This is a genomic window from Mycobacterium kyorinense (assembly GCF_001672775.1).
Classification (GTDB): domain Bacteria; phylum Actinomycetota; class Actinomycetes; order Mycobacteriales; family Mycobacteriaceae; genus Mycobacterium; species Mycobacterium kyorinense_A.
On sequence record NZ_LZKJ01000173.1, the window covers coordinates 1 to 57,292 of the forward strand.

Here is a 57,292-nt window from a genome sequence, read left to right on the forward strand (position 1 = left end):
GTGATGTCCTGGGGGCGCGACGTGCGCACAAGCACCTCGCGTCACGGCAGCATCGGGGGCGGGCCCGATCGGGCGGCTAGGGTGAGCCATCCGCGCTCACCGAGCGGTGAACAATATGTAACGTGAATTTAACGCCGTTAAACCCGATCCGATTTCACAAAATGCCGCCCGATTTGCTATTGGACCTCATTACAAATAGCGGGCCCGCGGGTGCGCCATCCGTATGCGGAATAGCGGCTAGCTGGCCGCCTTGGCGGCCTCACCTTGGTGGGCCTCGGCGGCCAGCACGGCTAACTGCTCGAGTCGAGTGCGGGCGAAGGCCTGCTGCTCGGTGATGGTCAGCTGCCCACGACGGCCGCTCAGGAACGTCACCGTCCAGGAGAGCACGGTGGTGAGCTTGGTCTTGAATCCGATCAGATAAACCAGGTGCAGCATCAACCAGGCCAACCAGGCGATCAGGCCGCCAAACTCCAGCGGGCCGATCTTGGCCACGGCCGAAAACCGCGACACGGCGGCCATCGAACCTTTGTCGAAGTACTGGAACGGCTCGCGTTCTGCCGGATCGGCCCCCGCCAGTTCAGCTTTGATCGTGCTCGCAGCGTACTTGGCGCCCTGGATGGCGCCCTGCGCCACGCCCGGCACGCCGTCGACCGCGGCCATGTCGCCGACCACGAACACGTTCGGATGTCCCGGAATCGACAGATCGGGCAACACTTTCACCCGGCCCGCACGGTCGAGTTCGACCGTCGACTGCCGGGCCAGGTCTCTGCCGAGTGGACTGGCCGACACACCGGCCGACCACACCTTGCAGGCCGATTCGATGCGCCGGACCGTGCCGTCGGAGTCCTTCACGGTGATGCCGTTGCGGTCGACATCGGTGACCATGGCTCCGAGCTGGATCTCGACGCCCATTTTCTCCAGTCGCGCCGCCGCCTTCTTGCCCAGCTTGTCGCCCATCGGCGGCAATACCGCGGGGGCGGCGTCGAGCAGAATCACTCGTGCCGTGGTCGGGTCGATGTGGCGGTAGGCGCCCTTGAGCGTGTACTCGGCCAACTCGGCGATCTGCCCGGCCATTTCGACGCCCGTGGGACCAGCTCCGACGACGGTGAACGTCAGCAGCTTCTTCCGGCGCTCCGGGTCGTTCGACCGCTCGGCCTGCTCGAACGCGCTCAGGATCCGGCCCCGCAACTCCAAGGCATCGTCGATCGACTTCATGCCGGGCGCGAATTCGGCGAAATGGTCGTTGCCGAAGTAGGACTGACCGGCGCCGGCAGCGATGATCAGGCTGTCGTACGGCGTCTGGTAGGTGTGGCCGAGCAGTTCGGAGATGACGAACTTGCCAGCCAGGTCAATGTGCGTGACGTCGCCGAGCAGCACCTGCGCGTTGCGCTGCTTACGCAACACCACCCGGGTGGGCGGCGCGATCGCTCCTTCGGCAATGATGCCCGTCGCCACCTGATACAGCATCGGCTGGAACAGGTGATGGGTGGTCCGGGCAATCAGCTTGATGTCGACGTCGGCCCGTTTCAGTTTCTTGACCGCGTTGAGTCCGCCGAATCCGGATCCGATGACGACGACCTGGTGGCGACGACCTGATGCAGCAGTGTCTTCGGGTTGGGCACTCATGGGTTTGGGTTGCTCCTCGACGGCGGCTGCGTTCATTAACACGGTAGTCGCCCGCCCGGGCCCTAATCGACGCCGACGCTGTGTGATCAGCCACACCGCAACCGTCTGGTGTGACGCGCCGTCCCGGCGGCCGCAGTTACTGGTGTGCCCGGCGCGGCGATCGGGTAACCGCAGCAAAGGAAGTCAGAGGAGGCACAGTGGCAAAGGATCACGGTTCCAGCGTCAAGAACGACAAGCAATACGAGGGTTTACGCAAGAAGGGGATGAGCAAGTCGAGGGCCGCGGCGATTTCGAATTCGCCGGGTTCGTCCAGTCGCGGCGGCAAGAGCTCCGGCAGCAGTCAAAGCAGCCGCAGCAGCGGTAGCGGCAGCGGCGGAAATCAGTCTCAGAAGAAGGCTGCCGGCCGAAAAGGCGGCAAGAAGTCGAGCTGATCGACGATCACGCGGCCGACGGGCCTTACCCGAAGTGAGCCAGCGCGCCGTGGCTGACGTGCAGCAGTTGACCAGTGATGTGCCGGGCCGCCGGAGTGGTCAGGAACAACGCCATCCGGGCGACCTCAGCGGCAACCGTCGGCGGCATGCTGGTCAGACCCTCGTATCCCGATTGGGCGCTGCGGCCGGCCGCGACGGCGTTGACGGTGATCCCACGTGTACCGAACACCGTTGCCTGACCGGCGGCCCAATTCGCCAGCGCCGCCTTGATTGCGGCGTCGGCGCTGCCGGCTGGCGGGTTCTCTGGCACCACGCTGACAATCGAGCCACCGGAGCGCAGGTGATCGCCCACCGCCTGCACGGTCAGCACCGCTGAAAGCATCGTGGCGTCCAGCGCGTTGCGCCAGGCGGAGGCCAGGTCGGCAATTGAGTAGGTCCGGGGGTCACCGGCGGCGCAGCTCGGCGCCGGCACGTTGACAATCGTGTCGAGGTGATGGGGGAACAACCCCCGAACCTCGGTCAGACTGGCCGGATCGGTGGTGTCGCAGACGATCGCGTCGACGTCGAGTTCCTTGGCCGCCACCTCGAGGTCGTCGCGTCGTGCGCCGGCGATCGTGACCTGGTGACCAGCATCCCGAAAGCCCTCGGCAACGACGCGACCCAGTTCGGTGTCGCCTCCGGTGACCAGCACCTCCACTGCCATGACCTCCTCGTGTTCAAGGCTGAGCCCGGTTCACGGACTTCCGTCGATGTTACTGGACGGTAGCTAGCGGTGAAACTCCAGACGCGGAACAACTCGCACACCATTTGGGTAACGGTTGCGTGTCGCCACGCCGCACCCCGGCTCTTGTCGGCAGGCCGGGTTAGGGTTTGACGCATGCGTCGGATATGGGTGCTGGCCTGTTGTGTTGTGCTGTCCCCGATGGCGGGTCTGACCGGCTGTGGCTCGAAAGCCCCGTCGCCGCCGTCGCGGTCGCCGGCTCCGGCGACCCAGTCGATCGTGGTGTTCGCCGCCGCCTCACTGAAGCCGACGTTCACTCAGATCGGCGAGCGCTTCAAAACCGACAATCCCGGCGCGAACGTCGATTTCAATTTCGCCGGCTCCTCGGATCTGGCCACCCAATTGACTCAGGGAGCCACCGCAGACGTTTTCGCGTCGGCCGACACCGCACAGATGGACACCGTCGCCGGCGCCGGATTGACCACCGGGAAACCGGTCAATTTCGCCTCCAACACGCTGGCGATCGTCACGGCTCCGGGCAATCCGAAGGGTGTGACGTCGTTCGCCGACCTCACCAAGCCGGGGTTGAGCGTGGTGGTGTGCCAGCAGCCGGTGCCCTGTGGAGCCGCGGCGCAGCGCATCGAAGACAAAACGGGCGTGCAGCTCAACCCGGTCAGCGAGGAACCGAATGTGACCGACGTGCTGAACAAGGTCACCACCGGCCAGGCCGACGCCGGCCTGGTGTACCTCACCGACGCGGCCAATGCCGCCGACAAGGTCACCACGGTCGACTTTCCGGAGGCTGCCGACGCCGTGAACGTGTATCCGATCGCCGTGCTCAAGAATGCGGCGCAGCCTGCGTTGGCCCAGAAGTTCGTGGATCTGGTGACCGGCGAGCCCGGCCAGAAGATCTTGGATCAGGCAGGCTTCAAGAAGCCCTGACGAGCAGCATTGAAGACGCCATCCGGGCTGCCGCGCTGGGTTTACCTTCCCGCAGCCGTCGGCACGATTTTCGTGCTGACGCCCCTGGTGGCGGTCGCGGTCAAAGTTGATTGGCCGCATTTCTGGTCGCTGATCACCAGCACGTCGTCGCGGACTGCGCTGCTGCTGAGCATCAAGACCGCGGCCGCCAGCACCGTCTTGTGTGTGGTGCTCGGCGTGCCGATGGCGCTGGTGCTCGCGCGCAGTCGCACGCGATTGGTGCGTTGGCTGCGGCCGGTCATCCTGCTGCCGCTGGTGCTGCCGCCGGTGGTCGGCGGCATCGCGTTGCTGTACGCGTTCGGCCGACTCGGGCTGATCGGGCGGTATCTGGAGGCTGCCGGTCTCAACATCGCATTCACCACCACCGCAGTGGTTTTGGCGCAGACCTTCGTGTCTTTGCCGTTTCTGGTCATCGCGCTTGAAGGCGCGGCCCGCACCGCGGGCGCCGACTACGAAATTGTGGCAGCGACGTTGGGGGCCCGACCGAGCATGGTGTGGTGGCGGGTGACGCTGCCACTGTTGGTGCCGGGCCTGGTTTCCGGCGCTGTGTTGGCGTTTGCGCGTTCGCTGGGGGAGTTCGGGGCGACCCTGACGTTCGCCGGGTCTCGCCAGGGCATCACCCGCACGCTGCCGTTGGAGATTTATTTGCAACGGGTCGCCGACGCTGACGCGGCGGTGGCGCTGTCGATCCTGTTAGTGGCGGTCGCCGCGGTCGTCGTGCTCGGGGTGGGCGCCCGCAGGTTGTCCGGGGTGGGCGTCGGGTAGTCGAGCATGAGCGAATTGCAGCTTCGCGCCGTCGTCGCCGACCGCCAGTTGGACGTGCAGTTCTCGGTGGCCGCGGGCGAAGTGCTGGCGGTGTTGGGGCCGAACGGAGCAGGCAAGTCGACCGCATTGCACGTGATTGCGGGCCTGATGCGGCCCGATCGCGGTGCGGTCCGCCTGGGTGACCGCGTGCTCACCGACACCGCAGCCGACGTCCACGTGGCGACCTACCGACGCCGCGTCGGATTGCTGCTTCAGGACCCGCTGTTGTTCCCGCACATGAGCGTTGCCGCCAACGTGGGCTTCGGACCACGCAGCCGTCATCGCGCGTGGTGGGCCGGCGACCGCAGCGGCCGGACGGCGGCGCTGCGCTGGCTGCGAGAGGTTGATGCCGAGCACCTGGCTGATCGTCGACCGAGCCAGCTTTCCGGTGGTCAGGCTCAGCGGGTGGCGATCGCGCGGGCGTTGGCCGCCGACCCCGACGTCCTGCTGCTCGACGAGCCGCTGTCCGGGCTCGATGTCGCAGCGGCTGCGGGGATCCGCGTGCTGCTGCGCAAGGTGGTCGGCCAAAACCGCCGGGCCACCATCTTGGTGACCCACGACCTGCTCGACGTGATCACGCTGGCCGATCGGGTGCTGGTGCTCGAGTCGGGGCAGGTCGCCGAAATCGGACCGGTGGCCGAGGTACTGGCCTCGCCACGCAGCCACTTCGGCGCCCGCATCGCCGGCGTGAACCTGGTCAACGGAACGATGTGCGCTCAGGGAACGCTGCTGGACCGCTCGGGCTCGCGGTGGCACGGCGACGCGGTCGACGATCTCGCCACCGGACAGCACGCGGTGGCGGTGTTCAACCCGGCCGCGGTGGCGGTGTTCAGCGAGCCGCCGCGCGGTAGCCCGCGCAACAGCGTCGCAGTGACGGTCGCCGAGCTGGATAGCCGCGGCCCGGTGGTCCGGGTGCGCGGCGAGGAGCAATCAGACGGCGCGCCGGGTCTTGCTGCCGATATCACGGTCGACGCGGCCGCCGAGCTTCAGTTGACCCCCGGGCAGCGCGTGTGGTTCACCGTCAAGGCGCAGGAATTGGCGCTGCACACCGCCCCGCATGGCCAGCCGCGTTCATAACGGCTGGCAAACAAATCACAATGTCAGCAATCCACACTTGCGTCACGGCTGTAACACGGTAGGTTCGTCGCCATGAGGCAGGTGGATTCAACTCCGACTCGGCCTAGGGGGTTCTGGGCAAAGCTGGCAATCGCCGCGGTGACCGGCGCCAGCGCCGTGACCCTCGCGATGCCGACGATCACAGCAAGCGCCGATCCGGTGGTCCCGCCGGGACCCGGACAGCCAGTGCCGCCCCCCGCCGGGGCTAACCCGCCGGCGGATGCAGCACCTGGCCCGGCCGGGCCGGTAGCGGCGCCGCCGGCCGCCGACCCGGTAGCGGTGCCGCCCGGAACCGATCCGAACGCGCCGCCGCCGGTGGCCGACCCGAACGCGCCCCAACCGGGGCGGGTGGACAACCCGGCCGGCGGATTCAGCTACGTCATTCCAGCCGGCTGGGTGCAGTCGGATGCCACCCACCTCGACTACGGGTCGGCGCTGCTGAGCAAGGAGACCGCCCCGCCGCCCGCACCCGACCAACCGCCGGCAGTGGCCAACGACACCCGCATCGTTCTTGGCCGGTTGGACCAAAAGCTTTACGCCAGTGCCGAAGCCGACAACACGAAGGCCGCGACACGGCTGGCATCCGATATGGGTGAGTTCTTCATGCCATATCCCGGCACCCGGATCAACCAGGCGAACACCCCGCTGAACGCCAATGGTGTGGCGGGCAGCGCGTCCTACTACGAGGTCAAGTTCAGCGACGCGGCCAAGCCCAACGGCCAGATTTGGACCGGCGTGGTCGGTGCGCCCGCGGCGAACGGCGCCCCGGCCCAGCGGTGGTTCGTGGTGTGGCTGGGGACCGCCAACAACCCGGTGGACCAGAACGCGGCGAAGATTTTGGCCGAGTCGATCCGCCCGCTGGCGCCGGCTCCGGCGGCTCCGGCTCCGGCACCAGCCCCGGGCGCCCCGGCCCCCGCGCCCGCTCCGGGAGCACCAGCGCCCGCACCGGCACCGGCTCCGGGAGCACCCGCACCGGCGCCTGCCCCTGCGCCCGCTCCTGCCCCTGCGCCCGCAGGCGGACCGGTCACTGCGGCGTCGACGGGCGGCACGGTCTCGACCTAAGGACAGTTCACCAGGTGGTTTCCTGAGTTAAACGACCGTGTCCGTTAGGGCGCCCGAATCGTTACGCTGACGCGGTATACCGAATTGACAGTCCAGTAGAGGGCTTGACCAGCTGAGGCAAGGAGATCCGGATGGACGTCACGGCAGCTACCGAAATTCTGGCTCGCTCATCCACGCTGACCAGCGTCGGCTGGATCGGCTACATCATCATCGGCGCCATCGCCGGCTGGATCGCCGGCAAGATCATGCGGGGCGGCGGTGCCGGCATCCTGATGAACATCGTGATAGGCGTCGTCGGCGCATTGATCGGCGGCTTTGTTCTGAGCTTCTTCGTCGACACCGCCTCGGGCGGCTGGTGGTTCACGTTGTTCACCGCGATCTTGGGCTCCGTGATCCTGCTGTGGCTCGTCGGGTTGGTCCGCCGCGGGAGTTAGCAAGGCTAAACCCGTTGCAGCCGTGGGGAATCGGCGCACCGCCACCGCGATGATCGCGTGGCAGGTGCGCCAGCCCGGCCCGATGAACACCGGTCCGCTGGAACGGGTTACTGCCAAGGTGCCGCGTCCGGGAGCCTCCGAGCTGCTGGTCGCGGTGCAGGCGTGTGGGGTGTGCCGCACCGATCTGCATGTCGCTGAGGGCGACCTCCCCGTGCACCGCGAGCGGGTGACGCCCGGACACGAGGTGGTGGGAGAGGTCGTCGAGGTCGGCCCCGACGCCGGCGACGAGTTCGCCGTCGGCGACCGAGTCGGGATCGCCTGGCTGCGCCACACCTGCGGCGTGTGTCAGTACTGTCGCCGCGGCGAGGAGAACCTGTGCCCGCAGTCGCGCTACACCGGCTGGGACGCCGACGGCGGCTACGCGGAATTCGCCACGGTCCCTGCGGCGTTCGCGCATCACCTGCCAAGCGGTTACCGCGACAGCGAACTGGCTCCGTTGTTGTGCGCCGGCATTATCGGCTACCGCTCCCTGCGGCGTGCCGAGTTGCCGCCCGGCGGCCGATTGGGGCTATACGGCTTCGGCGGCAGCGGCCACATCACCGCCCAGGTCGCGCTGGCCCAAGGGGCCGAGCTGCACGTGATGACCCGCGGCGAGCGCGCCCGAAAGCTGGCTCTGGATCTCGGCGCCGCATCGGCCCAAGGCGCCGCCGAGCCGCCGCCGGTGCCGTTGGACGCGGCGATTCTGTTCGCCCCGGTCGGCGACCTGGTGTTGCCCGCGCTGGAAGCGCTGGATCGGGGCGGCACGCTGGCGATCGCGGGCATCCATCTCAGCGATATCCCCAGCCTGAACTACCAGCGGCACCTGTTCCAGGAACGTCAGGTCCGGTCGGTGACGTCGAACACCCGCGCCGACGCGCGGGCCTTTCTGGACTTCGCCGGGCAGCACCACATCCAAGTGACCACACCCGAATACCCGCTGGCACAAGCCGATCGGGCTCTCACTGACCTCGCTGAGGGCCGCATCGCCGGCGCCGCCGTGCTGCTGGTGTAGCCCTGCCCATGCCGAAGCGGCTTGTCGCTCAGGTGGACAGCTGCCACACCAACGCCGCGGCCAGGGCGCCCAGCCCATTCAATGACCAGTGCAAAGCGATCGGGGCGATCAGGCTGCCGCTGCGCCGACGCAGCCAGCTGAACACGAACCCGGCCGCCCCGGTCGCGAACACGGCCAGGGTGACGCCGGCCAGCATGCCGACCACGCCGCCGCCGAACAACCGGGTGAAACCGACATTGCTGCTGGTCAGACCCAACGATGTGGCGATGTGCCACAGGCCGAACAGCAGCGAACCCGCCACCGCGACACCGCGGAACCCCCACGCCCGGTTCAGCGCGCCGTGCAGCACACCGCGAAACGCCAACTCTTCGGGGATGACGGTTTGCAGCGGAATGATGATCATCGAGGCGATCACCGCACCCGAGATGGTCGCGTAGTGGTTGTTCAAAAACATCGGGCGCGTCACCGGCAGCAGCGCCCCGACGGCAACCACCGACACCACGAGCAGCACCGCGGCCAGCGCATAGCCCACGCCGGATTTCCAATGCTCACGGCCGAGTCCGAGCTCAGCCCAGCCAAGACCGTTGCACCGCAACAGGATCAACAGACCGACCGCTGCCGCTGGAACGGTGGCGATGCCCGCCCACGGCGTGGTGAAATGCGCGATCAGGTTGGTCAATGCCAACACCACGACGACAACCGCGACGTCAACGTAGACCCGGAAGCGGTGCAACGCCGAGAGCTGCGACGCCAACGGGTGCGGTTGAATCACCGCCTCTGAACCGGCCATTTCCCTAGGTTACCCACTCGGCTCCCAGGTCCAGCCCGCGATAGCCGGGTCGTCCTCGCCATGCTCGCGCGTATAGCGGCGCGCGGCCAGCCGGACGTCGGCCATCCGTTGCCGCAGCTCAGCGGCCCTGGAGCCCAGCCCGCCGACCCGGTCGATGACATCCATCACCAGATGGAAGCGGTCGAGGTCGTTGAGCATCACCATGTCGAACGGCGTCGTGGTGGTACCGCGCTCGTTGTAGCCGCGCACGTGCATGTGGTCGTGGTTGGCACGCCGATACGTGAGCCGGTGAATGAGCCAGGGATAGCCGTGGTAGGCGAAGATCACCGGGGTGTCGGTGCCGAACAACGCGTCGAACTCGCGGTCGTGCATGCCATGCGGATGCTCGGATTCGGGTTGCAGCCGCATGATGTCGACGACGTTGATCACCCGCACAGCCAGGTCGGGCAACTCTCGGCGCAAGATGTCGGCGGCGGCCAGCGTCTCCAGGGTGGGGATATCGCCGGCGCAGGCCAGCACCACATCGGGATCGGCCGTGGCGGTGCTCGCCCATTGCCAGATGCCCAGGCCGCGGGTGCAGTGCGCGATCGCCTGCTCCATGTCGAGGTAGGCCAGCGCAGGCTGCTTGCCGGCGACGATCACGTTGACGTAGTCGCGGCTGCGCAGGCAGTGGTCGGCCACCGACAGCAGCGTATTGCCGTCTGGCGGCAGGTAGACCCGCACGATTTCGGCGCGCTTGTTGGCCACGAGGTCGATGAACCCGGGATCCTGGTGCGACGCGCCGTTGTGGTCCTGGCGCCACACATGCGAGGTCAGCAGGTAGTTCAGCGACGCGATCGGCCGCCGCCACGGCAGCTCGCGGCAGGTGGCCAGCCACTTGGCGTGCTGGTTGAACATCGAATCCACGATGTGCACGAACGCCTCGTAGCAGTTGAACAACCCGTGGCGGCCGGTCAGCAGGTAGCCCTCCAGCCAGCCCTGGCACAGGTGCTCGGAGAGCACCTCCATCACCCGGCCCTCAGGGGCCAGGTTCTCGTCGTCGGACGTGATTTCCGACAGCCACACCTTGTCGGTGGACTCGTAGACCGCCGACAACCGGTTGGAGGCGGTCTCGTCGGGGCCCATCAACCGGAACCGGTCGGGATTACGGGCGATCACGTCACGCAGGAAGGTGCCCAGCACCCGGGTGGCCTCGTGGACGACGGCGCCGGGCTGGGTGACCTCCACCGCGTAGTCGCGAAAGTCCGGCACATCCAAGTCGTGCAGCAGCAGGCCGCCGTTGGCGTGCGGGTTGGCGCTCATCCGGCGGTCCCCGTCGGGCGCCTGCGCCCGTAGCTCGGGCCTTAGCCTGCCGCTGTCGTCGAACAGTTCCTCGGGCCGGTAGCTGCGCAGCCACTCCTCCAGTTGCGTGCGATGAGACGGGTTGTCGTGGGTCTCGGCCAGCGGAACCTGGTGCGAGCGCCAGGTGCCCTCCACGGGTTTGCCTTCCACCGTCTTGGGCCCAGTCCAACCCTTCGGCGTGCGCAGCACGATCATCGGCCACACCGGGCGTTCAACCGTCTCGCTGCTGCGGGCGGCCCGCTGAATGGCCGCGATGTCGTCGAAGGCGTCGTCAAGCGCCGCGGCCAACTGCTGGTGCACATTGTCCGGGTCGTCCCCGGCCACGGTGATCGGCCGGTACCCGTAACCGCGCAGCAACGACTCGAGTTCGGTGTGCGGAATGCGGGCCAGCACAGTCGGATTGGCGATCTTGTAGCCGTTGAGATGCAGGATCGGCAGCACCGCGCCGTCGCTGGCCGGGTTGAGGAACTTGTTGGAGTGCCAGCTGGCGGCCAGCGGCCCGGTTTCGGCTTCGCCGTCGCCGACCACACAGGCCACCACCAGGTCGGGGTTGTCGAACGCCGCGCCGTAGGCGTGCACCAGGGCGTAACCCAGCTCGCCGCCCTCGTGGATGGAGCCCGGAGTCTGTGCGGCGACATGGCTGGGGATACCGCCGGGAAACGAGAACTGGCGGAACAGTTTTCGCAATCCATCGGCGTCTTCTTCGATCCCGGTGTACACCTCGCTGTAGGTGCCTTCCAGATAGGCATTGGCGACCAGTCCCGGTCCGCCGTGCCCCGGCCCGGTGATGAAGATGACGTTGGCGTCGCGGTTGCGGATGATCCGGTTCAGGTGTGCATAGACGAGGTTGAGTCCCGGGGTGGTGCCCCAGTGGCCCAGCAGCCGCGGCTTGATGTGCTCGGGTGACAGCGGCTCGCGCAACAGCGGGTTGTCCAGCAGATAGATCTGGCCGACCGACAAGTAGTTGGCGGCGCGCCAGTAGGCGTGGATGCGGTCACGTTCGTCGTCGGAGAGGGCGGCGGGGGTTGCGGTTTGCACGCTCATCACTCCGATTGTTCCTTGCCCGAGCGGCTAGCGGGCGAACTGCTCGACAAGGACCACCTGCAGCTCGCCTACCAGGAAGCCGAGTACGGCGCCGACCATCACCATGAGCATCTCGTCGTCTTTGAAGACGGGCCGGAGGATGGCTTCGTATTGATCCGGGGATAGCTTGTTCATCTTGTCGACGATGAGATTTTCGATGTCGAGCGTCTTGGCGGTGTATTCCTTGGCCTCCTCCATTGTCTCCGGTAGACGCTCGAGGAGCATCGCGATGATGGCGTCTTTAGCCTGGCGATACCGCTTGGTCCCGATCGCAAGCGTGAGGAGTGGTTGCGCCATCCCGACCTGGGCGTCGACTGCTGCCGAGACCTCTTTTTCGATGGCCGCGAACAGCCGTTCGGCAGTGGGTCCGTGCAGGATGGCTTCGAGCAGCACATCGGGGGAGAAAAGATCGTTCGCCAAAATGCGGGCGTAGTCACGGGTCACGTTGTCCCGTTCCGCGTGCAACACACCGTGCGCCGGGATGACGCCAAACAGCTTCATCGGCTTGCGGGGGATGAAAATGAGGTTCAGGGCCAGCCAGTCGCTGGCGAACCCGGTCACGAACCCGAAGCCGGGCATGATCCAGGGATTGTGGAATAGGCCCCAGGCGACCATCTGCACCAGGCCGATCGCGAAGCCGAAGTAGATGCCGCTGCGGCGGATGAACTTCATTGCCGCCCCACCCATGCCCTGCATCAGCTCGTTGAGTTGAGTCTTGTTTTTCACCAGGATGGTGACGGCGAGGTACTGCAGATCGATGAACCGCGGCAAGTCGGTCTTCATCTCGGTCAGCAGGTTGTCAACAACTTCGGGGGCGGCGGCCTGCATCCGCGACAGCACGGCATTGCGGCCGGCGGCCGGGATCGAGTCCCACAGGCCGGGACGCACCTGCTCGGCGAGTTCGCGAGCCATCGCGTCGATGGTCCGGGTAAGTGGCTCGCGGAGATCGTCCACCGCTTGCTTGGCGTCGATCTTGTCGAGGATCTCCTCTGGCCGTAGCAGCTTGTCGGTGAGCATCTGGATGGTCAACGCCGCCGTTTTGCCTGCGCGGCGCGGAACCACGCCCTGCCATCCGATTGGCCCGATACCCACGAATTCGATTGGGCGGTACAGCATCTGCAGCGCCACCAGCTTTGTGGTGTAGCCGACGAAGGCCGCGACCAATGGCATCGATAGGTAGATGAACCAGTTGAGCTTGATGTCGGCGGTGATCTCGCCCCAGGTTTGAGCCCAGGCTATGGCCGACGTCGTCACTCCTGCTCCTGCGGCGTGCTCGCCGCAGCCCACAGTTCCAGCCCGAGCCCGGATAGTCGCAGGACGTACTTTTCGACGCGCGCCGGGATCGGTCCGCGGGTCGCGCGCTTGACGGCTTCGAGCACGGCGGTGTCGGCGGCGAGGATCTCGTACTCGTCTTTCAAAGCGGAGTCCTCGGGGCCGGACTCGACGAGACCGAGCGACAAAAGATGACTGACATACATCGGGGTCAACTGTGGCAGTGCGAGGTTTGCGCTCTTACCGATCAGCGACATGTTTTCCAGCACCACGTCACTCGCCAGTCCGGCACGGGTGCGGGCGTGGACGTTGAGCAACGGCGACGAGGAGCCGTCGGAGAGTGCGCTGATAATGCGTGCCTCGTCCGGCACGATCTGGTCGAGGATCTTATGAAACAGCTCGTGGCGGCTCGACGCCGTGTTCTGCTCGATTGCGCGGTCGAGCAGTCCGTGCATCTTGGCGTCAAGAGTTTCGGAGTCGGCACCCGAGCGCTTCTCGATCTCGCCGTTGGAAAGGGGCGGTTCCGTTGGTGTCGCCGCCGGCGAGCGCATCCCCGACCGAATGAGCTCGAAGAGGCGCCTTTCGCCCCAGCTTGCGACCTTGATAGAGGTCCGCACCGTTTGCTCCGCCAAGTCGACGAGGCCGGTAGGGCCGAAAAGAGAAGGCATGCGCTAAACCGTAATTAACCGCTGCCGTCGTTATCGCGAATTGACCTGGGTATCCGACCGCTGCGCATCCGCCAACTACGCTCAACGCCATGGTCGAGCCCTTGCTGCAGTCGCTGCGGGTGCTTGACCTGTCCGACGACGACGGCGACGCGGTCGGCCGGCTGTTCGCCGATCTTGGCGCCGACGTGCTCAAGGTGGAACCGCCCGGTGGCAGTCCCGCGCGGAGCCGGCTGCCCACGCTGGGCGGAGCCAGCCTGCCGTTTGCCCTGCACAACGCCAACAAGCGCGCCACGGTCCTCGACCCGGCCGACGAGCAGGGCCGGGCCCGGTTCGCCGAGCTCGCCGCCCGCGCCGACATCGTCGTGGACAGCGGGATACCGGGGCAAGCCGCCGCATACGGCACCTCGTGCGCCGAACTCGCCGATCGGTATCCGCACTTGGTCGCCGTGTCGATCACCGATTTCGGTACGACGGGACCGCGCTCGTCGTGGCGGGCCACCGATCCGGTGCTGTACGCGTTGTCCGGTTCGCTGTCGCGCTCCGGCCCCACCACCGGAACGCCAGTGTTACCACCCGACGGCATTGCCTCAGCCACCGCCGCGGTCCAAGCCGCCTGGTCTGCGCTTGTCGCGTATTACCACCGGTTACGTTGTGGCACCGGCGATTACATCGACTTCTCCCGGTTCGATGCTGTCGTCATGGCACTGGATCCCGCGTTCGGCGCGCACGGGCAGGCGGCAGCCGGCATTCGCAAGCCCAACCGGTGGCGCGGACGGCCGAAGAACCAGGACGCGTACCCGATCTACCGTTGCCGCGACGGCCACGTCCGGATCTGCGTGATGTCGCCCCGGCAGTGGCGGGGCCTGCGCGCCTGGCTGGGCGAGCCCGAGGAATTCCAGGATCCGCGCTACGACGTGATCGCAGCCCGGTTCGCGGCCTGGCCGCAGATCAGCGTGCTGATCGCGGAGTTGTTTGCCGGGCAGACCATGACCGAACTGGTGTCGGCCGGGCAAGCCAACGGGGTGCCGATCGCCGCGGTGCTGTCCCCGTCACAGATCCTGGCCTCGGAGCACTTCACCGCGGCGGGCGCCGTGGCCGACGCCCAACTGGTGGCCGGTGTGCATGCCACCGTTCCGGTCGGCTATTACTCCGTCGACGGTCAGCACACCGGTTTCCGCACACCGGCGCCGGCGGCGGGGCACCACGAGGCTTCCTGGCTTGCCGATCCGGCGCCGGCCCCGGCCGCTCACGCCGCCGGGCGACGACCGTTCGACGGACTGCGGATCGTCGACTTGGGCATCATCGTTGCCGGCGGCGAATGCAGCCGGCTGTTCGCCGACTTGGGCGCCGAGGTCATCAAGGTCGAAAGCGCCGCCTACCCCGATGGATTGCGTCAAGCCCGCGCCGGCGATGCGATGAGTGAGTCCTTCGCTTGGACACATCGCAACAATCTCGCGTTCGGCGTAGATCTGCGCAACGCGGAAGGCAAGCGCATCTTCAGCCGACTGGTCGCCGAAGCCGACGCGGTGTTCGCCAACTTCAAACCGGGAACCCTTGCCGCGCTGGGCTTTCCATACGACGCCTTGCGCGCCCTCAACCCACGGATCGTGCTCGCCGAGAGCAGCGCATTCGGTGATACCGGCCCCTGGAGCGCCCGGATGGGGTATGGCCCGTTGGTCCGCGCCACCACCGGGGTCACCAAACTGTGGACCTCCGAGGAGGCCGCCGCTGACGACTCACGGCACCCGTTCTACGACGCGACGACAGTTTTCCCCGACCATGTGGTCGGGCGGATCACCGCAATCGGGGCGCTGGCCGCACTGATCCACCGCGACCGGACCGGTGCGGGAGTCCGAGTCCACGTCTCCCAGGCCGAGGCGGTCGTCAACCAACTCGACACCCTTTACGTCGTCGAGGCAGCGCGGGACGCGGGACGCGTCGAGTTGCGCGACGATCTCAGCGTGCACGCCGTCTACCCGTGCGCCGGCGACGATGAGTGGTGCGCGATCTCCATCCGCTCAGATGACGACTGGCGTGCTGCCGCAAGGGTTTTCGGACACCCTGAGGAGCCAGTGCCCGGCCGCCGGGAGTTGGTCGCAACGGTGGCGACGTGGACGTGCACCCGCTCACCGGTCCAGGTCGCTGAGGCGTTGCAATCGGCCGGAGTCCCCGCCGGCCAGATGAACCGTCCGCCCGACATCCTCGAAGACCCGCAACTAGTGCACCGAAAGTTGTTCAGCGACATGAACCATCCGCTGTTCGACCACCCGCTGCCGGCCGAAACCGGACCGGCGCCGTTTCGGCATATCCCGGCGGCGCCGCAGCGGCCCGCGCCGCTGCCCGGTCAGCACACCCGCGAAATCTGCCGCAAGGTCCTCGGGATGGGCAGTGAGGAAGTCGACCAACTGATCAGCGACGGCGTGCTGTTCACTGACACCATCTAACCCACCGTCGATCGCGAAAGGTTTCCTGCATGCCCGTCGACCCACGGATACCGGTGCTCATTGGCTACGGCCAGGTCAACCACCGCGAAGACACACCGGACATCGAGCCCGTCGACCTGATGGTGGCGGCCGCTCGGGAAGCGGCCGATCCGCGGGTGCTCGCGGCGGTCGACTCGATCCGGGTGGTGAACCTGCTTTCGGCGCGCTACCGCGACCCCGGTCTGCTGCTCGGGCAGCGACTGGGTATCGACAATCAGGCCACCCGCTACAGCGGCGTGGGCGGCAACGTGCCGCAGACGCTGGTGAACCAGGCGTGTCTGGACATCCAGCGAGGCAGCGCGGACGTCGTGCTGGTAGCCGGCGCGGAAACCTGGCGGACGCGCATGCAGTTAAAGGCCCAGGGCGACAAGCTGACCTGGACCGAACAGGACGAGTCGGTTCCGATGCCGCCGGGCAGCGACGAGAACGTCCCGATGGCCGGGCCGGCCGAGGAACGCATCGAACTCGCCCGACCGGCCCATGTCTATCCGATGTTCGAGCAGGCGCTGCGGATCAGTACCGGCGAGTCGGTCGACGACCACCGCAAGCGTATCGGCGAACTGTGGGCGCGTTTCAACGCCGTCGCGGTGACCAATCCCCATGCCTGGATTCGCAAACCTGTTGAGGCCGACGAGATCTGGCGTCCAGGACCGACCAACCGGATGGTCAGCTGGCCCTACACCAAGTTGATGAACTCGAACAACATGGTCGACCAGGGCGCCGCGCTGGTACTGGCATCGGTGCAGAGCGCGACGCGACTGCAGATTCCCACCGACCGCTGGGTTTACCCGTATGCCGGCACCGATGCCCACGACACCTACGCGATCAGCGAGCGCGCCGAACTGCATCGCTCACCGGCCATCCGCATCGCCGGTGCCCGGGTGCTGGCGTTGGCGGGCGTGGGTATCGACGACGTCGACCACGTCGACCTGTACTCGTGCTTTCCGTCGGCGGTTCAGATCGCCGCCACCGAACTCGGGCTGCCGGTCGACGACCCGAGCCGGCCGCTCACCGTCACCGGCGGGCTGACGTTCGCGGGCGGACCGTGGAGCAACTACGTGACGCACTCGATCGCGACGATGGCCGAACTGCTGACCGCCAATCCCGGGCGGCGTGGCCTGATCAGCGCGAACGGCGGGTACCTGACCAAACACAGTTTCGGTGTGTACGGCACCGAGCCGCCGACGTCGGAATTTCGTTGGGAGGACGTGCAATCGGCCGTCGACAAGGAGCCGACCCGACCGGCAGTCGTCGAATGGGAGGGCACCGGAACCGTCGAGTCCTGGACGACACCGTTCAACCGGGACGGCGAGCCCGAGAAGGCGTTCCTGGCGGTGCGCACACCCGACGACTCGCGCACCTTGGCGGTGATACCCGACGCCTCGTCGGCTGCGATCACCGCGCGAGAGGACATCGCCGGGGCCAAGGTCGAGATCCGTCCGGACGGCACCGCCACCCTGCGCTAGCGAGCCGATTCTTACGTTCGGGTCAAAAGCCTGCGGCGGACTGCCTTGGCGCGCCTATTGTCGAGGAAGGCACCGGGGGAGGTGAGCACGGCATGCGGATCCTGGTAACGGACGTCACCGGAGTCCTGGGACGTGCAGTGGCCCGCCAGCTGGTGGCCGCCGGCCACACGGTCAGCGGCATCGCCCGGTATCCGCATGCCTGCCTGGACCCCGAAGTCGACTTCGTGTGCGGGCCGCTCGGCGGACACGTTCTGCAGGAAATGGCCGACGAATCGCACGTCGTGGTGCATCTGGCGCCCATCGAGCCGGCCGCCCCCGGCAACGCCGGCATCAACGGCGTCGTGCACGTCACCCACGCGGCGGCCCGCGCCGGCGCACGGCTAATTTTCGTGTCCCAGGCGGCTGGACCACCCGGGCTGTATGGCCAGGCCGAGACGCTGGTCGCCACGGGGTGGGCGCCCAGCCTGATCATCCGGACCGCACCAGCGGTGGGGCGCCAGCTCGACTGGGCGGTGTGTCGCACGGTGGCAACCCTGCTGCGCGCCAAGTCGACTAAGCCGCCGGTGCGGCTGGTGCATCTGGAGGACTTGGTCCGCTTCCTGACCGTGGCCGTCGCAACCGACACCACCGGTGCGGTGGATTTGGCGCCGCCGGACACCATCGACGCGGCCACCGCACGGCAGCTGCTGCATGCCACGGGCCAGCGGCCGCACGCGTACCGACTCGGCACGTGGGCAGAGCTGGCACCGCAGATGGAAACCTCTGCGCTGCAAGATGTTTGGCGTTTCGAGGTCGGCTGGACCGCGGCGGACGCGGTGGCCGACACCGCGCGCGGGCTCGCGGGCCGCAGGCTCGGCGCCGGTGGCGCCCTCGAGCTATCCGGTCGTCTGCCGTTGCCGCTCGAGGCCACGCCGCGCTTCGGACCGCTCGGGAGCCCGGGGCTGCGCTGCGCGGCACCGGACGGGTTGGAGGGCGAGTTCGACGACCGGATCGATCCGCGATTCCCGGTCTTCGGCATGGGCACTCTGGCCGCGGCGCTGCCGGGCCCGCTGACTCCGATGACGCTCGACGTTCAGTTGAGCGGCTTACGCGGCGCCACCCGACTGATGGGCCACGCGATGGCGTTGGGGGGCGTGGCGGCCGACGAATGGGAAAAACGGGCCATCGCGGTATTTGGTCACCGCCCGTATGTCGGGGTGTCGTCGGGCGTGATCGCCGCCAGCCGGCTGCCTGGCTGGGACGAGCAAGCCGTCGTCGAGCATGCAGTGGGAAACACGCCGGTCGGCGACCTGTTGCCGTTGGGTCGTCCGCCGCTGGGGGCCAAGGCTGCCAAAGCTGCCGTCGCGACCCGGTCGCTGGCCATGCTGCGCCACCTGAAGACCGACACTCAGTTCTATTGCGCTGCCGCGAGGGCTGAGCACTGCGACGCGGCGCAGTTGGGCTCGCTGTCGGAGTTCGGTCTGCAAGCGCGGATCCGACTGCTACGCGACCGGGTGCACCAGGGATGGAGCCTGACCGCGCTGTGGGTGATCGACACCGGCATCACTGCGGCGACGTTGGAGCGCACCGGCGCGTGTACGCCGATCTCGGGGATCGGCACGCTGCTGGACAGCGGCCATGTCGCGGCTGAGACCGCGGCGCTGGCGGCGTTGCTGCGACGCGATCCGCGGGCTGGTGCGCTGGCCGCCGGCGGCGATGTGCGTGGCATCCGCGCCGTATCTCCGGGTGTCGCCGCAGAGCTCGACGCGACCGTGGCCCGGATCGGCCACCGCGGGATGGGGGAGGCCGAACTGGCCCACTGCGTGTTCGGCGACGATCCGGGCGCGTTGCTGGTCGCCGCCACGAAGACGGCGGCATCGGGTGACCCGGCAGCGCCACCGGAGACCGTTTTCGAGCGGATCGCAGCCAACGCCCGAATGTCTCGCGAACTGGCCCACGACACCACGATGCGGTTCACCCATGAACTGCGAATGGCCCTGCGCGAGTTGGGCACTCGGCGAGTCGCCGCAGAGCTCGTCGACGCGGTCGACGACGTGTATTACCTGACTTGCGACGAACTGCTCAGCTGGCCCAGCGATGCCCGGCTGCGTATCAAACGGCGCCGCGCCGAGCGCGAACGGTTGCAGGGCGTGTGTCTACCGGACGTCATCGACCACAGTTGGCGTCCGCTCGAGTCACTCGGCGGATAGCGCGGGTCAGTTCCGCAGTTCGGCCAACGGCACCTGCGGGTCGGCCAGCCGGTCGGGATCCACCGGACTCTGGGAGCGGATCAACTCCTTGACGTCGTCGAGCACGTCCCAGATGTTGACGTTCATTCCTGCCAGTACACGGTTTTCGGCATCGAGCCAGAACGCGACGAACTCGCGGCCGTCGACGTCGCCGCGGAACACCACGCGGTCGTATCGGGGTGCGTGACCGGCGTACTCCATGCCGAGGTCGTATTGGTCGGTGAAGAAGTACGGTAACTCGGCGTATTGGGTAGGTGCGCCGAGCATGCCGGCCACCGCCACCGCGGGTTGTTTGAGCGCATTGGCCCAGTGTTCGGTGCGGATACGGGTGCTGTAGAGCGGATGGTCAGCGGCGGCGATATCGCCGACCGCGTAGATGTCGGCATCGCTGGTGCGCAGTGACGCGTCGACCAGCACCCCGCCGTCGCCCATCGACAGTCCGGCTTGCTCGGCGAGTTCGGTGTTGGGTTGCGCACCGACTGCTACCAGCACAGCGTCCGCCGTGACCGTGGACCCGTCGTGCAGCTTGAGGCCGGTGGCCTTCCCGCCATCGGTGGTGATCTCTTCGACCTGGGACTGCAGTCGCAGGTCGACGCCGTGCTCGCGGTGCAGGTTGGCGAATACCGTGCCGACCTCTTCGCCCAGCGCGGCCAGCAGCGGCAGTTTGGCGGTCTCGACGACGGCGACGTCCACGCCGCGCTGGCGGGCGCTGGCCGCCACTTCCAGACCGATCCAGCCCGCGCCCACTACCGCCAACGAAGAGCCTTCGGCCAGCACCGAATTGAGCGCCGACGCGTCCTCGAAGGTCCGCAGGTAATGAACACCGGCGGCATCGGATCCCGGTATTGGCAGATGACGGGACCGGGATCCGGTGGCCAGCAGGAGCTTGTCGTAGGCGACGGTGGTGCCGTCAGGCAAAGCGACATGGTGACCGGCCGGATCCACAGCCGCCGCTCGTATTCCCAGTCGCAGGTCGACGGCATGGTCGCTGTACCAGGCCGAGTTGTGGACGGTGAAATCGGTCAGGGTCTTCTTACCGGCCAAAAACTCCTTGGACAGCGGCGGGCGCTCGTAGGGGAGGTGCTCCTCCTCGGCAATGAGTACGATTCGTCCGTCGAAGTCCTTGTCGCGCAATGCCTCTGCCGCCTTGGCCGCAGCGAGTCCACCGCCGACGATGACAAATGTTTTCGAGCTGCCCATAGCGTCCACCCTACTGCGCTAGGCTCAACTCAAAAGTCCCTTCAGAAAACGCGCATTGCGCACCGCGTGACCGTGCGGGTCGTTGTTGAAGTACATCCACACGTCGCGGCCCTCGCGGTCCCATTCCGCGATCCGCTCTGCCCAGCGCTGCAACTCGTCGGGTGGGTAGGAGCCCGCGTACATCGCTTCCGGATCCGGGCCGTGCATTCGGATGTACACCAAATCGGTGGTGGCGCGCGGGATACACGCCAGCCCGGCCCCGCTCATCACCACGTAGGCGGCGTGCCGGTGTTCCAGCAGCGCATACACCGCCGGATCGTTCCAGGAGGGATGCCGCAACTCGACGGCTACCCGAATCCATTCCGGCATGGCGGCGAGGAAGCTGTCCAGCCGATCGTCGTCGCGGCGCTGTTCGGGATGCAGTTGAACCAGCAGCACGCCGTGGCGGTCGCCGAGCGTGTGCCAGCACTGTTCGAAGCGCTCAATCCAGGGCTGCGGGGTGCCCAGCCGGCGGTAGTGCGTCAAGCCGCGATGCGCCTTCACCGACATCGTGAAGCCGTCGGGCAACTGCGCGCGCCACCCCGCGAATGTTGCATCTTTGGGCCATCGATAGAAACTGGCGTTGAGTTCGACGGTGTCGAATTCCTCGACGTAGCGGGCCAATCGACGTGCCGACGGCAGGCCCGGCCGGTACAGCACATCGGTCCAGTGATCGTAGGACCATCCGGAGGTGCCGATTCGCGTGGTCACGCCGGCTCAACCAGCCGCCTGCGCATGCACGTCGCGGTCCAGCGACGCGCGCATGAGCGCGGCGGCCAAGCGTGCGTTGGTACGCGGTGCCAGGGAGCCGAGTTGTTTCGGGTCGGTGGGCAGTCCTAACTGTTTGGCCTCGGCGGTGACCCGTTCGTCGAAGTAGGGCCGTATCCACGTCCAGACGTCTTGCACCTCCCGCAAGAAGATGTCGGCGCCGGTGTCGCCGATACCCTTGAACTGCTTGAGCATTCGTGCGGCCGCGCCCACATCGTGTCCGCTTCGCGAAGCGATTCCGCGCAGGTCGCCCGAGTAGTCGTCGTTCACCCGCCGCGCCATGTCGGTGAGCCGCGTGGCCGAACTTTCGTCATAGCGCACGTAGTGGGCGCGACCGAATGCCTTGATCATGGTCGGCCGATCGGAGGTCAGCACCGCTTTCGGGGTACGCAAGCCCGCTCTGAACAGTTCGCGGCCGGCCTGCATGGCGATCGACGCGTCGATCGGCTTGCTGGCCAGCATGCACAGCACTAACAGTTGAAACAGCGGCATGGGCTTGTCGTCGATGCGAACTCCCGCTTCGGCGGCGTAGGTGGTGCCGGCAACCTTCAGCAGGCGCTTCACCCGTTCCTTGGACTCGTCCATGCGCACCGATTACCCGCGCCTCTTGGTCGGCAACCGTCGCACATTTCTTCGGCGCTGTAAGCGAATTCGGTCGGCATTCAGACAGGGCTCTGAACTGCCATTGTGCAATTACTCCCACCAATGCCCGACAATTGTGCTAATTTGCGCCAACAGTTCTTGGGCACGACCACGGGTAATGGGGGACGGGGGATGATTACCCATCGCAGCCGCTTGACCCGATTGGCAATCGCGGCGCTGCTGAGCGGTAGTGGCCTGCAGCCGCTGGTGTTCGCAGCGCCCGCGCACGCGGATCCGGCCGCCGTTGTCATGGCGAAAACCCAGCGCATGTCGGCGCCCAACCGCAATTCGCAACAGGATGGTTGGTACCACAAGAACGATAAGTTGACCCTCGAGTGCTACACGCGCGGGGAAGCCGTGAAAGGGTACTTCAGTTCCGACATCCCAAATGGTGGCTGGGACGATCTTTGGTACCGGGTGTCCGATAATCATTTCGTCGCCGATGTCGATATCCAGATGGGCGCCCAGAACACGGTCACCGGTGCATGCGGCGATCAGCCCTCGGTACCTTCATCGACTGATGGTCGGGCGATGGGCAGAACGCAGCCGTCCAACACCGCTGCGCCGGGTCAGTGCACCGACGGTGCCATGCAGAAATGGCACGAGGCCACTGGCGAGTATCCCGACGTCCATGGCGATGCCAAAGACTGGGCGAACTCTGCAAGCGCCGCGGGGTGGACCGTCGTCGGGGATGCGCAGCCGCGGTCGATCGTTGTGTTTCAGCCGGGCGTGGAAGGTGCCGACCCCGTAACTGGCCATGTGGCCTGGGTCAATTCGACTTCGCGACGGCCCGACGGCCTCTACATCAACCTCACCGAGATGAATAATGCGCAACACGGCGGTCCATTCCACTGGTGGACTCGTGATGCCAAGGACGTGCCCGGGATGTCGTACATCCTGGCGCCGTGACGAAATTCCCGCTGACTGCGATCAGACATCGCGTATGCTCCCAAAACATCGCGCTGGTCGACTCACGACCGCTGCGGCCTCCCCATCCAGGATCGGTCGATACCGGCTGACCGCCTCAGAGGACACGAATTGACCACAGCACGCCGAGACGAGCAGACCGCGGAACTCCCCGTGACGGTCCATCAAAAGGTGCTGACCGCGCTCACCCACCCGCGTTGGTACTGGGTGCTTGCGCCGGCCGGCATCGCGGCGTTCCTCCTCGGCTGCCTGGGCTACTGGTCGTATAAGGGTGAACACCACTCCGTATCCGATGTCATATACGGCAGCCTCAAACTCTTTTTTCTGCATGCCGCGCCTCAGCCTGAGAACCATGTAGGGCTCGCGCTCGACATTGCTCGGTTTCTCGCACCGTTTGCCGCCGGGTGGGCCGCGCTCATTGCACTTGTATCGCTGTTTCGTGATCGAGTGCAGCAAATGTTGATTCCACTCAAGCGTGGTCACATCGTGGTCTGCGGCCTGGGCGACGTCGGTTTCGAGTTCGTGCGCCAACTCCACAGCGCGGGCTACCGGGTCGTTGTCGTCGAAGCTGATGGCGCCAATCCGCACATCAAGGCGTGCCGCGACTGGGGTTACCCGGTCATTGTCGGAGATGCTCAGTTGAAATCGACGCTGCACGCAGCAGGGCTCAAGCATGCGGCGCGGTTGCTTGCCGTCACCCCTGACAGTGTCGTGAACACCGAGATCGTGATCGGGGCGCGGCGTCTGGCCGGCGACCGGTCGGGCCGTCGCCCATTGCGCTGTCTGGCGCGTATCGATGACCCTGGGCTGTGCGTGTTGCTGCGGATAACGGAATCCAATCGCGGTGACGACGAGTCGGCGCTGGACTTCTTCAACACCGACGAGATCGGCGCACGACTATTGCTCGACGCCCATCCGGTCGACACCCAGCGACAACCGCACATTCTGGTAGCCCATGTTGACGCCTTGGCCGTCGAACTGGTGTTCCATGCGGCGCGCAAATCTTACGACGAACGCCCGAACGACGCGGCCCCGCTGTTGGTCAGCATCGTCGACGATCACGCTGACGAGCAGGTGAGCTCGCTGTTGGCCCAGCATCCGGCACTGGAGGAGGCCTGCGAATTCCACTGCTACTCAACATCCGCCCGTGACATCGACCGGCTGGCGGCTACCGACCGCGACCGGCGGGCCGGCCAGGCTACGGCCGCAGAGCATGGTGCGGCACCGCCGATTTCCCGTGCCTACGTCGCGGGGGACCGCGACGAGCACTCGGTCAAGACGGCGCTGAATCTGCGCCGCGCCCTCGACGTGAGCGTCCCGGTCGTTGCCGTGCTCTCGAACTCATACGGAGTGGCCGACCTGCTCGAGAACAAGAACGCCCCGGACGGCATGAACATCACGGTGTTCAAGACGCTCCAGGAGACCTGCAGCGTCGAACTCGTCGAAGGTGGATCATTCGAATCCGTTGCTCACGAAATCCATCGCCGCTATTGCCAAATGCAAGCCATGGATGCTGAGCCGCCACCGCCTTGGTCACAGCTCGATGATTCGCTCAAGGAGTCAAGCCGCGCGCAAGCGCGTCACATCGGTGTCAAACTGCGCACTATTGGATGCGAAATCACGCCATTACGAGACTGGTGTGCAAAAGATTTCACGTTCACCGATGACGAGCTCCAGAAGCTGACGCTCATGGAACACGACCGATGGATGATGGAAAAGATAACGGCCGGGTGGACTCTGGGCGAAGAAGACAAAAGGCGGAAGAAGGATCCGCACTTGGTTCCCTGGGAGGAACTTCCCGCTGACGTCGCCGAATGGGATCGCAACTTCGTCAAGGCGATTCCTGAGCTGCTAGCGGCGGTCGGGCTTCAGATCATCGATGTCCGACAGACCGCACCGCGATATCCCGACCACCCGCGCACAACGTCGCCCGACGATGTTGGCAGGACCGGTATCGGCGCGCGGACAATGTCGGCTTAATGTCCGTTGGCAGGAATCCGCAGATTTGGATGAGACATTTCGGCGCCCAAATGCGGAGAATCCCCGGACCCATTCGGCAGCGAGGAAGGTAATGCTGTTCGTCAGTTACGCCAGCCAGGACAGGGCTGCGATCAACCATCTTTTGACCACCTTGCGGCACGCTCGCCACCAGGTGTGGCTGGATGACGAGCTAGCTGGTGGCGAGGCCTGGTGGCGCACGATCTTGGAGCGCATTCGCGGCTCTGCGGTGTTCATCATCGCCTTGTCGAACAACTCGCTCGCATCCAAGCCCTGCAAGGCCGAGCTGCGTTATGCCGAGGCTCTTCGGCGGCCGATCCTTCCTGTTCAGATCGGCCCCGTGGATAGTGTGCGTGTGACTCCGCTGGCCGCCACGCAGATCTTCGACTACCGAGCCCCAACCCGGCAGGCCAACGCGAAGTTGCTCGCAGTGGTGCAGAAAAGGCAGGCAGAATTTGCCCCGCTGCCGTCGCCGTTGCCCGCCGAGCCACCGGTGCCATTCGCTTATCTGATGCGGTTGGCCTCCACCCTGGCCAGGCCGGAGCTCAACGGACAGCAACAGGCCGAGCTGGTATGGGAGCTGAAAACCAGACTCGACGAGGACCGCAACGATCCGAACGCATGCGAAGACATCACCCGGCTTCTGCGGCGGCTGCAGGAACGTCCGGATGTCACGTGGCGCATTCGTACGGAGATCGACGGTGTTCTGGCCTCGCTGGACGCCAACCTTCCGGTACTTGGCAGCGGAGCTGTCGGCCCACTGTTCTCGGGTCCGCTACCGGTCGTGAGGCCGTCGGCATTCTCGGGCCCGCAACCGGTCGTGACGCTGTCGGCTCATGACGTCCCGCCTGCCGAAAAACCTGGAACGGGCAGGACTCGCCGGCCGCGCAAGAAGTGGATTATCGCCGGTAGCGCCGGCTTAGCAGCCGCAGTCGCGATCGTGCTCGCGGTCGTGCTTACCGGCCCCAAACTCGATCCGTTGGACTCGATCCTGCTCAAGGACTCAGAAGTCAACGCCATCATGGGCACCTCCGAGATGAAAACCGTCGAAACCGGCAAGGAAGCGGTCAAGCAGAGCAGCTTGGTGAGGGTTTCGCAGCCCGACTGCATGGGTGCGCTCTATCCGGGCCTTGATCGGACGTATCAGGGGAGCGGGGTAAAGCAGCTGAGCTGGAAGGTGCTGGAGAAGCCGGGTGGCTTGCAGCGGGCCGGCGACAGGAACGATCACTTCGTCGACCAGGACGTGGCAGCTTTTGCACCAGGTTCCGAGCAGGCCGTCACGTTCGTTCAAAGTTCGGCGAAGCAATGGCAGGGCTGCGCGGGGCAAACCGTCACAGTGACCTATCCCGATCAGCGCAAGTACACCTGGAACTTCGGCGGCCTCACCGGCGAGGCGCCGACCATCTCCCAGCGCTACACCCAGATCGATAACCACGGCTTTGCGTGCCAGCGTGTGCTGAGCGCGGTGTCTACTTTCGTAATCGATGTCAAGGCCTGCGGGAACCACATCACGGACGAGGCCAGCCGGATCGCCGGGCAGATCGCCGCGAACGCGACCGAGCCGTTCAGCAAGTAACGGCATCTCTGCACCCGACGCCGGTGTCCGCGTCAGTCCAGGTCCACCCGGACGGTCAGCAGGTCGCTCCCCATCAGCCGGACCACGGCGCTGTTGAGCCCGGGCAGGCCACGCAATCGCTGGATCGGGTCGTCATCGGGCAGCAGGTGTGCGGTTCCGCTGCGCCATCGGCCGTGCACGCGCACCCGCACCGCAGGATTGGCCTTGATGTTCAGCACGTAATGGGAACGGTCGCCGTGTTCGGACACCATCCAGAACTGGTTGTCGATCACCCGGCCGCCGACGGCGGTGCGCCGCGGCTGACCGGTCTTTCGGCCAATGGTTTCCAGCATCGTCACCGGCAGTTGCCGGCCAACCGGGTTGACCACGAGGCGCTGGGCAGTGTGGACGATGCGCCGTTTGAGGTTGCTCACGCCCGCGCACGTTACGCCGCCGAGGCCACCGCCTTCTCGGCTGGTTCCAGCGCCAGCGCGACGATCTCGGCGACGTCGGTCATCGGCTTGACCTCCAGTGCTTCGAGCACCTCGGCGGGCACGTCGTCGAGATCCGGCTCGTTGCGCTGCGGGATGAACACTGTCGACAGACCTGCGCGCTGGGCAGCGAGCAGCTTCTGCTTGACGCCGCCGATGGGCAGCACCCGGCCGTTCAGCGTCACCTCGCCGGTCATCCCGACGTCGCCGCGCACCTGCCGCCCGGTGGCCATCGACACCAGCGCGGTCACCATCGTGACGCCGGCCGACGGGCCGTCCTTGGGCACCGCCCCGGCGGGCACGTGCACGTGAATACGCCGATCCAGTGTCTTCGGGTCGACACCCAATTCCGCGGCGTGTGAGCGCACGTAGGACAGCGCGATCTGCGCCGACTCCTTCATCACATCACCGAGCTGACCAGTCAGCTGCAGGCCAGGCTCACCGTCGTTGGCGCCGGCCTCGATGTAGAGCACATCACCGCCCAGCCCGGTGACCGCCAGACCGGTTGCCACGCCTGGCACAGCGGTGCGTTCGGCCGACTCCGGGGTGAACCGGGGCCGACCCAGGTAGCCGACCAGATCCGGCTCGTCGATGGTCACCGGCTCGGCCTCGTCGCTGAGCTTGGTGGTGACCTTGCGCAGCGCCTTGGCCAGCAGCCGTTCGAACTGCCGCACCCCGGGCTCCCGCGTGTAGTCGGCGGCGATCTTGCGCAGCGCCGCCTCGGTCACGCTGACCTCGTCGGCGGTCAGCCCGGCGCGGTCACGCTGGCGGGGCAGCAGGAAGTCGCGGGCGATGGCCACCTTGTCGTCCTCGGTGTAGCCGTCGATTTGCACCAATTCCATGCGGTCCAGCAGCGCCGACGGGATGTTCTCGATGACGTTGGCCGTCGCCAGGAAGACCACATCGGACAGGTCCAAATCCAGATCCAGGTAGTGGTCCCGGAAGGTGTGATTCTGTGCCGGGTCGAGCACCTCGAGCAACGCCGCCGACGGGTCACCCCGGTAATCCGAGCCGACCTTGTCGATCTCGTCAAGCAGCACAACAGGATTCATCGAGCCGGCTTCGCCGATGGCGCGCACGATGCGGCCGGGCAGCGCACCGACGTAAGTGCGCCGGTGGCCACGGATCTCGGCCTCGTCGCGCACTCCGCCCAACGCGACCCGGACGAACTTGCGGCCCAGGGCGCGGGCAATGCTCTCACCCAGCGAGGTTTTGCCGACGCCGGGCGGGCCGGCCAGCACCATCACCGCACCGGAGCCGCGACCACCGACGACGTGCAGCCCACGCTGAGCGCGACGCGCCCGCACCGCCAGATATTCGACGATGCGGTCCTTGACGTCGTCCAGGCCGTGGTGGTCGTCGTCCAGGATCTGGCGGGCGGCCTTCAGGTCGGTCGAGTCTTCGGTGGTGGTGTTCCACGGCAGCTCGAGCACGGTGTCCAGCCAGGTGCGGATCCAACCGCCCTCGGGGCTTTGCTCGCTGGCGCGTTCCAGCTTGCCGACCTCACGCAGCGCGGCTTCGCGCACCTTCTCGGGCAGCTCGGCGGCCTCGACACGAGCCCGGTAGTCATCGGAACCGTCGGGTTCGCCTTCGCCGAGCTCCTTGCGGATCGCGGCCAGCTGCTGTCGCAGCAGAAACTCCTTCTGCTGCTTTTCCATGCCGGAGCGCACGTCCTCGGCGATCTTGTCGTTGACCTCGACCTCGGCGAGGTGATCGCTAGTCCAATCGATCAGGACTCGCAGCCGCTCGGCGACATCTTCGGTCTCCAGCAGCTGACGCTTCTGCACGTCGGTCAGATACGACGCGTAGCCCGCCATGTCTGCCAGCGCCGACGCGTCGGTCAGCCGGTTGACCATGTCGACGATTTCCCATGCCTCGCGGCGCTGCAGCATTCCCAGCAGCAGCTTCTTGTAGTCCGCGGCCAGGGCGCGCGTTTCGTCATCGGGTTCAGGCTCGGCGACCTCGGTCACCTCGACCCACAGCGCCGCGCCCGCGCCCGTGGCCCCGGCACCAATGTGAGCCCGCTGCTCCCCGCGCACCACCGCGGCAGTGCCGCCGCCGGCGATGCGCCCGACCTGCAGAATCGACGCCAGCACCCCGTAGGAGGGGTAGCGGTCGTCGAGCCGCGGTGCAATCAGCAGCTTGCCCGATTCGCTGGCCCGGGCCGCGTCGACGGCAGTTCGAGCGGCCTCGTCGAGCGCGATGGGCACCACCATGCCGGGCAGCACGATCGGGTCACTGACGAATAGGACCGGCACTGTTTTGGCTTCAGCCATCAATCCTCCCAAAGTTAAGCCTGATGCGCTCAACCTCGGTGGCGGCGGGTTTGTTCCCGGAGGCTGGATTCGGGTAAGACGTCCGCCCAGCCGTTAATGACCCGCTGCTATTTCCCTGGAAGTTCACAGGTTCGGAGCCGGTAAGCTTTTCATCCGGGTTTGCAGCGAGGGGGAACGGGCCATGGCCGGACGGAGTATGGAAGTCGACACGGCGCATCTACATGCCGGTGCGGACCGGTGCAACGATGCAGGCCAGACAGCATTGGCTGCGGCGGGCAAGCTTGCTGGGAAGGAACCGGCGGCGGGGATGTTCGGCGATTTCGCCGAAGCCCACGAATTTCATGAGGCGGTCTCGGCGGCACACCAAAGCCACATTGAGCAGTTGCACGGCCATCACAGCGCACTGGGCGCTATTAGCGACGAAAGCCGTTCCGCCGCGCATGAATTCACCGCACGGGACGCTTCCACGGCCGACGCCCTGCGAGCTATTGAAACCGGTTTCGACACGCTCTGATGCCTCCGCCTCTGGGCCTGATCAACCTATCGGTCGGTGATTTGATCGCTGGGGCCGGCGGTGACCCTTGGAAGATGAACGACGAACTGCAGGCAGGCGACCCCGCCGCGATCAATAACCATGCAGACGCGTTCCACGCTGCGGCGGGTTCTGCCACCGAGGTCGAAGGCGACTTCCAGTCGGCCAAACAGCGTTTCGAGAAGGGCTGGAAGCACAACGGGACTGAGCATCCGATAAACGAGTCGGCCGAAGTCACCCGCGCCACTACGGCATTGCAACTGCAGAAGCCCCAATTAGCCAAGATCGCACTGGATTTGGAGACAGTCGCTGCAGGACTGGCCACCGCCCAACGGACCAGCGACGCTGACATCGCCGCTCTGGACGCCAAGTTGCACGAAATCGACGATGCGGTCACCGCGGCCAAAGCCAATGATCAGGACAGCCAATCTCTTCACAACGCGGCGGTGGAGGCGGTCCGGACCACTCTGGGCGAAATCCAAGGCGTTCGTGACGGCTATGTGGCCACCATGCAGTCAGCCCAGCCGACGATGGCGATCGTGAAAGCCTACGAGGACGGGGCCAACGAGGCCGGCGAGACACCAGGGCTGACTCCAACGAAGAGCGACGTGCTGATCGCGGCAGCCGGCGCGGTCTCAGGTGGGACCGCGGACGGCGTGCGTCAGGCGGCGCTCAAGTTGATCGCGGAGTCCCCTGGCACCGGGCCCGGGAAGGTTGACCCCGGCTTGTTGAGGTGGCTGGAGGACCCCAAGATCGGCGGCTTCGAGCTGAAAGGGTTGTCCCGCATGGGCGGGGTTGTCGCTGCGGCCAGCGCGGTACCCGCTGTCATGTCCGACATCCATGACGGAAACTCTGTCGCAGAGGCTGTTACTCGTGAGGGCGTGGGAACCGGTCTCGGGCTCGTGGCCGGCGCTATTGCTGGGGACATGGCAGCTGGTGCGTTGGCGGGTTCTGTCGTTCCGGGTGCGGGGACGGCGGTTGGTCTGGTAGTTGGCGCGGTCGTGGGAGCGGGCGCCGCCTTGGGGGCGTCCAAAGGCGTCGAAATGGTCTGGCATCCAGTCGCGGACGCGGTGGGCAGCGCGGCGCACAGCGTGGCAAAGGTATTTGGATTCGGGTAGGGCATTGGACAATGCGATTCGATGAGTTCGTGAAGGAGCACAACGTCGCGGTGTTCCCGGTCGACAGATTTGCCGGGTATGTCGTGGAGGTGGGCGTGCCGCCGGGCTGGGAACCCTTCGATTCTGCAACCGGAGTTCGGGTGTGGGTTTGTCGCACCGATCCGCGTATCACCGAGTTTTGCGCTAATGCGGTGTTGACGATGCACCGCGTCGAGGCTGCACTGGCTCCCGGAGACGTGTTCGCGATGCTGACCGAGCAGCAACTGCATTCCGTCCCGGGATGTCATGAATTGCACCGTGAACTGGCTGCAGCCACCGACGGCCCTGGCGGCGCGGGCGCACTCTTTACCCAGATCGCTAATGAGCTGGGCACCATCGATAGTGTGTCACGATCCCGAATCATCACAGCGGAACAGGAGACGTTGATCGCGCAACTGACGGTGACCGCGCTGCACGATTCACCCGTGGACCGAGCGCATATCTGGCTGTCCGTCCAGATTGGTGCGGCGGCAGATCCAGCATCCGCGGGCCACCACGGCGGCGCCCCGGTAACCGAAACGCGAGACCGTCACTGATGACAGGTAGCGGGGCGAAAAGCCGTTGGGGGCGGGCGCTGCGCTACACCTTCGGCGCAGTGCTGTGCCTGTTGACGGTGGTGGCCTCGCGGGCGGGGCTGCAATGGTACTGGTCTGTAGTGGTGCTGTGCGGCGCGTTCCTCATCATCGTCGGCAGGCGCCGAATTATTCGGGCGGGCGTCACCCGGACGGCCGACGAGATTGTGTGCCGCTACATTCCCTGGTATGAGGGAAACGCGTACTACTTGACCGTGCTGCTCCCGCTGACGGGAGTCGCCATGGTTGCAGCGGGAAACGATCCCGGTAATCCGGCGTGGCTTCGCTTCGGCGGCATCATCCTGCTGGTTCTGACGCCGCTATTCATGTATTCCTTCGTCCGTATGTGGCGGCGATGCCTTCTGTGCATCACCCCGTCGAGGTTGACCGTACGTTTAGGCACGCTCGGGGCTGAGTTGATTGAAATCGGGCGTGAGCGTATCGAGTCGATCGAACCGAAGTTGGTCCCGAATGGGCTAGGCGCCGAGTGGTTGCAAGTCGAGATTGCTTACCGCGCTCTGGATTTGAGCGGTGACGCGGGTGAGACTGTAGTGGTCGGCCTGGGGTTGACCGTTGAGCCGGTCAACCTGGTGAAGGCGCTCATGGCCTGGAAAGACGCCGCCAACGAAACCCCGAGCGCGCTGTTGGACCGGATCGAACGCATCCTTCGAGGCCGCGAAATGGCTGGCGTGTGACCCCCTCACAGGATCCCCCGCGTGAACCCGTGACCCACTGCAATCTCAACCGTGCAGCAAGTCCTGCATCTGCGGATCATCACCAGGAGGCCGGTAACCCAAATGAGAGACGGCCGGTGACGGCAGGTAGCGGGACGAAAGGCCGTTGGGGCCGGATAGTGCGCTACGCGTTTGGCGGTTCGCTGGGCATGCTGGCGGGGGTTAACCTCTTGATTGGGTCCCCTTGGTACCTATGCTTGGGTATTGCTGCGACCGCCCTCGTAATCATCCTCGGCAGGCGCCGGATTTTTCGGCCGGCCGTCAACCGGACGACGAACGAAATCGTCTGCCGCTACATTCCCTGGTTCGAGGGAAACGCTTATGTCTTGAACGTGCTGCTTCCTCTGCTGGGAGTGGCATCTATTGCGGCGGGGTCCGCGCCCGGAAATCCGGGGTGGCTTCGGATTACCGGCATCGTCCTGCTGGCCGTGACGCCGCTATTCACGTATTCAGCCGTCCGCATGTGGTGGCGATGCCTTCTATGCATCACGCCGTCGGCATTAGCCGTGCGTTTGGCCGGACCCAAGGATGAGTTGACCGAAATCCCCCGTACGCGTGTCGATTCGATCAAGCCCAAGATGGTCCCGAATGCGGTAAGCGGCGCCCAGTCGTTGCAAGTCGAGATTGCCTACCTGCCTGCGGAGTTGAGCAGCGAGACGCCCAGAACTGTCGTGGTGGGCCTTCAGCTGAGCGTGCAGCCGAATAACCTCCTCGACGCGCTCGTGGCCTGGAAAGACGCCGCCAACGACGATTCGACCAAGTTGTTGGACCGGATCGAGCGCATCCTTCGAGGCCGCGAAAAAGCTGGCATGTGACCGACTCGAAAGGTTCGAATCGGTGCGTGCAGGTGCTGCAGCAGTCGGTGCCGGGCGCCGTGAACCGCAATCAGAACGGTGGCGGTTCGTCGTCCGGATCGGGTGGGGGCAGGTTGAAGTAGCTCATACGCTCGCCTCGCCGTGCTGTGCGTGCATCGTGATTCTGCCTGCGTTCGGCGGCGATGCGGTGCGCGCGGTTTTGGGCGCGGGTGCGACGGCGTTTGGGCATCATCGCGGTGCGCTCACCGCAGTATTCATCCGGCAAGTCGGCTTCGATGGCCGGGATCCCGCCGGTGGAGTGGCACAAGCTGGGGAACAGCAGCGCACTGCCCGGAGTGGTCACATAAGTCCGCCCCGACGGGGAGGTCAGAATCAGTGTGCCGTCGGGCAACTGCTGCTCGCGCCAGCCCCAGAAAGTCTTCACCAAATGGTGTGTGCGGCAATAACATTTGAGGTTCGACGCATGCGTTGGCCCGCCAACCGCGTACGGAATCGTATGGTCAAGATCACACTCGCCTGCCGGCCGGTCGCAACCGGGCCAGCGACACGTCAAATCCCGACACCGCACAAAATCCGCCAGCGCCTTGGAGGGCACATACCCCGGCTCGGGTGGGGCATCCCCCGGATGAACCAACGGCACCAGCTTGGACGTTTTGGCCAACTCGGCAACCAGTTCGGGTGGGATGAGCCCATCGGCACCGATCTGCGAAGCCATTGCCGAGCCGCTGCCGGAGATCGCGGCCTGCTCGGCGATCACATGGATCACGACAGGCGTTGCAACAGGCCGCTTTCCCGCAGCACAATCAGATCGCCCACAGCGGCAACCGAGTCGATCAGCCCGTGCCGCAAGGGCACCCAACGCGTCAGCGCGGCGCTGATCGCGGGTACGCGGATCGTGCTCACACACCGTGGCCGCCATTGCATCCAATTGCTTGTCGAGCGCATGCGCATCGGAGGTCAGCAGGCTGCCATGAATCTCGGAAATACCCGAGTCGCCGTCGCCGATCCAAATCTCTCGACTGACCTGGCGCTCTTTGCGCCGCCGGACAGCATCCGCGTCGGCACGGCCCACAATCTTGTCAACTTGCCCGGCGAGCCGGCCCTGTGTCATTGACGGCCAGCGCGGCACGTTGACGGCGAGTTGCGCATCAACCGTCGCCATCACGTCGCGGTCGGTGATCAAATCAGTGCGAAACACAATCGTCTGGAACATCCGATAGTCGATGTCACCGGCCTTGAAGACCTCTGCCAGCTTCGGCAGTCGCTCGCGCATGGCCCGGGCATACCGCAGCCGACTTCCCGCCAGTGCCTGACTGATGCGCAGCGCCGCGGCGACCTCAGCGGTCACCGCCTCTTCAGTATCGACGGCCCACTCTTCGGTGTTGGAGCACCGCGATAAGCGGTAGCCGAACAGCTCCCCAATTGCGACCAGCTGGGCAGCGGCCGCCCGATTCTCCTCCCGCGCTGACGCGCAGATCCGGTCCACCAGCGCCGTCGACTGCGGCGTGGTCGACGGATGGCGCCGCTCAAACAGCTCATCAAACCGTGCGATCACCTCGGCCCGCGTCGCCTCATCGAACATACATTCGATTCTAGCAGACTCCACTGACTCATACTTTTCGGCAGGGTCGCCAAGTTATAGATGCAGGCGGCCAGGGCTGAAAGGATGTGAGGCTCGTGGTGCGGTCGCGACGCACGAAGATTCCGGCCGAGGAAAAGACCAACTACTCCGACACCACCGGCGGTTCGATGGGCACCAACCGCCGCAATTGCGTGACGTGCGACGGCGATAGCTCCTCCAGGCAGGTGACACCGAGCAGCCGCATAGTTCGGGTCAGCTGGCCGGACAGGATTTCGATGGCACGCTCGACGCCCGCTTCACCACCTGCCATCAGTCCGTATAGATAAGCCCGCCCGATCAGCGTGCAGCGTGCGCCCAGCGCCACCGCGGCCACGATGTCCGCGCCGGACATGATCCCAGTGTCCAGCAGGATCTCGGTGTCGCGGCCAAGCTCTCGCGCGACCACGGGCAACAAATGAAACGGCACCGGTGCTCGATCAAGTTGGCGGCCCCCGTGATTGGACAACACGATGCCGTCGGCGCCGACGTCGACCGCGGCGCGGGCGTCTGCCACCGTTTGGATACCTTTCACGACGAGCTTGCCCGGCCACTGCGTTTTGATCCAGGCCAGATCCGCGAAGGTGACGCTCGGGTCGAACATGGTGTCCAGGTATTCGCCGACGGTGCCCGACCACCGATCCAGCGACGCGAAGGCCAGCGGTTCGGTTGTCAGCAGATCGAACCACCAGTGCGGGCGGGGCAGCGCGTCGAGCACGGTCCGCAGGGTCAACGTCGGCGGGATCGTCATTCCGTTGCGGGCGTCGCGCAACCGCGCACCGGCAACCGGAACGTCGACGGTGACCAGTAGGGTGTCGAACCCCGCCTGAGCGGCCCGATCCACCAACGCCATCGACCGGTCCCGATCCCGCCACATATACAGCTGAAACCATTTGCGGCTCTGCGGAATAACTGCAGCTACATCTTCAATCGCGGCGGTGCCCAGGGTGGAGAGCGAGAACGGAACACCAAAGCGCGCCGCGGCGCGAGCACCGGCGAGCTCACCTGCGGTATGCATCAACCGGGTGAACCCCGTCGGCGCGATGCCGAACGGCAAGGCTATCGGCGCGCCGAGCACCGGCCAGTCGGTGCGCACACTGCTGACGTCGCGCAGGATCGCCGGATGAAATTCGATGTCGCGGAAGGCTTGCCGCGCGCGCTCGATCGACAGCTCGTCCTCGGCAGCGCCGTCGGTGTAGTCGAACGCAGCCCTGGGGGTACGCCGCTGGGCGATACGCCGCAAATCGTGGATGGTCAGCGCCGCATCGAGCCGGCGTTGAATACGGTCGAACCGGGGCTTGCGGAAGCGGATCAGCGGCGCGAGGTCACCGATCTTCGGCACCCGCCGCGCAACTGTGCGACGGTGGTGAGATGACGTCCGCACGTGATCCCTTCGATCTGCAGCGCTTCGTCGACGCGCAAGCTCGGGTCTATCACACCGTCGTCGAAGAGTTGCGTGCCGGCCGCAAACGCAGTCACTGGATCTGGTTCATCTTTCCCCAGCTGGCAGGACTTGGCAGCAGCCCGACTGCCGCAAAGTATGCGATCTCCTCGCTGGACGAAGCCCAGGCCTACCTGCACCACCAGGAGCTCGGCCCGCGGCTGCACGAGTGCGCGCAGCTGGTCAACGGCATCGGCGGCCGCTCGATCGCCGAGATCTTCGGGTCACCCGACGACCTCAAGGTCCGCTCGTCGATGACGCTGTTCGCCCGCGCCACCGACGACAACCGGGATTTCGTCGCGCTGCTGGACAAGTACTACGACGGACAACAAGATCCGCTGACGGTGGAGCGACTCAGATAGGCCGCAGGATCCGCCAGCCCTGCGGTTCGACCACCGCGATGTCGACGATCTCTTCCGGCGGAGCCCCAGATCCGGCCACCACCTGTGCGCGCGGCACCCTGGCCTCCAGCGGCGCGTCATCGATGTTCAGCACGACGATCAGAGCGTCGTCACCGTGGTGGGTCCGATAAACGTAGTGCCGGTTGTCCAGCAGCAGGGCGGTCGTGGATGCGGCGTGCAGCCACGGGTGGCGGCGCCGCAGCCCGATCAGATATTGGTGCAGCGCCCACATCTTGGCGCTGTCTGCATCCAGAGGTACTGGGGGAGAGCCGAATTCGGGCCGTACCGCGTCGTCGCCGCCGAACCGCTCCTCTTTGACGCCGCGGTAGCCGAGCTCGTCACCGGCATACACGCTCGGAATACCGCCGACGGTCATTAGCAGCACCAGCGCGTGAGTTACGTGATCAGGATGCTCGAGTTGACTGACAATACGAGTGACGTCGTGGTTGCCGATGAAGGTCAGCGGCGCGAAACTGCCCAGGAACTCGTTGTGCCGCTGGAGCGCCCAGTCCAATTCGTAGAAGTTGCCGTCGTTGAGGCTGCTCCAGATGGCTTTCCACAGCTCGTACTGGGTGGCCGAGTCGAAGCCGGCGTCTGCGACCACCGCCGCGTAGTCCCCGTGGATAAGCTCTCCGACGAACCACGCCTCCGGATGCTGACGGCGCACTCGCGGAAGTACAGCGGCCCAAAAACCAGACGGCACAGCATAAGCCGCATCCAGGCGCCAGCCGTCGGCACCGCGCTCCAGCCAGTGGGACATGACCTCGACAACGTAGTCGACGACCTCGGCGTTGTCGTGGTTCAGCGTGGTGAGATCGCCGTGGCCCTCGAAGCTGTAGTCACGAAACCACTCCTGGTGATCGCGCGGGAAGTCCGGACCGACATGGTTGAACACCCCGTCGAGCAGGATTCGCAAACCGCGCCGACGCGCCTCGGCGACAAGGATGTCGAAATCGTCGTCGTCGCCGAGGCGCGGGTCGATGCGGTAATGATCGGTCGTGTCGTAGCCGTGCGTGCGTGAGGCGAAAACCGGGCCCAGCGCAATCCCGGACGCGCCCAACTCGATGGCATGGTCGAACCACTCGGCGATCCGTCGCAGCCGGTGCTCCTCCGGCGCGGGCGGCTGATCACCCGGGAACGCTCCGACGAAGCCCAGCGGGTAGATCTGCCACCAGATCACATGCTCGACCCAGTCGGCCACGCCGTCAAAGTTACCCGGCCGCCGCCAGCGTCCGGGCAGAGGTGATCGCCTGAGCCACGCCGGCAACGATGGAGGCCGCCTTCAGCGCCTCGAAAATCGCCTCCCGGTCCACCCCGGCTTCCCGCAGCGTGTGCTCGTGCGCGGTGACGCAATGCCCGCACCCGTTGATCGACGACACCGCAAACGACCACAGCTCAAAGCTGGCTTTGTCCACACCCGGATTGCCGATGATGTTCATCCGCAACCCGGGGCGCAAGTCGTCGTAGGCGCCGTCGAGGAAGCCGCGGCCACGATAGAAGACATTGTTCATGCCCATGATCGATGCGGCGCCCAACGCCGCCTGGTAGGCCTCAGCCGACAGATAGTCCGCGGCCTCGGCACCGATCTCGGTCAGCACCTCGGCATTTCGGGTCGCCGCGGCGCTGGCCAGCAACGTGCCCCACAACTGCTCCTCGGTGAGCGCGGTGGTGCGAGTGATCGACCCCAGGTTGAGTTTGAGGTCCTTGGCGTACTCCGGCAGTGCGGTTTTCAGGTTCTCGATACTCATCAGGCAGACTTCTTCAGCTCTTCGCCGGCGTCGATCGTCGGGTCACCCTTGCGCCAGTTGCAGGCGCACAACTCGTCGGACTGCAGGGCATCGAGCACCCGCAGCACCTCGTCGACATTGCGGCCCACCGAGCCGGCGGTCACGGAAACGAACTGGATCTCGTTGTTGGGGTCGACGATGAACGTCACCCGGTCGGCGACGCCCTCGTCGTTGAGCGCTCCGGTGGCCTCGACGAGTTCACGCTTGATGTCGGACAGCATCGGGAACGGCAGCTTCTTGAGATCCTCGTGCTGGGCGCGCCACTGGAAGTGGACGAACTCGCTGTCCACCGAGACTCCCAACACCTTGGTGTCGCGGTCCTCGAACTCGTCGTTCAGCTTGCCGAACGCGGCGATCTCGGTCGGGCACACGAAGGTGAAGTCCTTCGGCCAGAAGAAGATCACGCGCCACTTGCCCGGGTCGTCGTCGTTGGTGATCGTGGTGAAGTAGTCCTCGGGCTGCTTGGCGTTGACCTTCGACAGATCACCACCGATCAGCGCGGTGAGCTCGTAGGCGGGAAACTGATCGCCGATTGTCAGCAGTGCCATGGTCACTCCTTTGATCAAGATCGGATTTACTCTCCAACTTTTTTGGACTCGATCCAATTGTGACCCAACCAAACCTTAAAGTAAAGGTGATATTTCCCACTATACTGATAGGTATGACCGATAAGAGTTATCAACCCACCATCGCCGGTCTACGGGCCTTCGTCGCAGTGGCGGAAAAGCAGCACTTCGGTACTGCCGCAAGCACTCTCGGTGTCAGCCAGTCGACGCTGTCACAGTCCTTGTCGGCACTGGAAGCCGGTCTTGGCGTCCAGCTCGTCGAGCGATCAACCCGGCGCGTCTTCTTGACAACCGAGGGCCGGCATCTGCTGCAGCAAGCTCAGAGCGTGATCGAAGCGGTCACCGCGTTCACCGCAGCGGCGGCAGGCACCGCGGATCCGCTGCAGGGCACCATGCGGCTGGGCCTGATTCCGACGGTGGCCCCCTACGTGCTGCCGACGGTGCTGGCCGGACTGACCGAGCGGTTGCCCGCGCTGACCCTGCGAGTGATCGAGGACCAAACCGAGCGGCTGCTGATGTCACTGCGCGAGGGCGCGTTGGATGCGGCGCTGATCGCGTTGCCTGCCGAGACCAGCGGTGTCACCGAGATCCCGATATACGACGAAGACTTCGTGCTCGCCCTGCCGCCGAGCCACCCGTTGGCGGGCAAGCGACGGGTGCCGCCCGCGGCGCTGGCCCAGCTGCCGCTGCTGCTCCTCGACGAGGGCCACTGCCTGCGCGACCAGGCCCTCGACGTCTGCCGCAAGGCCGGGGTGCGCGCCGAGTTGGCCAACACCCGCGCCGCGTCGCTGGCCACGGCCGTCCAGTGCGTCACTGGAGGATTGGGCGTGACGCTGATCCCGCAGAGCGCGGTGTCGGTCGAGGCCAGCCGCAGTCAGCTCGGATTGGCACAGTTCGCAAATCCCCGCCCGGGCCGACGGATCGGCCTGGTGTTCCGGTCCTCCAGCGGCCGCGAAGCGCCGTATCGGCAGCTGGCTCAAGTCATCGGGGAGTTGGTCAGCGCCGAGAGCCCGGTGCGCGTCGTTCGCCACCCCGCCGCGACCACGTAGCAGGAACATGTTCTAGTTGCAGTCATGCTGGACTTCACCTTGGAGAACATCAGCGTCGAGGACCTCGAACGGCTGCGGGCCATCTATGAGCCGCTCACCCAATCGGTGCGCGAGCTGATTGACGCCACCATTCGCACCGAAGTCGACGCCGATGCCGTCGCTGCGGCCAAGAACGAAATCGATTCGGCCACCGCGCGTTTACGCAGCAAGCAGGTGGACGGCGCCTTCGGTGTGCGCTACCTGTCCAGCGGCGAGCAGATGGCGTGGGGAAACGTCGTCATCGGGACGCGCAACCCCATCGCCCCACCACTGGACATCCAGCACGACCTATCGGGCAGGGCGTGGTGCGATTTCGACCTCGGCGCCGCCTATGAGGGCCCACCCGGCCACGTGCACGGCGGCGTGGCCGCGCTGGTTCTCGATCACCTGTTGGGCGAAGCCGCCAGCGACGGCACCAACCCGCGCCTGACCGGGACCATCACCCTGCGCTATGTGCGGGCTACCCGGCTGGGCCGATTGCACGCCGAGGCGACCACCACCCGCGTGGAGGGCGTGAAGACGTTCGCGACAGGCTTTCTCGCCGACGACGAAGGCGTCACCGTGGAAGCCGAGGGCGTGTTCATTCAGCCGCGGTGGGCGCGGGAGTCGTAGCGATGGAAAAAGTAGTGGCGGTGCTGCGGGCCGCCGACCGCGACGACGACTGGTGCGCCCGCCAGCGGGGACCAGTCGCCGACGCCATCCTGCGCCTTGGCGTTGCTGGGCTGGCCGTCAATGTGCGCGACAGCGCGGTGCGGGACTCGCTGATGACACTCACGACCTTCGACCCGCCGGTGGCCGCAGTGGTCAGCATCTGGGCCCAGCAGTGCTACGGCGACCAGATCACCGCCGCGCTGACCATGCTGGACGCCGAGTGCGAAAAGCTCGCCGGATATCTGGTCACCGAGTCGGTCCCGCTAAAGGCCCCGCTGGAGCTCGGCTCTCGCACAACGGGTTTGGCCAACATCGCGCTCTTGCGCCGACCGGCCGGGCTGGACCAGGACAGCTGGCTGGCTCGCTGGCAGCGCGACCACACACCGGTGGCGATCGACACCCAGGCCACCTTCGGCTACACCCAGAACGCGGTGGTGCGTGCCCTGACGCCAGACGCGCCGCCCATCGCGGGCATTGTCGAGGAGTTGTTCCCGATCGAGGCGGTCACCGACCTGAGAGCCTTCTTCGGTGCCGCCGACGAGGACGATTTGCAGGACCGGGTGAGTCGGATGATCGCCAGCACATCGGCGTTCGGGGCCAACGAGAACATCGACACCGTGCCGACGAGTCGGTATGTGCTCCGATCGCCGTTTCTGTGATCGCGAAACAGAAGCCAGGGCTGTCGCCGAAGGCGACGCCACAACCATGGCTTCTGCCTCGCGGATGCTCCCCGGTTACGCTGCAGCCGTGACATTGCAGATCGACGACGAGAACAAGGTTCGCACGCTGACCTTGAACCGGCCCGACGCGCTCAACGCGTTCAACGAGGCGCTCTACGACGCCACCGCTGAGGCGCTCCTGGCCGCCGCCGACGACCACGACGTCGCGGTGGTGCTGTTGACCGGGGCGGGGCGCGCCTTCAGCGCCGGAACCGATCTGGGGGAGATGCAGGCCAGAGTCACCAACCCGGACTTCACGCCGGGAAAGCACGGCTTCACCGGGCTGATCGACGCGCTGAGCGCGTTCCCCAAACCACTGATCTGCGCGGTGAACGGCGTCGGGGTCGGCATCGGCACCACCATCCTGGGCTACGCCGATCTGGCTTTCATGTCTTCGACTGCGCGACTGAAGTGCCCGTTCACCAGCCTTGGGGTGGCACCGGAGGCCGCGTCGTCGTATCTGCTGCCGCAGCTGGTCGGCCGGCAGAACGCCGCCTGGCTGCTGATGTCCTCGGAATGGGTGGACGCCGAGGAAGCGCTGCGGATGGGTCTGGTCTGGAAGGTGTGCGAGCCGTCGGATCTGCTCGCAGACGCGCGTCGGCACGCGGAAATCCTTGCCTCCCGCCCGATTTCGAGTCTGATGGCGGTCAAGCACACCATCGTCGAACCGGTCCGCCCTGAAATCGCAGCGGCAAGCGCGCGCGAGAACGCCCACTTCGCCGAATTGATGGGCACTCAGGCCAACGCCGCGGCGCTGGCGGATTTCACCGGCCGCCGCAGCGGTTGAGTTAGCGCGCGGCGCTGGTTTCCAACTGCGCGGCAGCCTCGATAATCGCCCGCAGGTTGTGGCGGCAACGCCCGCAGTCCGCGCCTGCCCCGCAGGCCGCGGCCACTTCCTTGGAGGTTGACGCGCCGCACGCAACGACGTCGGCCACCGTCTGGCTGGTGGCCCCGACGCAGAGGCACACGTACATCAACCCACCCCCGCCGAACGGGCGGAGGGACCGGACTGAACAGGCCTCATGTTAGTGCAGTCTAACCTAAGTTGGTTAGTGGAGTCTAACCTAACCTGCAGGCGTGTTGAGCTGCGGTTTTACCCCCGGTCAGGCGCTGACAGCCAGCCGGCGCCCGCAACGCGCCGACGCCGGACAAATCATCGCGCCGGCGGCTCTACGCTGCATTAGATTGAATTCGGCATGACGTGTCGGGGGTTACAGCCCAACCCCTGACAGCCTCACGCAGCCCGACACTGACAGCTTGAAATAAGGAGCGATCATGCAAGGTGATCCCGATGTTTTGCGCCTGCTCAACGAACAATTGACCAGTGAGCTCACCGCGATCAACCAATACTTCCTGCACTCGAAGATGCAAGAAAATTGGGGCTTTACCGAACTGGCGGCCCACACCCGCGCAGAGTCGTTCGACGAAATGCGCCACGCAGAGATGGTGACCGATCGCATTTTGCTGCTCGACGGTTTGCCCAACTACCAGCGCATCGGGTCGTTGCGGGTTGGCCAGACGCTGCGCGAACAATTCGAGAGCGACTTGGCGATCGAATTCGATGTGCTGAACCGTCTCAAGCCCGGCATCGTCATGTGCCGCGAGCGACAAGACACCACCAGCGCGCAAATTCTGGAGAAGATCGTCGCCGACGAAGAAGATCACATCGACTACCTGCAAACGCAACTGGAGCTGATGGATAAGCTCGGCGAGGCGCTCTACGCCGCGCAGTGCGTCGCTCGCCCGCCCACCACGTAAGCCGTCCAGGCGGCCTCGGGCCCCGATGGAAAGGCAGGCATGACCGCAGCGACGGCGACGTCAGCCGCGGAAGCACCGCAGGGCAGCACGCTTGTCAGCCCGCGACGACGCAACCTGATCTTTCTGGCGATCGTGCTGGGGATGCTGCTGGCAGCGCTCGACCAGACCATCGTGGCGACCGCGCTGCCGACCATCGTCGCCGACCTCGGCGGAGCCGGTCACCAGTCGTGGGTGGTCACCAGCTATCTACTGGCCTCGACGATCGTCACCGCCCTGGTGGGCAAACTGGGCGACCTTTTCGGCCGCAAAGCGGTATTCCAAGCCGCCGTAGTGTTTTTCGTCGTCGGCTCGGTGCTGTGCGGCCTGTCCCACACAATGGTCATGCTGGTGGGTTCCCGGGCGCTGCAGGGCATTGGTGGCGGCGGTCTGACCGTCACCGCCACCGCGCTGATCGGTGAAGTCATCCCGCTTCGGGAACGCGGCCGCTATCAGGGCGCGTTGGGGGCGGTATTCGGTGTCACCACGGTCGTCGGGCCACTGCTGGGCGGCTATTTCACCGACCACCTGACCTGGCGATGGGCGTTTTGGATCAACGTGCCGGTATCGGTGGTGGTGTTCTTCGTGGCCGCCGCGACCATCCCCGCGCTGGCCGAACGCGCCAAACCCGTCATCGACTACATCGGCATTGTTTTCGTCGGTCTCGGCGCCGCCGGCTTGACGTTGGCCACCAGCTGGGGCGGCACCACATACCCGTGGGGGTCCGCGACGATCATCGGCCTGTTCGTGGGCTCCGCCGTCGCGCTGGGCATTTTCGTGTGGGTGGAAAGCCGGGCCGCCGCGCCGATCCTGCCGACCCGGCTCTTCGCCAGTCCGGTCTTCACCGTGTGCTGCATCCTGTCGTTCGTCGTCGGCTTCGCGATGCTGGGCGCGCTGACCTTCCTTCCTACTTATATGCAGTTCGTCGACGGCGTCTCGGCAACAGCCTCGGGGCTTCGCACGCTGCCGATGGTGGTCGGCATGTTGACCACGTCGATGACCAGCGGCATCCTGGTCGGCCGAACCGGGCGCTACAAGGTTTTTCCGATCGCCGGGACGGCGGTGATGGCGGTGGCATTCGTGTTGCTGTCCCGGATGGGCCCGTCGACGTCGGCGGTGCTGCAGTCGCTGTACCTGGTCATCCTGGGCGCCGGTATCGGATTGTGTATGCAAGTGCTGACGCTCATCGTGCAGAACACCTCGAGTTTCGACGACCTCGGCGTCGCCACCTCGGGTGTGACGTTCTTCCGCACGATCGGCAGTTCGTTCGGCGCCGCGATCTTCGGTTCGCTGTTCACCAATTTCCTGCAGGACAGGATGGGACCGGCCTTGCAGGCAAGCCGAGCGCCCGCCGCGGCGGCGAGTTCGCCGGCGGTGTTGCACCGGCTGCCGCCTGAGGTCGCTGCGCCGATCGTGACCGCCTACTCCGACTCACTGTCCATGGTCTTTTTGTGGGCGGCACCGGTGGCAGTGGTGGGATTTGTGTTGGCGCTTTTCCTCCGTGAGATTCCATTGCGCGACATCGGAAACAACGCCGCCGATCTCGGCGACGGATTTGCGATGCCGACTGCGCAGTCACCCGACGAGCTGCTGGAGGCCGCGATCGGGCGCATGCTGCAGGGCGCTCCCGGAATGCGACTGCGCAGCATCGCGATGCGGCCCGATTGCCCGCTGGATGCGGCCGGACTGTGGGCCGTCTTGCGGATCCACCGCTATGCGCGGCTGTTCGGGTCGGCACGGCTGACCGATATCGGCGACGACTTGGGGGTGCCCTACGAAGTCCTCGAGCCCGTCTTCGACGGCGTGGTCCGCGCCGGCTACGCCGCACGCGACATCGACCGCTTGTGGCTCACCGCGTCTGGTGTCCGACAGGTCGACTTCGTGTCCAATCTGATCCGTGACTGGATCGTCGACAAACTGACCCGGGCCCCCGGATTCCAGGGCCGACCGGACCGAGCCCAGGTCGAGGCCGCCCTCGACCGGATCTCCCACCGGGTTGTCGCCCAACGTGATTGGCACGAGGGTCGAGCGCAGCCGGCCATCGGCGCTAGGATCTCGCCATGAGCCGAATCGGAGCATTCGCTGACGACGACCTGGCCGGCTGGTTCGTGAAATCTCCCGAACTCGGCGGTGCCATCGGCGCGTTCAGCGACGCCGTCTACAACCGCAACCGCCTGCCGATGCGCACGCGCGAACTCGCGCGCGTCGTGATCGCCCACGACAACGAATGCGCGGTGTGCCTCAACACCCGCGACGGCGACGGGCCGGCCGCCGGTGTGGACGAAGAGCTCTACGACCACGCGTTGGAATGGCGCACCTGGCCGGGCTACAGCGAACAGGAGCGACTGGCCGCCGAATTCGCGCACCGATTCGCCACCGAACACACCGTGTTGCGCGACGACGAAGACTTCTGGGCCCGCGCCAGCGAGCACTTCTCCGAGGAACTGCTGACCGACCTGGCGCTGTCGTGCGCGCTGTGGGTCGGCATGGGGCGAGTGCTGCGCACGTTGGACATCGGCCAAACCTGCAAGTTCACCTTGCCCAGCCGGGCCTGACCCTCGACGCGTGACCACCACTCCGCTTGCCGCCGCGGCGATCGCCCAGTTGGAGGCCAAAGGGGTGGACGTCGTCATCGGCACCGCGGTCAACCCGGCCGGGCTGATGCAGGCCAAGGCCGTGCCGATACGACGGTCCAACGCCTTCGCCGACCCCGGTTTGGGCGCCAGCCTGGTTTGGCATGCCTTCGCTATCGACCACAGCGGCATCGCCTTCAGCGACAACATCGGCGTGGTCGGCGATCACCGCGTCAGGATCGACTTGTCGGCCTTACGGGTCATCGGGGACGGGTTGGCGTGGGCGCCGGCGGGGTTTTTCGAGCAGGACGGGACACCGTTTCCCGGCTGCAGCCGCGGCACCCTGACGCGTGTCGAGGCCGCGCTTGCCGAGAACGGCATCGAGGCGGTGGTCGGCCATGAAATCGAATTCGTCCTGGTCACACCCGACGGCAACCGGCTGCCGTCGACGATGTGGGCACAGTACGGGCTTGCCGGTGTGCTTGAGTTCGAGGCGTTCGTGCACGACGTCATTGCGACGGCGACCGCGGCCGGTGTCGGAATCGAGCAGTTTCACCCCGAGTACGGCGTCAACCAGTTCGAGATTTCGCTGACACCGCAATCACCGGTGGAAGCGGCCGACCAACTGGCGCTGTGCCGCATCATCATTGGCCGGGTGGCGCGCCGACATGGGCTGCGGGTCAGCCTGTCACCGGCACCGTTCGCCGACAGCGTGGGATCTGGTGCCCATCAGCATTTTTCATTGTCCAATGCCGAGGGCCCACTGTTCTCCGACGGTTCTGCGGCCCACGGCATGACGCCCGCGGGCGAAAACGCGTTGGCGGGCCTGCTTCGCGGCCTACCCGACGCCCAGGCCATCCTGTGCGGATCGATCGTGTCCGGACTGCGGATGCGGCCCGGCAATTGGGCGGGCGCGTACGCCTGCTGGGGCGCCGAGAACCGGGAAGCAGCCGTTCGATTCATCCGCGGCGGACCGGCCAACCCGTACGGCGGAAACGTGGAGGTGAAAGTCGTTGACCCGTCGGCCAACCCGTACTTTGCCTCGGCGGCGATCCTCGGGTTGGCGTTGCACGGAATCAGGAAAAAGACCACACTGCCACCGGAAACCACTGTGGATCCCGCGACGCTGTCCGACGCGTACCGCGACCACGCGGGTATCGTGCGACTGCCCGAATCACAAGCGGAAGCGATTGCCGCACTTGACGGTTCAACTCGGCTACGAAGAATCCTCGGTGATCTGGCCGTGGACCTGGTTGTCGCGGTGCGCCGATTGGAGGACCAGCGCTACGCCGGTTTGGACCCTGAAGAGCTGACGGCGAAGTTCCGCATGGCCTGGAGCGTCTGACAATGCCCGCCGCCGGCGACTCTGCGCTGGCGCGCCAGATCGCCGAGGTGCCGTTGATCGATCAGCATGTCCACGGCTGCTGGCTTGCGGCGGGGGACCGGCGGCGGTTCGAAAACGGCCTGAACGAGGCCAACACCGAACCGCTTGCCGATTTCGATTCTGGATTCGACTCGCAGCTCGGATTTGCCGTCCGCGCCCACTGCGCGCCGCTCCTCGGCTTGGCCAAACACGCTGAGGCAGATGACTATTGGCAGCGCCGCAGCCAATTCAGCGAACTCGATTTGGCCCGGCTTTTCCTGCCCGCCGCCGGGGTCACCCACTGGCTGGTAGACACCGGTTTGGAGGGAGTCGCCGGCGTCGACCAACTCGCCGAGCTGTCCGCAGGTCGCGCACGTGAGGTGGTTCGCCTCGAGCAGGTGGCCGAGCAGGCAGCGCAGGCCCCGGGTGACTATGCGACGGCGTTCGAAGAGATTCTGCATCGGCGTGCGGCGAACGCGGTCGGCACCAAGTCCGTGCTCGCTTATCGCGGGGGATTCGACGGCGACCTCACTGAGCCTACGGCCGCGCAGGTCGCCGAGGCCGCCGCCCGGTGGCGGGACAGCGGTGGCGTTCGGCTCTCCGACCGGGTGCTGTTGCGGTTCGGGCTGCATCAGGCGCTGCGGCTGGGCAAGCCACTGCAATTGCATGTCGGCTTCGGCGACCGCGACTGCGATCTGCACAAGACCAATCCGCTGTATTTGCTCGATTTTCTGCGCCAGTCCGGTGACACTCCGATCGTGCTGCTGCATTGCTATCCCTACGAGCGGGAAGCGGGCTATCTGGCGCAGGCCTTCAACAACGTCTACCTCGACGGCGGGCTGAGCATCAACCATCTGGGTGCCCGGGGGCCCGCGTTCATCGCCCGGTTGCTGGAGCTGGCGCCGTTCCGCAAGATCGTCTATTCCTCGGACGCTTTCGGGCCGGCAGAGTTGCACTTCCTCGGCGCCATGCTGTGGCGCAACGGTATTCACCGGGTACTCAGCCGTTTCGTGGCCGACGGCGACTGGAGCGAGTCCGACGCCACCCGGGTGGTCGATGTGATCGCATACGCCAATGCGGCCCGCATCTACCAGCTTGATGCCGCCGACCGGGTATAAGAATCGCCGACCCGGGGTATAGACCCGACGTGGCCGGCCTCGGTGATGTGCTGGAGTGGGCCCGCACGCAAGTGGCGTCGCGGGTGCCCAAGGCCGACCTCGACCAGCGCGATCCCGACTACATCCGCGACCAGCTGCCAGGCACGTGGCTGCTGGCGTCGCTGTACTTCCGCGCCGACGTGCGCGGCCTGGATCGGATTCCCGCCGAGGGGCCGGTGCTGCTGGTCGGCAATCACAGCGGCGGCAACGTGCCACCCGACACGTTCGTGTTCACGCTGGCATTCTGCTCCTACTTCGGGGTCGAGCGGCCGTTTTACCAGCTGGCGCACAACCTCGTCGTCTCCGCACCGCCGCTGGGCTGGCTGCGCAAGTTCGGCACCGTCGCCGCTAACCACGAAAATGCCCGGTTGGCACTGGAATCCGGTGCGGCGCTGCTGGTGTATCCCGGCGGCGACTACGAAGTGTTCCGGCCGTCCTGGGAGCGGCACACCGTCGACTTCGGTGGTCGCATGGGCTATGTGCGGCTGGCCCGCGAGGCCGGTGTGCCGATCGTTCCCGTCGCCAGTGTCGGCGGCCAGGAGACCGCGTTGTTCCTCAACCGCGGGCAGTGGCTGGCCAAGCTGTTGATGGCGGATAAGTTGCTGCGGCTCAAGAGCATCCCGATATCGCTCGCACTGCCGTGGGGGCTGAATATCAGCGATCTCGCCGGCCATCTTCCGCTGCCGGCAAAGATCACGGTCGAGGTGCAGGAGCCCATCGACGTCGACGGCGACGACCAGGCGGTGCACGACAAGGTGATGGCCAGTTTGCAGGGCGGCGTCGACCGACTGGCCGCCGAGCGTCGATTCCCGGTGATCGGCTGATGCGCGTCGAACGCCGATGTGTGATCGACGCCGACCGCGGCGCGGTGTGGAAATTCGTCAGCGATCCGGACTGCTACCCGTCGTTTATGACCAGTCTGGAGCGCTGGGAAAACGCGAACGAGCAGCCCGCGGGTATCGGGGCCCGCTACACCGTGCACTGGAAGATCGGCTCGGTGCCCGTCGGTGGGCTGGTCGAGGTGGTTGAGTTCGACGAGGCCCGGGACTTGGCGTGGGTCAGCATCACCGGCGGCGTCAACCAGCGTGGCCGGATCCGGCTGCGCGACGCGGGGGAGGGCCGGACGAAGGCGACGTTTCGGCTGTCCTACCAGGTGCCCGGCGGAATCCTGGGCTACATCGCCGATCGCGTCGCCGTACGCCAGGTCGGCCGCACCCTGGCCGCAACCCTGAAACGGCTCAAAGGACTCGTCGAGTCCTAGATCAGGCCCGTCGCGTCGAAGATCCACGACGTGTCGGTCCCGGCCAGGTCCTCCATCCAGGTGGCCGGCGCCTGGCTGACCATCGAGCCCATGTCCCAATAGTCCTTCCACAGCGTGACTTTGCCGTCGTGGACCTGATGCACGCTGACGAACTTGAGCAGTGCCGTCTCGCCGCTGTGCCAGCGCCACGTCTCGGAGTGTTCGTACATCACGTCGGCGCCGTTAGACACCAGCACACCGTCGTGATTCTCGTAGTGCGCCAGCGCCTCCAGGCCGACCTTGAGACGCTTGACGATGTCGTCGGGACCGCGCGCGGCCGCCGTCGGCCCCACCGGCATGTCGACATAGATGCAGTCGTCCGACAGAAACGTCTTGATGCAATCCCAGTCCCGCTGTGACAGCGCCTGCCACAGCTTCAGTACTGCCTCGTCAACCGACATGGGCCAGTTCACCTTTCACAGCAGAAGCGGCGGTCTGGGCACGCAGGAAGCGGCCGGTGCGCTGCACGCCGAGCACCTCGGTCGGCGCACCGTCGAGGAATACCGCCCGCCCGCCCACAAAGACGGCGTTGACCGTGTCGTCGTTGCGATTGACCATCCGCGACATCTGGCCGAACTGGTCGACGACGTCCTCGGCGTACTCGTCGAGCGACGCGCCGAGGTGCTCGGGATCCACCACGACCAGATCGGCACGGTCACCCTCGCGCAGATGACCGGCATCGAGGTGGAACCAGTCGGCGAGTTCCCCGGTGAGCCGGTGCACGGCATGCTCGATCGTGGTGAACGGCCGGCCGGCCTTCTCGGCGTCGTGGACATGGCGCAACAGGCGAAGCCCAGAGTTGTAGAAGGCCATATTGCGCAGGTGCGCACCGGCATCGGAAAAGCCCATCTGCACGCCGGGTTCACGAGCCAGCTTTTTCAGCACCGCAGGCCGATGGTTGGAGATCGTGGTCCGCCACCGCAGCGCGGTGCCGTATTCGAGCACCAGATCCAGGAATGCGTCGACGGGATGCAGCCCGCCGCGCTCGAGACCGACTTGCCCGAACGACTTTCCGACCACCGAGGCGTCCGGACACCCGACAATCTCGGCATCGAAGAAGTCGCGCTGCCATACCCGCACCGCGAACTTGCTCTCGTAGTCTTTGCGGAAGCGGCGGCGATAGGTTTCGTCACGCATCAACGCGTTGCGCTCCAACTCGTCGCGGAGATGCAAAGCCGCTGCGCCGGCGCCGAATTCCTCGAAGACCACCAGGTCGATGCCGTCCGCGTACACCTCGAACGGAACCGGCAGATGCTGCCAGCGGAAATCGGCCCCGAACCGGTTCACCAGCCGCGCCAGCGGGCCCAGGACATGGATCGCGAACGGGTTGGCCTTGACGTCGGCGGCAGAGAGCAGACTGGTCTTGAGCGGCTTGCGGAACAGGCCCAGCGACTGAGCGACCTGCGAGCCGAGATTGAGCGGGTTGGTGATATCGGGCCCGGATTGAAAGACCCGGCCGCTGCGGCGCAGCAACGACTTCAGCCGGCGTAGTTCCCGTGGCTTGGCGTAGGTGGACGGCAAGGTGCGGGAGCGGCACGTGTCGCCGTCGAGTTTGTCGAACAGCAGTTGCTGCGACGACATCCCGACAAAACCGGCCGCCAGCGCCTCCGTCAGCATCTGCTCCATGCGCGCCAGCTGAGCCTTAGTGGGCCGCACGCCCTTACGGGTAGCGCGGTCGAGACCCATTGTGGCGGCACGCATATCGGAGTGCCCGAGGAACGCGGCCACATTGGGCCCCAGCGGCCGCGACTCCAGCGCAGACACATACTCTTCGCAGCTGCGCCACGTCTTGTGCTTGTCGACGGCTGCGATGACATGCTCGCGCGGAATGGCCTCCACGCGGCCGAACAGGTCGCCGGCATTCACCCCGTCGACGTGGATGGTCGACAGCGAGCAGGAGCCGACGAACACCGTCGTGACGCCGTGCCGAAGCGATTCGGCCAGCGAGGGCCCGTCGAGCACCTCGACGTCGTAATGGGTGTGGATGTCGAGCAGACCGGGCAGCACCCATTTACCGGTGGCGTCAATCACCTGCGGGCACCCGGCGGGATCGAGATCTGCTGCGGTGACAGCGCTGACGCGCCCGTCGCGGATACCGATGTTCCTGATCGCCGACGGACCGCCGGTGCCGTCGAACCAGCGCCCGTTGCGGATGATTGCGTCATACGTCACAGCGGTGAATATAACGGCGTTGTTAGACAGGTGTCCAGCGTGGCCGACGCCCGGCGACGGGGCCGCACACCGATTGCCTAGAGTCTGAGCAGTCGACGATGCGGGAGGGAAGTCATGGCCAGAAGGACAGGACTGCGGGTGGCGCGTCGCGCCGGGTTAGCGCTGGCGGCCGTCGGGGTGACAGCCGCGGCCGGCCGAGCGGTCGCGGTCCGCGCCCGCGACACCAGCCCGTCGCCGTACTCGACCTGGGAACCGGGGCCCGCCGTCTACAAGGTCGGGGTGCGCCACAACGTCGAGGTTCCGATGAGCGACGGCGTCGTGCTGCGCGCCGACATTCATTACCCCGTGGACCCGGAGACCGGGCAACCCGCGGCCGGGCCCTTCCCGGTGCTGCTGTCGGTCACGCCCTACGGCAAGAAGGCGCCGCCGCCGGCCGCCCAGATCGGCGGTGGCGCAACGCCCTACCTGATCAAGCGCGGTTACATCGAGGTGATGGTCGACGTTCGCGGAACCGGGGCATCGGGCGGTTCCTTCGAGATGCTCGCCGCCGAACAGAGACAGGACGGGGTGGATCTGGTCGACTGGGCGGCGACGCTGCCCAACTCCAACGGTCGCGTCGGGATGTTCGGCATCTCCTACCTGGCGATCAACCAGCTGTTCACCGCCGCTGCCGTCGGGCCGGATTCGCCGCTGAAGGCGATTTTCCCGGTGATGGCGGCACACGACTTCTATCGCGATGCAGCGGCGATGGGCGGGGTGCCGCATTTGCGGACCATCCGGGCGTACGGGGCGATCTACTCGCTGCTCAACGTCGTCAATCCGACGCTGGAGCTGCTCGCTCGCGGTGGGCATCCGCGCCCGCGGGCCGGCGGGCTCACTGCCGTACGACAGCGTGGGCGCGACCAGCGCCGCTACTTCGGGCCGCTCGTCGCCGATGCCATGAGCGGCGGTGACGTGGCTTACGACGAACCATTCTGGGACACGCTGCGCCCCGGTGACGTTCTTGCCGACATCGCCGCCAACGGGGTGGCGGTCTTCCTGGTCGGCGGGTGGCACGACGCGTTCCAGCGAGGGGAGCCGCTCAACTACGCCGGGCTGCAGAATGCCTTCGCCGGGCGACCCAACGGCGCGCCGATGGAACCGGATCAACCGCTGTCCGAGCGGTTCCAGCTGATGATGGGCCCCTGGTATCACGTGTCGAACTTCGGCGGACTGCATCTCAATGCCCTGCAGCTACGCTGGTTCGACCATTGGCTCAAAGACGAACGCGCCGCAGCGGTTTCGGGGTCACCGTTCACCTTTCAAGCCATCGGAAGCTCACAGTGGTTCCACGCCCGCGACTATCCCGTCGCCGAGGCGGAACCCACCCGGTTCTACTTGTCGCCGGACGGCCACCTGACCCGCGAAGCCGGCCAGGAGGAATGCGCGGTCACCCTCAACTACAAGTCGCGGGGGCCGATGGCCGGTCGGAGCATGGAGCAATGGAGCTTGGGCATGAACAGCTTCATGGCCACCCAGCGCGGCGCGCGGATCCGCTACGACCTCGACAATCGGCGGCTACAGCGCGGAGCACTGACCTACACGACCGAGCCGTTCACATCGCCCGCGCTGGTCGTCGGACCGATCACGCTCACCCTGCACGCGGCGGCCAACACTACCGAGACGCTGTGGGTGGCCCACCTCGACGACGTCGCGCCCGACGGCGCCAGCCGGCCACTAACGCAGGGTGCGTTGCTCGGCTCGCATCGCGCGCTCGACCCGGAGCGCACCTGGTATCTGCCCGATGGCACGGTGCTGCGACCGCACCATTTCAGCACCCGCGCCGCCAGTCAGCCCGTGGTTCCCGGCGAGGTGACCCGCTATGACGTCGAGATCTTTCCCACTGCGGCACTGATCGCCCCCGACCATCAATTGCGCCTCACGTTGACCACCTATGACTTTCCGAACCTGGTTCCCACCAAGCCCGCACGAAAAGCGTTGGCGGGCGGCAGCTACCAGGTGCACCAAGGCGGCCCCACCCCATCGCACATCCTGATCCCGCTGGCCGACCCAGACACGCTGACGTGACCATGCCGTCGATGTCGACCCTGACGCTGGCCCAGGTGCTCGACACGCTCGACCTCAAGCAGGTCAATGAATGCTTGTTCGTCGGAACCCAGCTCGAAGAAATCGGCGATCACATCGTCGGCGGCCACATTGCTGCACAGGCGCTGATGGCGGCCAGCCAAACCGTGTCCGCTCGTGCCCCGCACAGCATGCACGTGTACTTCCTGCGACGCGGCGACGCCCGACACCCGGTGGAGTTCGAGGTGACGACACTGCACGACGGGGGCACCTTCTCCGCCCGCCGAGTCACTGCGCGGCAATTCGGCGCAGTACTGCTGGAGGGCACCGCTTCGTTCAGCGTTCCCGTCGACAACCACGTCTATCAACAGCCGCAACCGGATGCGCCCGACCCCGAAACGCTTGCACCGCTGGCAGATCAGCTCAACGCCTACGCCGACGAGTTCGACGGCTGGTGGGTCCGGCAGCAGCCCGTCGAGCTGCGCTACGTGGACGCCCCGGCCAGACTTGCGTTCGACCTCGCCGACGCCCCGTCGACGCGAACGCGAATCTGGTGGCGCCCCAACGGAATCCCACCTACCGAGCCACTGCTCGCAACGTGCCTGGTGGTGTATGTCTCGGGCCGGACACTACTCGAACCGGCAATGATCGCCCGGCGCACGACACCGCTGGGACCGGGAATCTCTGCGTTGATCGATCACGCAGTGTGGTTTCACCAGCCTCCCGACCTGTCGGATTGGCTGCTCTACGACCAGCATTCACCCAGTGGTATCGGCGGCCGGGCGCTGGCCAGCGGCGCCATGTTCAACCGCGGCGGACAGCTGGTCTGCACCACGACCTTGGAAGGGTATTTCGGCCGCAGGCCGCCCGGCGCCGCCGAACGGTAGCGAATTTCAGCGGGCGGCCATCGTCCGCGATGGACCCAAGGTCACCGGCAGCTTCGACCACCCGCGCAGCACCCGGGTGTCCCGGCGACTGCCCGCACCGGCCGACCGCACCTCGGGGAAGCGGTCGAAGAAGGCCCGCAGGCCCACCTCCCCTTCCGTACGGGCCAACGCCGCGCCCAGGCAAAAGTGCCGACCGCCGGAGAACGCCACATGTCTGCCGGCGTTGGCACGGTGGATGTCGAAGCGGTTCGGGTCGGCGAACACGGCGGGGTCGCGGTTGGCGGCGCCGAGATAGATCAGCACCATGTCGTCGCGCTTGACGGACGTGCCCGCTATTTCGGTGTCGCGCAACGCCACCCGTACCGTGAGCTGAACCGGCGAGTCCAGCCGCAGGATCTCCTCGACGGCGTTGGACCACAGTTGCGGTTGCGCCCTGAGCGTGCGCAGTTGCTCGGGGGCGTCCAGCAGCATCCGGATTCCGTTGCCCAACAAGTTCACTGTGGTTTCGAAGCCTGCCGCCAACACCAGCCCGGCAAGTGCTTGCAGCTCCGTTTCATCCAAGCGCTCGCCGGGCGAACCGTTTTCGGAGGCCACGATCAACTGGCTAAGCAAGTCGTCGCCGGGTTCGCGTCGCAACTGACGCAGGTGCTCGCCGAGCCAGAGGTTGAAACCCGCGATGCCGTGTTGCACGCGGCAGTATTGCCGCCATGACACACCGATGTCCAAACTGGGCGCAGCGAGTTCGCCGAACTCCAGGACACGGCCGCGGTCTCGCTCGGGTACGCCAAGGATGTCGCTGATGATCGCCACCGGAAGCTGCGAGCAGTACCCGTCGACGATGTCGACGACGCCCGGCTGCTCGGCAAGGCGGTCCAATAATCCCGTCGCCGTCTGCTCGACGCGGTCCCGCAACGCCGCCACCGCCTTGGGCGTGAACACCGACGACACCGTCTTGCGGTAGCGGGTGTGCTCCGGCGGTTCGACCGCCAGCAACGAGGGCGGTCGCAACGGGTGGAGGAGATCGTCGCGGACCCGGCTCTCCAGCCATTGCACCGGCCGGGGCAGGTTCCCGCCGAGCGATACCACGCGGAAGTCGTCGGACCGCAGCACTTCGTGGGCCGCCGCATGGCCGATGGCCAGATACCCGAGGCGGCAGCGCACCATCGGCCCCTGCGGCCGCAACTCGTCGTAGAAGGGCACTGGGTCCGCCTTGACTGCGGGGTCTGCGACCAGCCGGCCCTGCGGGTCACCGCGCCGAGCGCCCAGCGATGCGAGGCCCCGGACGTATCCGTGCAAGGCAAGCCAATGCAGGTGTTGCTTCAACCCAGCCCCTCGTCGGGCAGGAGCGCCGGCAACGACTTGACGATGCGGTCGCGCACCATTTCTGGACTGATCCCTTTGATCCGGTCGACCAACCGGATGCTCTTGGGCACATACCAGTGCAGTCGGGTCGGGTGATGGTAGGCCTGCCACGCCGCCTCGGCCACGCTGCTGGCCGGCATCAACCGCATCATGCCCCGCTTCGGGGCAGCGGCCCTGATGTCTTCGGCCGTGCGGGTCGACGTGCCGCTTTGAGAGTGTTCGGGTGTGTTGGTGAGGATTGCGGTGTCGATCATGCCCGGCAGCACGTCCGCCACCCGCACGTCATGGCGCCGCCATTCCACACTCAACGCTTCTGTGAGCCCTTTGATGGCATGCTTGGTCGCCGAATAGACCGCCAGGCGGGGCATTCCGTAGGTGCCGGCCGATGACGAGGTGGAGAACATCAGGCTGCCCGGCGCCTTCTTGAGATAGGGCAGTGCGCCGTAGGCGCCGGTGAGCACCGCTTTGAAGTTGACATCCACCACGCGCATCGCGGCCTCGTAGGGGACGTCCTCGAACCAGCCGGATTCGCCAATCCCGGCGTTGTTCCACATCATGTCCAGCCCGTCGTGCTCCCCGCAGAAGTCGGCCAGGGCGGCGTCCAGAGCAGGCTTGTCGGTCACGTCGACCGTGCGTGTCCACAACCGCTGGCTGGCGAGCTCTTCGGCCAGCTCGGCAAGGCCGTCGCCATTGCGATCGACTGCGGCTACCCGCCAGCCGTTTGCGTGGAAGAGCTTTGCGCCCTCGCGGCCCATTCCACTGCCGGCGCCGGTGATGAAGATGGATTTCATGCTTCGGCTACCTCTTTGATGCGGTGCAGGGTCTTCGTCATGTCGCGAATATTGCGGCGTTGCCGCAGAAATCCGCCGAACACCCAGTAATACAGACTGGTCAGCGGCGACGAGGCGAGCCGAAATGACTCCGTCACGTCAGTGCCGTCGGCCGCGGGGGTCAGCCGATAGTGCCAATTGTTCACCGCTCTATCTCCAATGAGCACGTCGAAGCCGAATTCCCGGCCGGGCTCGCAGGAGGTGACCTGACACGTGGTCCAGTAAACCGGGCCGATTTCGTTGCGTTTGACGTGAC

The 57,292-nt window shown here is 66.0% G+C and carries 53 protein-coding genes and 1 pseudogene (1 of these 54 cut by a window edge); 32 read left to right on the forward strand and 22 right to left on the reverse strand.

Annotated features, from left to right (window positions below):
• Positions 1-237: 237 nt before the first annotated feature.
• Positions 238-1,626: an NAD(P)/FAD-dependent oxidoreductase gene (locus A5707_RS18990; RefSeq protein WP_065016064.1), complete on the reverse strand. Its 1,389-nt coding sequence runs from the start codon at positions 1,624-1,626 to the stop codon at positions 238-240.
• A gap of 197 nt (positions 1,627-1,823) precedes the next feature.
• On the opposite strand from A5707_RS18990, the gene A5707_RS23500 reads away from it, so the two are divergent.
• Positions 1,824-2,057 (forward strand): DUF7218 family protein, encoded by a 234-nt coding sequence (locus A5707_RS23500; protein ID WP_082930074.1) that lies wholly within the window; start codon positions 1,824-1,826, stop codon positions 2,055-2,057.
• A gap of 25 nt (positions 2,058-2,082) precedes the next feature.
• On the opposite strand, the gene A5707_RS18995 is transcribed toward A5707_RS23500, so the two are convergent.
• A complete protein-coding gene (locus A5707_RS18995; protein WP_065015995.1) occupies positions 2,083-2,760 on the reverse strand; it encodes an SDR family oxidoreductase in 678 nt (225 codons plus the stop codon).
• Between the two features lie 174 nt (positions 2,761-2,934).
• Between A5707_RS18995 and modA the strand changes: the two genes are divergently transcribed.
• From modA to A5707_RS19025, 6 genes are all read left to right on the forward strand, one after another.
• On the forward strand, positions 2,935-3,720 hold the full coding sequence (gene modA, locus A5707_RS19000; protein WP_065015996.1) for a molybdate ABC transporter substrate-binding protein: 786 nt from the start codon (positions 2,935-2,937) through the stop codon (positions 3,718-3,720).
• 9 nt (positions 3,721-3,729) lie between these two features.
• The gene (locus A5707_RS19005; RefSeq protein WP_065015997.1) at positions 3,730-4,524 is read left to right on the forward strand and encodes an ABC transporter permease; all 795 of its coding nucleotides are present in this window, start codon (positions 3,730-3,732) and stop codon (positions 4,522-4,524) included.
• A gap of 6 nt (positions 4,525-4,530) precedes the next feature.
• Positions 4,531-5,640: a sulfate/molybdate ABC transporter ATP-binding protein gene (locus A5707_RS19010; protein WP_065015998.1), complete on the forward strand. Its 1,110-nt coding sequence runs from the start codon at positions 4,531-4,533 to the stop codon at positions 5,638-5,640.
• A gap of 72 nt (positions 5,641-5,712) precedes the next feature.
• A complete protein-coding gene (locus A5707_RS19015; RefSeq protein ID WP_065015999.1) occupies positions 5,713-6,741 on the forward strand; it encodes an alanine and proline-rich secreted protein Apa in 1,029 nt (342 codons plus the stop codon).
• Positions 6,742-6,872: 131 nt separating this feature from the next.
• Positions 6,873-7,175, forward strand: coding sequence for a GlsB/YeaQ/YmgE family stress response membrane protein (locus A5707_RS19020; RefSeq protein WP_065016000.1), 303 nt, complete (start codon positions 6,873-6,875; stop codon positions 7,173-7,175).
• Positions 7,176-7,224: 49 nt separating this feature from the next.
• Positions 7,225-8,226: a zinc-binding alcohol dehydrogenase family protein gene (locus A5707_RS19025; protein ID WP_065016001.1), complete on the forward strand. Its 1,002-nt coding sequence runs from the start codon at positions 7,225-7,227 to the stop codon at positions 8,224-8,226.
• A 28-nt stretch (positions 8,227-8,254) separates the two neighbouring features.
• On the opposite strand, the gene A5707_RS19030 is transcribed toward A5707_RS19025, so the two are convergent.
• The 4 genes from A5707_RS19030 to A5707_RS19045 are packed head-to-tail and all read right to left on the reverse strand — an operon-like array spanning position 8,255 to position 13,380.
• Positions 8,255-9,016 (reverse strand): CPBP family intramembrane glutamic endopeptidase, encoded by a 762-nt coding sequence (locus A5707_RS19030; RefSeq protein ID WP_065016002.1) that lies wholly within the window; start codon positions 9,014-9,016, stop codon positions 8,255-8,257.
• A 9-nt stretch (positions 9,017-9,025) separates the two neighbouring features.
• Positions 9,026-11,401 carry a phosphoketolase gene (locus tag A5707_RS19035; protein ID WP_065016003.1) on the reverse strand — a complete coding sequence of 792 codons (2,376 nt, stop codon included), beginning with the start codon at positions 11,399-11,401 and terminating at the stop codon, positions 9,026-9,028.
• Positions 11,402-11,428: 27 nt separating this feature from the next.
• Complete coding sequence (locus tag A5707_RS19040; protein ID WP_065016004.1) at positions 11,429-12,694, reverse strand: DUF445 domain-containing protein; 1,266 nt, start codon at positions 12,692-12,694, stop codon at positions 11,429-11,431.
• Complete coding sequence (locus tag A5707_RS19045; protein ID WP_065016005.1) at positions 12,691-13,380, reverse strand: Abi-alpha family protein; 690 nt, start codon at positions 13,378-13,380, stop codon at positions 12,691-12,693. The genes A5707_RS19040 and A5707_RS19045 overlap by 4 nt, the downstream gene beginning before the upstream one ends.
• 89 nt (positions 13,381-13,469) lie before the next feature.
• Between A5707_RS19045 and A5707_RS19050 the strand changes: the two genes are divergently transcribed.
• The 3 genes from A5707_RS19050 to A5707_RS19060 all read left to right on the forward strand — a co-directional run bounded on the left by A5707_RS19050 (position 13,470) and on the right by A5707_RS19060 (position 19,518).
• On the forward strand, positions 13,470-15,824 hold the full coding sequence (locus A5707_RS19050; RefSeq protein WP_065016006.1) for a CaiB/BaiF CoA transferase family protein: 2,355 nt from the start codon (positions 13,470-13,472) through the stop codon (positions 15,822-15,824).
• Positions 15,825-15,853: 29 nt separating this feature from the next.
• Positions 15,854-17,329 (forward strand): acetyl-CoA acetyltransferase, encoded by a 1,476-nt coding sequence (locus A5707_RS19055; protein WP_065016007.1) that lies wholly within the window; start codon positions 15,854-15,856, stop codon positions 17,327-17,329.
• Between the two features lie 92 nt (positions 17,330-17,421).
• Positions 17,422-19,518, forward strand: a complete 2,097-nt coding sequence (locus A5707_RS19060) for a hypothetical protein (RefSeq protein WP_065016008.1) — start codon at positions 17,422-17,424, stop codon at positions 19,516-19,518.
• 6 nt (positions 19,519-19,524) lie between these two features.
• Here the strand turns inward: A5707_RS19060 and A5707_RS19065 are convergent, their stop codons facing one another.
• Genes A5707_RS19065 through A5707_RS19075 form a run of 3 tightly spaced genes read right to left on the reverse strand, consistent with a single transcriptional unit; the run spans position 19,525 to position 22,149 of the window.
• Entirely contained in the window at positions 19,525-20,757 is a 1,233-nt protein-coding gene (locus tag A5707_RS19065) for an NAD(P)/FAD-dependent oxidoreductase (RefSeq protein ID WP_065016009.1), read from the reverse strand.
• A gap of 24 nt (positions 20,758-20,781) precedes the next feature.
• A complete protein-coding gene (locus A5707_RS19070) occupies positions 20,782-21,507 on the reverse strand; it encodes a DUF72 domain-containing protein (RefSeq protein ID WP_065016010.1) in 726 nt (241 codons plus the stop codon).
• 6 nt (positions 21,508-21,513) lie between these two features.
• The gene (locus A5707_RS19075) at positions 21,514-22,149 is read right to left on the reverse strand and encodes an endonuclease (RefSeq protein WP_065016011.1); all 636 of its coding nucleotides are present in this window, start codon (positions 22,147-22,149) and stop codon (positions 21,514-21,516) included.
• A 189-nt stretch (positions 22,150-22,338) separates the two neighbouring features.
• On the opposite strand from A5707_RS19075, the gene A5707_RS19080 reads away from it, so the two are divergent.
• The 3 genes from A5707_RS19080 (at position 22,339) to A5707_RS19090 (ending at position 26,707) form a co-directional block, all read left to right on the forward strand.
• Positions 22,339-23,115, forward strand: a complete 777-nt coding sequence (locus tag A5707_RS19080; RefSeq protein ID WP_065016012.1) for a CHAP domain-containing protein — start codon at positions 22,339-22,341, stop codon at positions 23,113-23,115.
• Between the two features lie 171 nt (positions 23,116-23,286).
• Complete coding sequence (locus tag A5707_RS19085) at positions 23,287-25,113, forward strand: NAD-binding protein (RefSeq protein ID WP_156658138.1); 1,827 nt, start codon at positions 23,287-23,289, stop codon at positions 25,111-25,113.
• Between the two features lie 91 nt (positions 25,114-25,204).
• Entirely contained in the window at positions 25,205-26,707 is a 1,503-nt protein-coding gene (locus tag A5707_RS19090) for a sensor domain-containing protein (RefSeq protein WP_065016014.1), read from the forward strand.
• Positions 26,708-26,739: 32 nt separating this feature from the next.
• Here the strand turns inward: A5707_RS19090 and A5707_RS19095 are convergent, their stop codons facing one another.
• Both A5707_RS19095 and lon read right to left on the reverse strand, forming a co-directional pair.
• Positions 26,740-27,120: a nitroreductase family deazaflavin-dependent oxidoreductase gene (locus tag A5707_RS19095; RefSeq protein WP_065016015.1), complete on the reverse strand. Its 381-nt coding sequence runs from the start codon at positions 27,118-27,120 to the stop codon at positions 26,740-26,742.
• Positions 27,121-27,131: 11 nt separating this feature from the next.
• Positions 27,132-29,453 (reverse strand): endopeptidase La, encoded by a 2,322-nt coding sequence (gene lon / locus A5707_RS19100; RefSeq protein WP_065016016.1) that lies wholly within the window; start codon positions 29,451-29,453, stop codon positions 27,132-27,134.
• A 196-nt stretch (positions 29,454-29,649) separates the two neighbouring features.
• Between lon and A5707_RS19105 the strand changes: the two genes are divergently transcribed.
• The 5 genes from A5707_RS19105 (at position 29,650) to A5707_RS19125 (ending at position 33,263) form a co-directional block, all read left to right on the forward strand.
• Positions 29,650-29,967, forward strand: coding sequence for a DUF2563 family protein (locus tag A5707_RS19105; protein WP_232000767.1), 318 nt, complete (start codon positions 29,650-29,652; stop codon positions 29,965-29,967).
• Positions 29,967-31,103: a hypothetical protein gene (locus tag A5707_RS19110; RefSeq protein WP_419866448.1), complete on the forward strand. Its 1,137-nt coding sequence runs from the start codon at positions 29,967-29,969 to the stop codon at positions 31,101-31,103. Before A5707_RS19105 ends, A5707_RS19110 begins: the two co-directional genes overlap by 1 nt.
• Positions 31,104-31,114: 11 nt before the next feature.
• The gene (locus A5707_RS19115; protein ID WP_065016017.1) at positions 31,115-31,678 is read left to right on the forward strand and encodes a hypothetical protein; all 564 of its coding nucleotides are present in this window, start codon (positions 31,115-31,117) and stop codon (positions 31,676-31,678) included.
• Positions 31,678-32,409 (forward strand): hypothetical protein, encoded by a 732-nt coding sequence (locus A5707_RS19120; RefSeq protein ID WP_065016018.1) that lies wholly within the window; start codon positions 31,678-31,680, stop codon positions 32,407-32,409. Before A5707_RS19115 ends, A5707_RS19120 begins: the two co-directional genes overlap by 1 nt.
• 188 nt (positions 32,410-32,597) lie before the next feature.
• On the forward strand, positions 32,598-33,263 hold the full coding sequence (locus A5707_RS19125; protein WP_232000771.1) for a hypothetical protein: 666 nt from the start codon (positions 32,598-32,600) through the stop codon (positions 33,261-33,263).
• 70 nt (positions 33,264-33,333) lie between these two features.
• On the opposite strand, the gene A5707_RS19130 is transcribed toward A5707_RS19125, so the two are convergent.
• Positions 33,334-34,845, reverse strand: coding sequence for an HNH endonuclease signature motif containing protein (locus tag A5707_RS19130; protein WP_065016020.1), 1,512 nt, complete (start codon positions 34,843-34,845; stop codon positions 33,334-33,336).
• A gap of 142 nt (positions 34,846-34,987) precedes the next feature.
• Entirely contained in the window at positions 34,988-36,265 is a 1,278-nt protein-coding gene (locus A5707_RS19135) for an alpha-hydroxy acid oxidase (RefSeq protein ID WP_197495376.1), read from the reverse strand.
• On the opposite strand from A5707_RS19135, the gene A5707_RS19140 reads away from it, so the two are divergent.
• Entirely contained in the window at positions 36,253-36,684 is a 432-nt protein-coding gene (locus A5707_RS19140; RefSeq protein ID WP_065016021.1) for a DUF1810 domain-containing protein, read from the forward strand. The genes A5707_RS19135 and A5707_RS19140 overlap by 13 nt on opposite strands.
• Here the strand turns inward: A5707_RS19140 and A5707_RS19145 are convergent.
• The 3 genes from A5707_RS19145 to A5707_RS19155 are packed head-to-tail and all read right to left on the reverse strand — an operon-like array spanning position 36,677 to position 39,058.
• Positions 36,677-37,924, reverse strand: coding sequence for an alpha-amylase family glycosyl hydrolase (locus A5707_RS19145; RefSeq protein ID WP_065016022.1), 1,248 nt, complete (start codon positions 37,922-37,924; stop codon positions 36,677-36,679). The genes A5707_RS19140 and A5707_RS19145 overlap by 8 nt on opposite strands.
• 10 nt (positions 37,925-37,934) lie before the next feature.
• Positions 37,935-38,471, reverse strand: a complete 537-nt coding sequence (locus A5707_RS19150) for an alkyl hydroperoxide reductase (protein WP_065016023.1) — start codon at positions 38,469-38,471, stop codon at positions 37,935-37,937.
• The gene (locus tag A5707_RS19155) at positions 38,471-39,058 is read right to left on the reverse strand and encodes a peroxiredoxin (RefSeq protein WP_065016024.1); all 588 of its coding nucleotides are present in this window, start codon (positions 39,056-39,058) and stop codon (positions 38,471-38,473) included. Before A5707_RS19155 ends, A5707_RS19150 begins: the two co-directional genes overlap by 1 nt.
• A 113-nt stretch (positions 39,059-39,171) precedes the next feature.
• Here A5707_RS19155 and A5707_RS19160 point away from each other — a divergent pair, with 113 nt between their 5' ends.
• The 4 genes from A5707_RS19160 (at position 39,172) to A5707_RS19175 (ending at position 42,321) form a co-directional block, all read left to right on the forward strand.
• Positions 39,172-40,125: a hydrogen peroxide-inducible genes activator gene (locus A5707_RS19160; RefSeq protein ID WP_065016025.1), complete on the forward strand. Its 954-nt coding sequence runs from the start codon at positions 39,172-39,174 to the stop codon at positions 40,123-40,125.
• Positions 40,126-40,149: 24 nt separating this feature from the next.
• Positions 40,150-40,776, forward strand: a complete 627-nt coding sequence (locus A5707_RS19165; protein WP_065016026.1) for a PaaI family thioesterase — start codon at positions 40,150-40,152, stop codon at positions 40,774-40,776.
• A 2-nt stretch (positions 40,777-40,778) separates the two neighbouring features.
• Complete coding sequence (locus tag A5707_RS19170) at positions 40,779-41,474, forward strand: EthD domain-containing protein (RefSeq protein WP_065016027.1); 696 nt, start codon at positions 40,779-40,781, stop codon at positions 41,472-41,474.
• Between the two features lie 88 nt (positions 41,475-41,562).
• Complete coding sequence (locus tag A5707_RS19175; protein ID WP_065016067.1) at positions 41,563-42,321, forward strand: enoyl-CoA hydratase/isomerase family protein; 759 nt, start codon at positions 41,563-41,565, stop codon at positions 42,319-42,321.
• Position 42,322: 1 nt separating this feature from the next.
• Here the strand turns inward: A5707_RS19175 and A5707_RS19180 are convergent, their stop codons facing one another.
• Positions 42,323-42,508 (reverse strand): (2Fe-2S)-binding protein, encoded by a 186-nt coding sequence (locus A5707_RS19180; protein WP_065016028.1) that lies wholly within the window; start codon positions 42,506-42,508, stop codon positions 42,323-42,325.
• A gap of 301 nt (positions 42,509-42,809) precedes the next feature.
• Here A5707_RS19180 and bfr point away from each other — a divergent pair, with 301 nt between their 5' ends.
• The 7 genes from bfr to A5707_RS19215 are packed head-to-tail and all read left to right on the forward strand — an operon-like array spanning position 42,810 to position 49,682.
• Entirely contained in the window at positions 42,810-43,292 is a 483-nt protein-coding gene (gene bfr, locus A5707_RS19185) for a bacterioferritin (RefSeq protein WP_065016029.1), read from the forward strand.
• Between the two features lie 39 nt (positions 43,293-43,331).
• The gene (locus A5707_RS19190) at positions 43,332-45,392 is read left to right on the forward strand and encodes an MDR family MFS transporter (protein ID WP_065016030.1); all 2,061 of its coding nucleotides are present in this window, start codon (positions 43,332-43,334) and stop codon (positions 45,390-45,392) included.
• Positions 45,389-45,883 carry a carboxymuconolactone decarboxylase family protein gene (locus A5707_RS19195; RefSeq protein ID WP_065016031.1) on the forward strand — a complete coding sequence of 165 codons (495 nt, stop codon included), beginning with the start codon at positions 45,389-45,391 and terminating at the stop codon, positions 45,881-45,883. Before A5707_RS19190 ends, A5707_RS19195 begins: the two co-directional genes overlap by 4 nt.
• 10 nt (positions 45,884-45,893) lie before the next feature.
• The gene (locus A5707_RS19200; RefSeq protein ID WP_065016032.1) at positions 45,894-47,246 is read left to right on the forward strand and encodes a glutamine synthetase family protein; all 1,353 of its coding nucleotides are present in this window, start codon (positions 45,894-45,896) and stop codon (positions 47,244-47,246) included.
• A 2-nt stretch (positions 47,247-47,248) separates the two neighbouring features.
• Entirely contained in the window at positions 47,249-48,382 is a 1,134-nt protein-coding gene (locus A5707_RS19205; protein WP_065016033.1) for an amidohydrolase family protein, read from the forward strand.
• 29 nt (positions 48,383-48,411) lie between these two features.
• A complete protein-coding gene (locus tag A5707_RS19210; protein ID WP_065016034.1) occupies positions 48,412-49,245 on the forward strand; it encodes a lysophospholipid acyltransferase family protein in 834 nt (277 codons plus the stop codon).
• Positions 49,245-49,682, forward strand: a complete 438-nt coding sequence (locus tag A5707_RS19215; RefSeq protein WP_065016035.1) for an SRPBCC family protein — start codon at positions 49,245-49,247, stop codon at positions 49,680-49,682. The genes A5707_RS19210 and A5707_RS19215 overlap by 1 nt, the downstream gene beginning before the upstream one ends.
• Here A5707_RS19215 and A5707_RS19220 read toward each other — a convergent pair.
• Positions 49,679-50,122, reverse strand: coding sequence for a nuclear transport factor 2 family protein (locus A5707_RS19220; RefSeq protein ID WP_065016036.1), 444 nt, complete (start codon positions 50,120-50,122; stop codon positions 49,679-49,681). The genes A5707_RS19215 and A5707_RS19220 overlap by 4 nt on opposite strands.
• Complete coding sequence (locus A5707_RS19225) at positions 50,112-51,893, reverse strand: N-acyl-D-amino-acid deacylase family protein (RefSeq protein WP_082969561.1); 1,782 nt, start codon at positions 51,891-51,893, stop codon at positions 50,112-50,114. The genes A5707_RS19220 and A5707_RS19225 overlap by 11 nt, the downstream gene beginning before the upstream one ends.
• 303 nt (positions 51,894-52,196) lie before the next feature.
• Between A5707_RS19225 and A5707_RS19230 the strand changes: the two genes are divergently transcribed.
• Positions 52,197-53,960 carry a CocE/NonD family hydrolase gene (locus tag A5707_RS19230; RefSeq protein ID WP_065016068.1) on the forward strand — a complete coding sequence of 588 codons (1,764 nt, stop codon included), beginning with the start codon at positions 52,197-52,199 and terminating at the stop codon, positions 53,958-53,960.
• A gap of 11 nt (positions 53,961-53,971) precedes the next feature.
• A complete protein-coding gene (locus tag A5707_RS19235; protein ID WP_065016069.1) occupies positions 53,972-54,844 on the forward strand; it encodes an acyl-CoA thioesterase in 873 nt (290 codons plus the stop codon).
• Between the two features lie 6 nt (positions 54,845-54,850).
• Here the strand turns inward: A5707_RS19235 and A5707_RS19240 are convergent, their stop codons facing one another.
• The 3 genes and pseudogenes from A5707_RS19240 to A5707_RS19250 form a co-directional block, all read right to left on the reverse strand.
• Positions 54,851-56,167, reverse strand: coding sequence for a cytochrome P450 (locus A5707_RS19240; RefSeq protein WP_065016038.1), 1,317 nt, complete (start codon positions 56,165-56,167; stop codon positions 54,851-54,853).
• Positions 56,164-56,997, reverse strand: a complete 834-nt coding sequence (locus A5707_RS19245) for an SDR family oxidoreductase (RefSeq protein ID WP_065016039.1) — start codon at positions 56,995-56,997, stop codon at positions 56,164-56,166. Before A5707_RS19245 ends, A5707_RS19240 begins: the two co-directional genes overlap by 4 nt.
• A pseudogene (locus A5707_RS19250) lies at positions 56,994-57,292 on the reverse strand (SRPBCC family protein) (it continues 212 nt past the right edge of the window). Before A5707_RS19250 ends, A5707_RS19245 begins: the two are co-directional and overlap by 4 nt.

Excerpts from the sequence above, each read along its gene's own strand:
- A5707_RS18990 (WP_065016064.1), bottom strand. The coding sequence starts at position 1,626 with ATGAGTGCCCAACCCGAAGACACTGCTGCATCAGGTCGTCGCCACCAG.
- A5707_RS18995 (WP_065015995.1), bottom strand. The coding sequence starts at position 2,760 with ATGGCAGTGGAGGTGCTGGTCACCGGAGGCGACACCGAACTGGGTCGC.
- modA (WP_065015996.1), top strand. The coding sequence starts at position 2,935 with ATGCGTCGGATATGGGTGCTGGCCTGTTGTGTTGTGCTGTCCCCGATG.
- A5707_RS19010 (WP_065015998.1), top strand. The coding sequence starts at position 4,531 with ATGAGCGAATTGCAGCTTCGCGCCGTCGTCGCCGACCGCCAGTTGGAC.
- A5707_RS19015 (WP_065015999.1), top strand. The coding sequence starts at position 5,713 with ATGAGGCAGGTGGATTCAACTCCGACTCGGCCTAGGGGGTTCTGGGCA.
- A5707_RS19020 (WP_065016000.1), top strand. The coding sequence starts at position 6,873 with ATGGACGTCACGGCAGCTACCGAAATTCTGGCTCGCTCATCCACGCTG.
- A5707_RS19025 (WP_065016001.1), top strand. The coding sequence starts at position 7,225 with ATGATCGCGTGGCAGGTGCGCCAGCCCGGCCCGATGAACACCGGTCCG.
- A5707_RS19030 (WP_065016002.1), bottom strand. The coding sequence starts at position 9,016 with ATGGCCGGTTCAGAGGCGGTGATTCAACCGCACCCGTTGGCGTCGCAG.
- A5707_RS19035 (WP_065016003.1), bottom strand. The coding sequence starts at position 11,401 with ATGAGCGTGCAAACCGCAACCCCCGCCGCCCTCTCCGACGACGAACGT.
- A5707_RS19045 (WP_065016005.1), bottom strand. The coding sequence starts at position 13,380 with ATGCCTTCTCTTTTCGGCCCTACCGGCCTCGTCGACTTGGCGGAGCAA.
- A5707_RS19050 (WP_065016006.1), top strand. The coding sequence starts at position 13,470 with ATGGTCGAGCCCTTGCTGCAGTCGCTGCGGGTGCTTGACCTGTCCGAC.
- A5707_RS19055 (WP_065016007.1), top strand. The coding sequence starts at position 15,854 with ATGCCCGTCGACCCACGGATACCGGTGCTCATTGGCTACGGCCAGGTC.
- A5707_RS19060 (WP_065016008.1), top strand. The coding sequence starts at position 17,422 with ATGCGGATCCTGGTAACGGACGTCACCGGAGTCCTGGGACGTGCAGTG.
- A5707_RS19065 (WP_065016009.1), bottom strand. The coding sequence starts at position 20,757 with ATGGGCAGCTCGAAAACATTTGTCATCGTCGGCGGTGGACTCGCTGCG.
- A5707_RS19075 (WP_065016011.1), bottom strand. The coding sequence starts at position 22,149 with ATGGACGAGTCCAAGGAACGGGTGAAGCGCCTGCTGAAGGTTGCCGGC.
- A5707_RS19080 (WP_065016012.1), top strand. The coding sequence starts at position 22,339 with ATGATTACCCATCGCAGCCGCTTGACCCGATTGGCAATCGCGGCGCTG.
- A5707_RS19090 (WP_065016014.1), top strand. The coding sequence starts at position 25,205 with ATGCTGTTCGTCAGTTACGCCAGCCAGGACAGGGCTGCGATCAACCAT.
- lon (WP_065016016.1), bottom strand. The coding sequence starts at position 29,453 with ATGGCTGAAGCCAAAACAGTGCCGGTCCTATTCGTCAGTGACCCGATC.
- A5707_RS19105 (WP_232000767.1), top strand. The coding sequence starts at position 29,650 with ATGGAAGTCGACACGGCGCATCTACATGCCGGTGCGGACCGGTGCAAC.
- A5707_RS19110 (WP_419866448.1), top strand. The coding sequence starts at position 29,967 with ATGCCTCCGCCTCTGGGCCTGATCAACCTATCGGTCGGTGATTTGATC.
- A5707_RS19115 (WP_065016017.1), top strand. The coding sequence starts at position 31,115 with ATGCGATTCGATGAGTTCGTGAAGGAGCACAACGTCGCGGTGTTCCCG.
- A5707_RS19120 (WP_065016018.1), top strand. The coding sequence starts at position 31,678 with ATGACAGGTAGCGGGGCGAAAAGCCGTTGGGGGCGGGCGCTGCGCTAC.
- A5707_RS19125 (WP_232000771.1), top strand. The coding sequence starts at position 32,598 with ATGCTGGCGGGGGTTAACCTCTTGATTGGGTCCCCTTGGTACCTATGC.
- A5707_RS19130 (WP_065016020.1), bottom strand. The coding sequence starts at position 34,845 with ATGTTCGATGAGGCGACGCGGGCCGAGGTGATCGCACGGTTTGATGAG.
- A5707_RS19140 (WP_065016021.1), top strand. The coding sequence starts at position 36,253 with ATGACGTCCGCACGTGATCCCTTCGATCTGCAGCGCTTCGTCGACGCG.
- A5707_RS19150 (WP_065016023.1), bottom strand. The coding sequence starts at position 38,471 with ATGAGTATCGAGAACCTGAAAACCGCACTGCCGGAGTACGCCAAGGAC.
- A5707_RS19155 (WP_065016024.1), bottom strand. The coding sequence starts at position 39,058 with ATGGCACTGCTGACAATCGGCGATCAGTTTCCCGCCTACGAGCTCACC.
- A5707_RS19160 (WP_065016025.1), top strand. The coding sequence starts at position 39,172 with ATGACCGATAAGAGTTATCAACCCACCATCGCCGGTCTACGGGCCTTC.
- A5707_RS19165 (WP_065016026.1), top strand. The coding sequence starts at position 40,150 with ATGCTGGACTTCACCTTGGAGAACATCAGCGTCGAGGACCTCGAACGG.
- A5707_RS19170 (WP_065016027.1), top strand. The coding sequence starts at position 40,779 with ATGGAAAAAGTAGTGGCGGTGCTGCGGGCCGCCGACCGCGACGACGAC.
- A5707_RS19180 (WP_065016028.1), bottom strand. The coding sequence starts at position 42,508 with ATGTACGTGTGCCTCTGCGTCGGGGCCACCAGCCAGACGGTGGCCGAC.
- bfr (WP_065016029.1), top strand. The coding sequence starts at position 42,810 with ATGCAAGGTGATCCCGATGTTTTGCGCCTGCTCAACGAACAATTGACC.
- A5707_RS19190 (WP_065016030.1), top strand. The coding sequence starts at position 43,332 with ATGACCGCAGCGACGGCGACGTCAGCCGCGGAAGCACCGCAGGGCAGC.
- A5707_RS19195 (WP_065016031.1), top strand. The coding sequence starts at position 45,389 with ATGAGCCGAATCGGAGCATTCGCTGACGACGACCTGGCCGGCTGGTTC.
- A5707_RS19205 (WP_065016033.1), top strand. The coding sequence starts at position 47,249 with ATGCCCGCCGCCGGCGACTCTGCGCTGGCGCGCCAGATCGCCGAGGTG.
- A5707_RS19215 (WP_065016035.1), top strand. The coding sequence starts at position 49,245 with ATGCGCGTCGAACGCCGATGTGTGATCGACGCCGACCGCGGCGCGGTG.
- A5707_RS19220 (WP_065016036.1), bottom strand. The coding sequence starts at position 50,122 with ATGTCGGTTGACGAGGCAGTACTGAAGCTGTGGCAGGCGCTGTCACAG.
- A5707_RS19230 (WP_065016068.1), top strand. The coding sequence starts at position 52,197 with ATGAGCGACGGCGTCGTGCTGCGCGCCGACATTCATTACCCCGTGGAC.
- A5707_RS19235 (WP_065016069.1), top strand. The coding sequence starts at position 53,972 with ATGTCGACCCTGACGCTGGCCCAGGTGCTCGACACGCTCGACCTCAAG.
- A5707_RS19245 (WP_065016039.1), bottom strand. The coding sequence starts at position 56,997 with ATGAAATCCATCTTCATCACCGGCGCCGGCAGTGGAATGGGCCGCGAG.